At 49.1% G+C, this 48,460-nt stretch carries 35 protein-coding genes and 1 pseudogene; 21 read left to right on the top strand and 15 right to left on the bottom strand.

All coding sequences use genetic code 11. The features are described 5' to 3' along the window. The 11 genes and pseudogenes from ACGCCZ_RS13740 to ACGCCZ_RS13690 all read left to right on the top strand — a co-directional run. Positions 1 to 2,537 (top strand): annotated as a pseudogene (locus ACGCCZ_RS13740) (hypothetical protein); the annotation flags it as partial. Next, entirely contained in the window at positions 2,534 to 2,911 is a 378-nt protein-coding gene (locus ACGCCZ_RS13735; RefSeq protein WP_411656281.1) for a hypothetical protein, read from the top strand. The pseudogene ACGCCZ_RS13740 and the gene ACGCCZ_RS13735, both read left to right, overlap by 4 nt. Continuing rightward, positions 2,908 to 4,581 (top strand): hypothetical protein, encoded by a 1,674-nt coding sequence (locus ACGCCZ_RS13730; protein WP_411656326.1) that lies wholly within the window; start codon positions 2,908 to 2,910, stop codon positions 4,579 to 4,581. The genes ACGCCZ_RS13735 and ACGCCZ_RS13730 overlap by 4 nt, the downstream gene beginning before the upstream one ends. Beyond that, positions 4,574 to 4,951: a hypothetical protein gene (locus ACGCCZ_RS13725; RefSeq protein ID WP_411656325.1), complete on the top strand. Its 378-nt coding sequence runs from the start codon at positions 4,574 to 4,576 to the stop codon at positions 4,949 to 4,951. The genes ACGCCZ_RS13730 and ACGCCZ_RS13725 overlap by 8 nt, the downstream gene beginning before the upstream one ends. Before the next feature lie 78 nt (positions 4,952 to 5,029). Then, the gene (locus ACGCCZ_RS13720) at positions 5,030 to 6,037 is read left to right on the top strand and encodes a DUF6273 domain-containing protein (protein ID WP_411655613.1); all 1,008 of its coding nucleotides are present in this window, start codon (positions 5,030 to 5,032) and stop codon (positions 6,035 to 6,037) included. 9 nt (positions 6,038 to 6,046) lie between these two features. Beyond that, positions 6,047 to 7,333: a phage tail assembly chaperone gene (locus ACGCCZ_RS13715; protein ID WP_411655614.1), complete on the top strand. Its 1,287-nt coding sequence runs from the start codon at positions 6,047 to 6,049 to the stop codon at positions 7,331 to 7,333. Further along, a complete protein-coding gene (locus tag ACGCCZ_RS13710; RefSeq protein WP_411655615.1) occupies positions 7,317 to 8,087 on the top strand; it encodes an N-acetylmuramoyl-L-alanine amidase in 771 nt (256 codons plus the stop codon). Before ACGCCZ_RS13715 ends, ACGCCZ_RS13710 begins: the two co-directional genes overlap by 17 nt. Positions 8,088 to 8,105: 18 nt before the next feature. Beyond that, positions 8,106 to 8,339: a hypothetical protein gene (locus ACGCCZ_RS13705; protein ID WP_411655616.1), complete on the top strand. Its 234-nt coding sequence runs from the start codon at positions 8,106 to 8,108 to the stop codon at positions 8,337 to 8,339. An 85-nt stretch (positions 8,340 to 8,424) separates the two neighbouring features. Further along, complete coding sequence (locus ACGCCZ_RS13700; RefSeq protein WP_411656324.1) at positions 8,425 to 10,722, top strand: hypothetical protein; 2,298 nt, start codon at positions 8,425 to 8,427, stop codon at positions 10,720 to 10,722. A 346-nt stretch (positions 10,723 to 11,068) separates the two neighbouring features. Continuing rightward, the gene (locus tag ACGCCZ_RS13695) at positions 11,069 to 11,326 is read left to right on the top strand and encodes a hypothetical protein (protein WP_411655618.1); all 258 of its coding nucleotides are present in this window, start codon (positions 11,069 to 11,071) and stop codon (positions 11,324 to 11,326) included. 127 nt (positions 11,327 to 11,453) lie between these two features. Beyond that, on the top strand, positions 11,454 to 12,194 hold the full coding sequence (locus tag ACGCCZ_RS13690) for a DNA adenine methylase (protein ID WP_411655619.1): 741 nt from the start codon (positions 11,454 to 11,456) through the stop codon (positions 12,192 to 12,194). A 463-nt stretch (positions 12,195 to 12,657) separates the two neighbouring features. Here ACGCCZ_RS13690 and ACGCCZ_RS13685 read toward each other — a convergent pair whose 3' ends face one another. Then, positions 12,658 to 12,942: a hypothetical protein gene (locus tag ACGCCZ_RS13685; protein ID WP_411656323.1), complete on the bottom strand. Its 285-nt coding sequence runs from the start codon at positions 12,940 to 12,942 to the stop codon at positions 12,658 to 12,660. A 38-nt stretch (positions 12,943 to 12,980) separates the two neighbouring features. Continuing rightward, entirely contained in the window at positions 12,981 to 13,268 is a 288-nt protein-coding gene (locus ACGCCZ_RS13680) for a hypothetical protein (protein WP_411656322.1), read from the bottom strand. A 1,467-nt stretch (positions 13,269 to 14,735) separates the two neighbouring features. Between ACGCCZ_RS13680 and ACGCCZ_RS13675 the strand changes: the two genes are divergently transcribed. The 4 genes from ACGCCZ_RS13675 to ACGCCZ_RS13660 are packed head-to-tail and all read left to right on the top strand — an operon-like array spanning position 14,736 to position 17,118. Continuing rightward, the gene (locus ACGCCZ_RS13675; RefSeq protein ID WP_411656321.1) at positions 14,736 to 15,242 is read left to right on the top strand and encodes an RNA polymerase sigma factor; all 507 of its coding nucleotides are present in this window, start codon (positions 14,736 to 14,738) and stop codon (positions 15,240 to 15,242) included. Continuing rightward, positions 15,239 to 15,709, top strand: a complete 471-nt coding sequence (locus tag ACGCCZ_RS13670; RefSeq protein WP_411656320.1) for an anti-sigma factor family protein — start codon at positions 15,239 to 15,241, stop codon at positions 15,707 to 15,709. Before ACGCCZ_RS13675 ends, ACGCCZ_RS13670 begins: the two co-directional genes overlap by 4 nt. Then, positions 15,696 to 16,256, top strand: a complete 561-nt coding sequence (locus ACGCCZ_RS13665; RefSeq protein ID WP_085531114.1) for a hypothetical protein — start codon at positions 15,696 to 15,698, stop codon at positions 16,254 to 16,256. Before ACGCCZ_RS13670 ends, ACGCCZ_RS13665 begins: the two co-directional genes overlap by 14 nt. After that, positions 16,243 to 17,118: a DUF308 domain-containing protein gene (locus tag ACGCCZ_RS13660; protein WP_054325008.1), complete on the top strand. Its 876-nt coding sequence runs from the start codon at positions 16,243 to 16,245 to the stop codon at positions 17,116 to 17,118. Before ACGCCZ_RS13665 ends, ACGCCZ_RS13660 begins: the two co-directional genes overlap by 14 nt. Positions 17,119 to 17,206: 88 nt before the next feature. Here the strand turns inward: ACGCCZ_RS13660 and ACGCCZ_RS13655 are convergent, their stop codons facing one another. The 9 genes from ACGCCZ_RS13655 to ACGCCZ_RS13615 form a co-directional block, all read right to left on the bottom strand. After that, positions 17,207 to 17,563: a DUF805 domain-containing protein gene (locus ACGCCZ_RS13655; protein ID WP_085531103.1), complete on the bottom strand. Its 357-nt coding sequence runs from the start codon at positions 17,561 to 17,563 to the stop codon at positions 17,207 to 17,209. Positions 17,564 to 17,818: 255 nt separating this feature from the next. Beyond that, entirely contained in the window at positions 17,819 to 19,981 is a 2,163-nt protein-coding gene (locus tag ACGCCZ_RS13650) for a Tex family protein (protein WP_054325006.1), read from the bottom strand. A gap of 4 nt (positions 19,982 to 19,985) precedes the next feature. Then, positions 19,986 to 21,089: a GNAT family N-acetyltransferase gene (locus ACGCCZ_RS13645; RefSeq protein ID WP_411656319.1), complete on the bottom strand. Its 1,104-nt coding sequence runs from the start codon at positions 21,087 to 21,089 to the stop codon at positions 19,986 to 19,988. A gap of 77 nt (positions 21,090 to 21,166) precedes the next feature. Next, positions 21,167 to 21,325, bottom strand: a complete 159-nt coding sequence (locus ACGCCZ_RS13640) for a hypothetical protein (RefSeq protein ID WP_411656318.1) — start codon at positions 21,323 to 21,325, stop codon at positions 21,167 to 21,169. A gap of 383 nt (positions 21,326 to 21,708) precedes the next feature. After that, positions 21,709 to 23,295: a hypothetical protein gene (locus ACGCCZ_RS13635; protein WP_411656317.1), complete on the bottom strand. Its 1,587-nt coding sequence runs from the start codon at positions 23,293 to 23,295 to the stop codon at positions 21,709 to 21,711. A gap of 19 nt (positions 23,296 to 23,314) precedes the next feature. Further along, the gene (locus ACGCCZ_RS13630; RefSeq protein ID WP_411656316.1) at positions 23,315 to 24,259 is read right to left on the bottom strand and encodes a TasA family protein; all 945 of its coding nucleotides are present in this window, start codon (positions 24,257 to 24,259) and stop codon (positions 23,315 to 23,317) included. 339 nt (positions 24,260 to 24,598) lie between these two features. Then, positions 24,599 to 27,250: a TasA family protein gene (locus ACGCCZ_RS13625; RefSeq protein WP_411656315.1), complete on the bottom strand. Its 2,652-nt coding sequence runs from the start codon at positions 27,248 to 27,250 to the stop codon at positions 24,599 to 24,601. Positions 27,251 to 27,856: 606 nt separating this feature from the next. Continuing rightward, the gene (locus ACGCCZ_RS13620; protein ID WP_411656314.1) at positions 27,857 to 29,629 is read right to left on the bottom strand and encodes a TasA family protein; all 1,773 of its coding nucleotides are present in this window, start codon (positions 29,627 to 29,629) and stop codon (positions 27,857 to 27,859) included. Between the two features lie 369 nt (positions 29,630 to 29,998). Beyond that, a complete protein-coding gene (locus ACGCCZ_RS13615; RefSeq protein WP_054325043.1) occupies positions 29,999 to 31,366 on the bottom strand; it encodes a TasA family protein in 1,368 nt (455 codons plus the stop codon). Positions 31,367 to 33,653: 2,287 nt separating this feature from the next. Between ACGCCZ_RS13615 and ACGCCZ_RS13610 the strand changes: the two genes are divergently transcribed. Next, a complete protein-coding gene (locus ACGCCZ_RS13610; RefSeq protein WP_411655044.1) occupies positions 33,654 to 33,812 on the top strand; it encodes a hypothetical protein in 159 nt (52 codons plus the stop codon). Between the two features lie 27 nt (positions 33,813 to 33,839). Here the strand turns inward: ACGCCZ_RS13610 and ACGCCZ_RS13605 are convergent, their stop codons facing one another. From ACGCCZ_RS13605 to ACGCCZ_RS13590, 4 genes are all read right to left on the bottom strand, one after another. Next, entirely contained in the window at positions 33,840 to 40,409 is a 6,570-nt protein-coding gene (locus tag ACGCCZ_RS13605) for a cadherin-like beta sandwich domain-containing protein (RefSeq protein WP_411656313.1), read from the bottom strand. 510 nt (positions 40,410 to 40,919) lie between these two features. Continuing rightward, positions 40,920 to 41,537: a GNAT family N-acetyltransferase gene (locus ACGCCZ_RS13600; RefSeq protein ID WP_411656312.1), complete on the bottom strand. Its 618-nt coding sequence runs from the start codon at positions 41,535 to 41,537 to the stop codon at positions 40,920 to 40,922. Continuing rightward, a complete protein-coding gene (gene ychF / locus ACGCCZ_RS13595; protein WP_054324997.1) occupies positions 41,530 to 42,624 on the bottom strand; it encodes a redox-regulated ATPase YchF in 1,095 nt (364 codons plus the stop codon). Before ychF ends, ACGCCZ_RS13600 begins: the two co-directional genes overlap by 8 nt. A gap of 64 nt (positions 42,625 to 42,688) precedes the next feature. Further along, complete coding sequence (locus ACGCCZ_RS13590) at positions 42,689 to 43,087, bottom strand: helix-turn-helix domain-containing protein (RefSeq protein ID WP_054324998.1); 399 nt, start codon at positions 43,085 to 43,087, stop codon at positions 42,689 to 42,691. A 146-nt stretch (positions 43,088 to 43,233) separates the two neighbouring features. Between ACGCCZ_RS13590 and ACGCCZ_RS13585 the strand changes: the two genes are divergently transcribed. The 5 genes from ACGCCZ_RS13585 to ACGCCZ_RS13565 all read left to right on the top strand — a co-directional run bounded on the left by ACGCCZ_RS13585 (position 43,234) and on the right by ACGCCZ_RS13565 (position 46,089). Further along, the gene (locus ACGCCZ_RS13585) at positions 43,234 to 43,572 is read left to right on the top strand and encodes a helix-turn-helix domain-containing protein (RefSeq protein ID WP_411656311.1); all 339 of its coding nucleotides are present in this window, start codon (positions 43,234 to 43,236) and stop codon (positions 43,570 to 43,572) included. 577 nt (positions 43,573 to 44,149) lie between these two features. Beyond that, positions 44,150 to 44,356 (top strand): helix-turn-helix domain-containing protein, encoded by a 207-nt coding sequence (locus tag ACGCCZ_RS13580; RefSeq protein ID WP_054325000.1) that lies wholly within the window; start codon positions 44,150 to 44,152, stop codon positions 44,354 to 44,356. Positions 44,357 to 44,918: 562 nt separating this feature from the next. Further along, on the top strand, positions 44,919 to 45,254 hold the full coding sequence (locus tag ACGCCZ_RS13575) for a hypothetical protein (RefSeq protein ID WP_411656310.1): 336 nt from the start codon (positions 44,919 to 44,921) through the stop codon (positions 45,252 to 45,254). A 62-nt stretch (positions 45,255 to 45,316) separates the two neighbouring features. Then, positions 45,317 to 45,859, top strand: coding sequence for a transposase (locus tag ACGCCZ_RS13570; protein WP_411656328.1), 543 nt, complete (start codon positions 45,317 to 45,319; stop codon positions 45,857 to 45,859). Further along, complete coding sequence (locus ACGCCZ_RS13565) at positions 45,856 to 46,089, top strand: IS3 family transposase (protein WP_411656327.1); 234 nt, start codon at positions 45,856 to 45,858, stop codon at positions 46,087 to 46,089. The genes ACGCCZ_RS13570 and ACGCCZ_RS13565 overlap by 4 nt, the downstream gene beginning before the upstream one ends. The last annotated feature ends 2,371 nt before the right edge of the window (positions 46,090 to 48,460 follow it).

The following is a 48,460-nucleotide window of genomic DNA, read 5'->3' as shown; positions in this document are numbered from 1 at the left end:
CGGAGGCATTTGGAGAGGCGCTCTCCGGATTGAGCGATGGAGTTGCAACAATCCTACCGCAAATAGCGGATGTTGCGAGCGAGATCGTTATGGGATTGGTTGACGGACTCGCTGCATGTTTGCCTCAGATCAGTACAGCTGCTGTGGGCATGATCACCACGCTGTTGCAGGGATTGATTGAGGCGTTACCATTACTCTTAGAGGGCGCCATTGAGATCATCATGGCTCTGGCCAATGGGATCAGTCAGGCCCTCCCTCAACTGGTGCCTAAAATTATCGAGGTTGTTGCTGCCATTGTCCAGACATTGATCGACAATATACCTCTACTGGTTGATGCGGCCATCCAGTTAATCCAAGGACTTGTGCAGGGACTGCTGGATGGATTACCCATCTTAATTGCTGCTATCCCCAATATTGTGACCAACCTGGTCGATGTATTGCTTGCATCGATTCCTCGGCTAATCGATGCGGGGATACAGCTGCTTACGGCATTGGTAGACGCACTCCCAGATATTATTGCGGCCATTGTGGAGGCAATCCCAGAGATCATAGACGGGATTCTCACAGCATTGCTTGATAATATCGATCTCATCGTGCAGGCCGGGATCGACCTGTTGACCGCTCTGGTCGAGGATCTCCCGATGATTATCCAGACGATCGTCGACGCATTGCCGGACTTAATTGACGGGATTATCACGGCGCTGATGGATAATCTGCCAGCGATTATTGATGCGGGCGTTACGCTATTTTTGGCTTTGATAGATGCACTCCCACAGATCATTACAACGCTTGCAGAGTCTATGCCCAGGATCATTGAGGGGATCGTTACTGCATTAACGTCTAATATTGACAAGATCATCGAGGCAGGTATTACCCTATTTGTGGCACTCGTCCAGGATTTGCCAGCCATTATTGCGGGGATTATCAAGGCAGTCCCACAGATCGTCCAGGCGCTTGTAGATGCGTTTTTGGGTCTGATGTCCAAGATCCAGGATGTCGGACAAAATATCGTCGAGGGCATCTGGCAGGGCATCACAGGAGCAGGCGAGTGGATCAAGGGCAAGGTCACTGAGTTTGCCAACAGCATCCTCGGCGGCATCAAGGGAGCCTTGGACATCCACTCCCCGTCTCGCGTGATGCGTGACCAGGTTGGTAAGATGATTTCTATGGGCATCGCCCTCGGTATCAAGGACAAGACCAAGGATGTTACAGGAGCGATTACCTCCGTATCCAATGCAGCGATTAAGGCAGCTAAAGCGAGTGCCGACTCTTACACGGAGATTGGGGAGTCTTACATAGATAATTTGACCTATGCCATCGACACAGGTGTAGATGCGTCTGTGGCTGCGATGGAGCAATGGGTCGAGGCAAATGTGGAGGCATATAACCATAAGGTTGACTCAACGACAGAGTCCATGGTTGCCGCCAAAGAGCGTCAAATGGACAAGGTCGGTAAAACCCAAAAAGAGGCCATCCAAAGGGAGATCGACGCTATCGAGGAGAGCGCCGACGCTCAAAAAAAAGCATATGAGGATGCAGGCAAAGAGGTCACTGACGCATATAAGGATGCCTTGACGGACGGCTACGATGAGGCATTGCAGATCACCAAGGACCGGATTACAGAGATCACCGATGAGTTCCAAGGCGCGAACGATGATATCCTTGCGCAGCAAGAGGACATGCAATCCAAACTGGCTGGCTTTGGAGACCTATTTGTGATTGATGATGAGACTGGTGACCTATCCCTTGTCAATTTGGACGCGCATATTGAGGCCCTGCGTGCATACGACAAGGCTCTGTCACAGCTCCAGATGCGCAAGTTGCCGGATGGATTTATTGATCAGGTAACGGCTCTCGGAGTCGAGGAGGCCACCAAATTTGCGCAGGCGCTGGTTAATTTGCCTGCGGAAGAATTTGGCAGCTACATGGCTGCTTGGCAAAAGCAGCAGGATTTGGCCAAAGGGATTGCCGATCAATTTTATAAGAGTCAGCTCGATACGCTCAACAAAAGCTTTACGGCCAAGCTAGATGCGGCTTTGGCCTCGGTCCCATCAACGCTGAGCAGTATTGGACAAAACAGCATCCAAGGGATGATTGATGGCATGTACTCCAAGTCTGGAGCCCTGTCTACCGCTGCCGCCGATATTGTGCGTCAAGCCATCAATGCCATGAGAGATGAGGCGGACATCCACTCCCCATCCGGCAAAACACGGGATCTGGTTGGCGAGCCTCTCGCACAGGGCGTAGGTGTTGGGTTTGACCGGGCATTGCCAGATGTCCTCGCTCAAATGCGCGGCGCGGTAACCAGCGAGGTCGGGAGTTTGTCCGCTGTGGCCACTGACCGAACAAATGCACATGCAGCCCAATACGCTCCAGCGGCCACGCAATCCACCTACTATCATGAGTACATAGAGACGACGCCTACGATCAATCTTAAGGGCGATATGGCGGCTCTTGCCCGGCACATGTATCCGTACATCGAGGTCGAGCGCAAACGACGAGGCGATAAGATGGTCAAGGGAGGCACAACAACATGATCGAGATCAACGGCCAAAAGTATCCCGGTGCAGAGATAACCGACCTTAAGCGCGGAGAGATACGTGAGTATAAGTATGATCTGATTGCGGAGAGCGGCCGGAAACGCAGTGAGCTGCGTGCCCGGTATCGCACGTATACAGTCACTTTGGGCAGCCTTGACCAGGCCGCTTATGACTCGCTGCGCGAGGCATTGGCTACATCGGACGAGTATGTGTCCATTACTTTGCCGGACGGTCAAGATGATGTTACGCTGGACGCCCGTGTAGAGATCGGTAACGACTCTCTAATGTTTTTAGAGCTGGATGGCACACGGCGCTGGGATGGCCTTACGCTCAATATCACCGGAGTAGAGCCTTTGGAGGATGGCCAATGAGTACCAGATGCGAGATCTCTTTTAGGCTGATGGATGTTACAGCGGTTGACGACGCCACCCTATCCGCCACAAATTACAAGCCTTGGTCCGATCTCTATCAGATCCATGATGAGACCCAGACGCTGGATCCATGGGCAACGTTAGAGGGGGATGGTATCCCGCTTGATGGGAGCCGGTTACTTTTTCCGGATGATCCTGTCCAAGAGTTTATGGGAGTTTGGTCAAACACACTCTCTGGATCAGATGGAGTGTTTGCAGTCCCTCCCACATTGACAATCACATTTACGGAGCCTCACACCTCTGTAGGACTTACCTTGGTATTTAGCGAGTCAACCGGAGACTGGATCCATGATATGCATATCGTTTGGTATGGACAGAGCGGCAATGTGATACACGAGGAGGATTTTGCTCCGGTTTCCGCCAACGCCTCTTATGGTCCGCTGGTGGAGGGATATTATAAGATTGTCATCACATTTTTGGCAACCAACAAGCCATACCATTATCTCAAATTATCCGGGCTACGGTACGGCGTGCTTAAGGTATTTGGAGGCAACGATCTTATCAGCGCCAATGTGATAGAGGAGGTTGATTTACTCTCCGACGAGTTGCGCATCAACATGCTCTATTATCAGTTTTACTCGCCGTCCGGAGAGTTTGACATACTTGATCCCAGCGGTGCATATCGTGCTTTCCAGTTGAGGCAGGATATGGCTGTTACAGAGTGGATTGATGGTGATCCCATGGACATGGGGACCTATTATCTGCAAGAGGCTGCAACTGACGGCAATGTCACAGATGTCACCTGTACCGATCTATTAGGCGTGATTGATGGCACAGAGTACATGGGAGGTTTGTGGCTGGACGGCATTACGGTCGGGGACTTGGTGTCCGATATTATGGCATCTGCCGGAGTCTCGGATCTGTATGAGCTAGATGCGGATATCGCCAGGATCACCCTCAAAGGGTATCTCCCCATCTGTACGCATCGGGCGGCGCTGCAGCAAGTAGCGTTTGCTGCAGGTGCTTTGGTGTCATGTGCGCGCAGTAATATGATCCGTATTTTTAAGCCATCGACTGATGTGTCGGATACGATCAGCCCGGACGACAAAGTGGTGGGACATAGCCTCACGCAACGGGAGCTGGTGACTGGGGTAGAGGTATATGTACATCATTACAGCCTCTCTGATGAGAGCAGCGAGCTGTTTGTAGAGGAGTGCCAAGTGGGTGATCGTCTGGTCAAGTTTTCATCCCCTGCTGCTGAGCTCTCTTGTACAGGAGCAATCATCGCTGATAAGAGCGTCAATTGGGCACGTCTTACGGTCTCTGAGGCTGGCACAGTTACGCTCACTGGCAAAACATATGAGGATCAGACAAGTCTGGGAGGCTCCGTCACTATGCCCAATCTACCGGCAAACTCTAAAGCTAATGTAATGGCAGTGGAGGACTGTACGCTCATGGAGGACGCGCAGGCTATGGCACAGCGAGTATACGACCACTATCAACAGAGGATCGTAGAGCAGGGGGACCTTTTCCCCGGTGCCTGGCAGCCGGGAGATAAGGTCCAGCTGCAGCAGATGTCTGGCAATGCATTGACCGGTATGATAACGTCCATGGATATTGATCTCACCAGCGGATACATATCGAGTGTGGAGGTGATTGGCAGTGCCTGATCTCAGATGGGATCATACGAGCGGGGAGTCATATAGCTATACGGATTTTAATCGTATCGAGACAATAATACAGCAGCTACAGGAGCTGTTGAGCGGCTATGGATACACGGTATCCAATCCTTGTAAGACAGATTGGACACGGGATAGCCCTCCCTCTTATGGAGAGATCAACCGGATACGTAATAACATCAATGCGCTCCAAGAGGTGTTTTGCCAATTACCAGACTGGCAGGAGATCATCTACAACAACACAATTGATTTTGGCCAGGTTAATGTCTGGGAGTGGGATCTCCACACCATTGGCGCTTGGCTGGACAGGATGGCTGCCGCTTGGTGTTTTTGCGGCGATCTCTATGTAGGGGAGGTATGATTTATCAAAGATAGGATATCAACACATCCGGGGCGGGTATTGCTTACGCCTGTCAGTGGGCAGACCAATGTATTTGACATGAGCCGTGCAGACGATCCAATAGAGGATGGTACTCCACTCAATAAGGCGACGCTCCTACAGGACGATACAGCCTCATTACTTGATCTCGGTACAAAGGCTACTCCCGATCTAATGTTTAGTGCTCTGTACAATCGCACATTGGCACTCCATTTGGTCACAATTTCCTTCGACCCAGAATTTTCTGGTGAGGAATTTACAGTTGCCCAAGGTGACGATACTGTGTATACGGGCACAGTCCCAGAGACGCTTAAAAAAGTCATTGGACTTAGCTCCGCTGATACGACATATCGTATTACCTGTGGAGATACATATCGGGATATAACAACTGGACCATACTACGGGATGCAGACAATTGCTATTAGGTCTATATATCCGGATTTGGAGGACAATAGTTGGGACCAGATTGCCCAAGCAGCTAGTGCGGGAGTTGCGGCAGACTACTGGGCTGTTGGAGACACAAAAAACATTAAATTAAGCACAGGAGAGACACTTACTGCACAAATTTGGGATTTTGATCACGATGATCTCGAAGGAGGCGGAAAAGCTTCTATCACCTTTGGATTAAAAAATCTTATGCAAGATACGTCAAGAGTAGCAGAACAAGACGAAGATTGGTCTGATTGCATAATGAGGACAAAATTAGAGGCTATATTTGCACAACTTCCCGAAGACCTTAAATCTGTAATAAAGCCTGTAATAAAAAAGACATATAGACCAGGGTCGTCTTATGATACTATTTCTACGGTAGATAAACTATGGCTAATGTCCGGCGCTGAATCAGCATATCTATCTTCGGAAGAAGGGTATCCTTATCCAATTTTTACAGATGCGGCCAGCCGAATTAAACGCCTATCAAATGGGGATGGATCCGTCGAAGATTATTGGCTTAGAACTCCTAACAGATCATATACAAACCGATGGATGTATATTAGTACTGGTGGAAATTATACGACATCGACTGATCTGTCTGTCTCAAAAGGTATATGTTTTGGCTTTTGCATATAGGAGGTAACGATGTTTCTTTTGTTAGACCAACAGGACTTAATTGTAGATATGTCCGATCATATAATCCCTACAAAAAGACAATCTAATGGGGTTATTGTTGCGTGCCAGGAGGACGACTCTGACACCATATATGCATGCGATACGGATACATATTACCCTCTCTCGCTTTATCATACAAAAGAGATTGAGGATGTACCTAATAACGTAGTATCTGGATATTGGTATTATCGAGACGGATTTTTTACGACTGCAAAAAAAATGTATGCATACCGGGACGAGCTCCTTAATCAGTGCGATCTGATTTATTGCAATCCGTCTAACTGGTCGGCGATGGACGAGGCCACTCGTGCGGTATGGCAAGAGTATAAGCAAGCATTGCGGGATATCCCTCAACAGACGGGATTCCCGTTTTCGGTTTCTTTTCCTGCGCTTCCGGCGCAAGAAATCAAGTCAATGGGAGGATTTCATATGATCTTGACAATGGCAGATGGTACACGGCTCTATTGCATTGGTAATACCGGAGCCAATCAATCGTATAAGGGCGTCTATCGCCCTGGTGTCTGCATCAAATTTGATCCACAGGATTACACAGACCAGGAGTTGCGTACCATTTTTACAGACACAGCTAAAACAAAGTCTATGACGATCACAGGAGCAGACAAGCCGATCGAGGGCTATACCCTTTTTGTCCGGTCTTATTATCAGGAGGGGCAAATCGGCATAGAACTCGTCAAGGAGGTCAGCGTAAGAGAGACTCAACTCATGGAGCAATCTGAGGTGCAAGCCGCTGCAGTCGCCACCATTATTGGTGTCACTCCGGACGCGATTACCCCAGAGCTGGCACAGACCACCCGTGATAACATTGAGATGCTGGTCTCCTATGCACCGGATCAGGAGGCGGCTAAGGCCCCATCCTTGTATCCCTATTGGATAGTTGGGGAGGCAGTAGTACCTGGAGATCGGAGATACTACACGCCGACGCAAAAACTGTATAAGGTCCGTGATGGGCAAGGCCATACGACACAAGCTGATTGGACACCAGATAAGACGCCCAATTTGTGGGAGGTCATTGATGTTGTCCATGCAGGGACACAGGATGACCCTATACCCGCAGCAAAGGGCATGGAGTACACGTATGGCAAATACTATCTTGACCCAGAAGACGGTAAACTGTATCTATGTCAACAAGAGGGCGAGGAGGATGGAGGTACAATCAACCTACAGTATTTGCCTCATGAGCTTGTGTCTTCCTATTTTGTCGAGGTGGAGGTGAGTAATAATGAGGATATGGATTGATGCTGGGCACGGAGGCAATGACCCCGGTGCTTGTGCCCAGGGGCGACGGGAAAAGGATTGTACATTGCAGGTATGTGTAGAGCTTGCAAAATTGCTTAACTCATACGGGATATCCGTTGGACAGACAAGATCGACAGATACGTATGTGGATGTCGATAAGCGCGCCTCATTGTCTAATCGGTGGGGAGCCGATTATTTTGTGAGCGTCCACCTCAATGCTGGTGGTGGATCCGGTCTGGAGACTTATTGCTCGATCATAGGCACCAGGTCTCGCAAATTGGCTGAGCAGGTACAGCGAGTACTCCTTAGACTTGGATATCATGATCGGGGCGTCAAAACCAAGACTGGCACGGATGGCCGTGATTATTACGCAGTCATCCGGGAGACGACGGCTCCAGCTATCTTAATTGAGCTCGGTTTTATCGACTCCCCAAACGACATGCGCCGATTTGATCCTACACATGCAGCCCGTTTGATTGCGACTGGCATCCTCGCCGCTGTGGGCAAAGATGCACCTGTAATATCTGATACCACGCAGGACATCACTTTGGTACAAGGTGGCAGTTACCACGTCAAGCTAACAAGCCCTGTTAAGCCAGCCTTTACCGTGGGCAATGGTGCGGTGCTGCAGACAATTACTGGACGTCAATCAGGTAATGATTACATATTTGGTGTGAGGGCAATTGGCAAGTCAGGTCAAAGCACAGGCGTATATGCAAACGGCAAGTTGCTGTTTGGTGTGTTGATTAAGTAGAGATTAAGGAGGATTAATATGGATATTAATAGCTTTTTAAGTTGGGAGACTTTGGCCACTTTTACAGGGGTTGCGGCCTGTACGGGCTTGTTCACCCAAATGCTGAAGAGTATGACGGCTGAAGCTACCGACGCAGTGGCTGTCTTACATCATTGCGGCGGTGCTACTGGTCGTCACAACAGCAGCCACAGGCGGTTGGATGCAGCCCTGGACGGTCTGGGCGCTGATACCGCTGAATGCAGCTCTTGTTAGCTTGGCAAGCAATGGTGCATATCAGGCGGTTATCCGTATCAAAGACGGTAAATCGACCGATGAGACTGTCTAACCGGAGGAGTACATGATTACACTTAATCGGGATTGGAGTATATCTGCAGCTCCGCAAGAGCTGGTTGTAGGGTATGCCGCAGAGCATAATGTCTACACTTTGGTTATACTGCAGACCGGTGGAGCTATGTATGCAGACTGGACAATTGCTATGGACGCAGAGACGGGGATACGCAAAGATGTTTGGCTGGTGGACGCACAGGTATCGGAGGATAACCTTATCCTACGTATCCCTATCAAGAGGGAGTATATCCCAGAGGGTGGGATCGCTCATGTGCAGCTCAGATACGAGGCTCCAGATGGGCGCACCAAAAAGTCCGCTATTATTGATCTGAGGATCAAGAGGAGCATCAATGCTCCTGGGGATGTCCCATCACCACTCCCCTCTGAGTTTGTGGAGCTTGAGCAGCAAGTAATGGACGCTCGTGATGAGGCTGTAGAGGCGGCAGATCGTGCGCAGGTAGTAGTGGGGAGCAGTCCTTACATTAGCCCTGACGGTACATGGATGATTTGGGACAAAGATGCCGGAGAGTTTGTCGACTCTGGTGTAGATGCGATCGGACCCAAAGGAGACCCTGGCGAGACCGGGCCGGAAGGACCACAAGGGCCTAAGGGAGATCCCGGCGAGACCGGGCCAGAGGGACCGCAAGGACCTAAGGGAGATCCCGGCGAGACCGGGCCAGCGGGGCCACAGGGTCCCAAAGGAGACCCTGGCGAGACCGGGCCAGAGGGACCGCAAGGTCCTAAGGGAGATTCCGGCGAGACCGGGCCAGCGGGACCACAGGGTCCCAAAGGAGACCCTGGCGAGACCGGACCAGAGGGACCGCAAGGACCTAAGGGAGATCCCGGCGAGACCGGTCCAGCAGGACCGCAGGGGCCCAAAGGAGACCCCGGTGAGACCGGGCCAGTAGGGCCGCAGGGGCCTAAAGGAGACCCCGGCGAGACCGGGCCGGAGGGACCGCAAGGTCCTAAGGGAGATCCCGGCGAGACCGGTCCAGCGGGGCCACAGGGTCCCAAAGGAGACCCTGGCGAGACCGGACCGGAGGGACCGCAAGGTCCTAAGGGAGATCCCGGCGAGACCGGACCAGAGGGACCGCAAGGTCCTAAAGGAGATCCCGGCGAGACCGGGCCGGAGGGACCGCAAGGTCCTAAGGGAGACCCTGGCGAGACCGGTCCAGCGGGGCCACAGGGTCCCAAAGGAGACCCTGGAGAGACCGGACCGGAGGGACCGCAAGGTCCTAAGGGAGATCCCGGCGAGACCGGACCAGAGGGACCGCAAGGTCCTAAAGGAGATCCCGGCGAGACCGGGCCGGAGGGACCACAGGGTCCTGAGGGAGACCCCGGCGAGACCGGGCCGGAGGGACCGCAAGGTCCTAAGGGAGACCCTGGCGAGACCGGGCCAGCAGGGCCGCAGGGGCCCAAAGGAGACCCCGGCGAGACCGGGCCGGAGGGACCGCAAGGTCCTAAGGGAGACCCTGGCGAGACCGGGCCAGCAGGGCCACAAGGTCCTAAGGGAGACCCTGGCGAGACCGGGCCGGAAGGACCACAAGGTCCTAAGGGAGATCCCGGCGAGACCGGGCCGGAGGGACCGCAAGGTCCTAAGGGAGACCCTGGCGAGACCGGGCCAGCAGGGCCACAAGGTCCTAAAGGGGACGGTAGTTGTCCCATTGTCACTACATCAGGTTCTGGTAGCAAATACACAGCGACAGTAGATGGCATCACAGAGCTAATCACAGGGATGATGATTGTAATTATCCCCCATGTTACTAGCACGACGGTGGTACCTACCCTGGATCTCAATGGATTAGGTGCTAAAACGATTTATCACCATTACAGCTACACCAATATGACCCGTGCATCAGCATATTCGTATAGTTGGCTTACAGAAAATATCCCTCAGCTGTTGCAGTATGACGGTGTGGCCTGGATTGCAATAGGCAAAGATCGTCCTTATGCAGATGATCTCACGGGTACGCTTAAGGTTAATCATGGAGGTACCGGAAAGTCAAGTTTAACTCGGTATGGTCTGCTATACGCATCATCCTCATCGACTATAACACAGCTGTCTCCTCCATCCAGTAGCGCCTTTTTGTCACAGCAGAGTAGTTCTGTGCCTGTCTGGAAATCATCAGATGATATGTGTGATGCCATAGGGGCGGTCCCTGTCGATATAATGGATGCTCTCCTCGCAACAAAACTGGATGTTGACGGCGATGCAGCCAGTGTCAATGGACTACATTTTACGGTAATGGAGGCCACGCCAGAGACGTTGCCTACAGATACCGTTGCTTTTGTCTTTGAGGAGGGGTAACGTGCCAATCATACGGGCTAATCCACAAGGCATCATACAATCCGTATCGGTAGTACCTATATCCGGGGCGGACGGAGTGATACGATCGGCGACCAGCAGCTGGCTACAAGATCGTACAGGGATTATGCGTCCCGTATACGGCGGAGCCACTCCGCCCAGCAGCAGGACATATATTTACAGGACAGGTGTTTGGAGTGATACGCTGCTTACAACTCACATATATAATGGTGATCACCTAGAGTCAGATACATATATTGAGATCAATGCTGATTCTAGTGCTGCATTAATGACCCAGTCGACTCTCACATTATCTGCAGGTACATCAGATGAGACGTCTGGGATATTTATGTCTTATACCCGATTAGGTGTGGATATCGATTGCAATATTAATAAGATTGGCGGAGGGGCTGTCAAGATTAGCTTATTAGATTCTAAGGGTATGTTTAGTATAGGCAAAACTTTGATCGAATCTTTTGACAGTGTTACAGTTGTTGATATGTCTAATATAATGGCAGATGATTGTGCTAAGGGCCTACAATTTAATGTAATGTCTATGAGTGAGGCTGTAACAACCGTCAAAATAAGGGCAATTTGGTTATCGTAGGAGGTAAGATGAACATATTAATGTTGATCTATGGTCATCTCACCTACATAAAAATGTGAAAAATATTGACAACACCCCCAGTGTAAAAACTGGGGGTGTTGTTGTTTAAGAAAGGAATTGATAGTAATTGGATAGTTTTATTAGTCGTATTGGAGGCAAAAAATTGCTCCGAAACAAAATAATTGAGAGGTTCCCCGATCACTTTGGTAGATACATCGAGGTCTTTGGAGGTGCTGGCTGGGTCTTATTTGGTCGCGATCGTCACGCTCCCATAGAGGTATATAACGATGCCGATGGTAGACTCGTCAATCTATTTAGGATCGTAAAATATCACCCCAAAGCCCTCCAAGATGAGCTAGAGTTTGTCCTTAATTCTCGGGAAGTTTTCCAATCCTGCTGCCAGGCGTCTCCTCCATGGGCCATGACAGATATACAGCGTGCTGCATTGTATTACACCCTCATCCGAGAGAGCTTTGGAGCAGATTGCCGGAGCTACTCCTGTCGACCGCGTGATATTAATAGTACCGTAAATTATTTAACACAAGTCAGTAAGAGATTATCTCGAGTTGTAATTGAGCATAAGGATTTTGAGGATTTAATCAAAGTATACGATCGGCCGGATGCATTATTTTATCTTGATCCTCCCTATTATGGGACAGAACAATATTACGATATAGACTTTACGGAGGCTGATCATTTACGCCTAAAAGATATTTTATCCCACCTTAAAGGCAAGTTTATCCTCTCTTATAACAATGATGATTTTATACACAATCTCTATGCGGAGTACAACATCGAAGCAGTCAGCCGCTCTAACAATCTTGCACCGGGCAAAAAATTCGGCGAACTTATTATTCGGAATTATTAAAACCCGGAGCGTTAAACTGCTCCGACTTTTTCTTAATTTATTTAACTACCTTTGACTGGTTCTCATCTAAAATCTCTATTTTCCCAATGTTTTACGAGCTCTGCCGTATACGTCTTTGCATCCTGATAAGTAGAGGCTAGAGTATATACTTCCATTAGTACGGCCAATATGTTGTAGCGTTATCTACTTCGTTGTTTTTTTATCTCCTATTAATACTCATATTTATACAATTATTGGCAATGAGATCAAAAATAAATTTTGTAGTTTATTTGCAAATATTTTGTAGTTTATTTGCAAAGCAACATTGGGAATGGGGTTTGCAGCCGCCCCTTCTTCCGTATGGATTCGGTTTACAAACGCATTTTCGGAACCCTATTCCACCGAAAACGGCAGGAGGTTCCAGCCATTCGTTCGGGCGGAACAACGCCCCCTCGGCCGGCTGGCCGGCTTCCCCTTCTTATACTCAAAACCAGACCCCCAGGAAGACCGCCAGCCACAGGATCACTAAAAAGAACTGAAACAGTATCCAGGGGTCCTTCCAATCGATCGCCGTCCCCTTTCGCCAGTGATTCCATAGAAGGCGAAGCTGCTCTTTGCACGCAAAAGCTCCAACCAGCAGAAGCAGCACGCATCTCGCTGCCCGGCTAAGACCAAATGCTCCTGTAAGTGCAATATAGAACGCACCTGCCAGCAATATAGCGCTCAATAGACGAAACAGGATGGAAAGGGCCTTATCCCCCGTTTGCATAGGAATCCCTCCCCTAGTTTTATAAAGATTTAAGTCGTTCACGCTTCCAGGCGCATGGGAGAAGTCCCCTCATAATACTCTGTGGTTTCTCCACCGTAGATGTCTTTTCCATCGTGGTGCAACCACGCTGTAACCGTATATTCTGTCTGATAGTAGGAGAATACACCATTTACATAGACCTCCCTATACCTTTTATGGATATTTCCATATACATAGTCATCGGGTGCAATTGCGGCTACAGCTCCGAAGAACGGCCCTAAAGCTTGACCTACAGCCTTTGAAGCCGGTTCTGGGCTCCATTGTCCTACTGCGCTTGAAATTGCCATTACAACCGTCGATAAGTCTTTTCTTCTCTCAAAATGTAAATTCCCATGCCGGTTGCGCCCATACGGCTCCAATCCAAGGGAAAAACAGGAACAAAATTATCCGTCAATGCCAATTTTTGTGATGAACAACATCGATTGAGCTAATTCGAGGCTCATATGTTTCCTGATATGGACCTATGCAAAGGACAGACTGGCCAGCCTTGCTCTGCCGCATGCATGGCAATTTTCCTCCCGCCCTCTCAGAATGGAAAAAGCATATATAAGGGACTGTACTTTATATGCACATTGTTCTCATGATAAAGCTTTCTTTCTATTTTTTATTATAAACTCGACCAAAGAAAAATAGAAGATTCATTTTAAACAATAAGCCCAATTATATTTGGTACAAAATTATAATAATACAAAATATTTGTCAATGATAAAAACAAATTTCTCAAAATCTTAAAGTCTATCAGCACACCTCACATGTATAACCGTTTTTTATGAACATTCTCTTTTGGCAAGGAAGCAGATAAACAGCCGGAGGGGGAACTACCGCAAGGAGGCACGAAAAAACGACAAGAAAGCTAGTTTATGGATGTGGTAATGAATCCATTCCTTATATCTGGGATAACTGAGATAAAACGACAGCTGCAAAACGGCAGGCTATTCTTACTGCTAAATACGGTTGGCTCTTTGTTTCCCGGTTCACCAAGATAAAACGGCTGCCGCAAAACGGCAGGTTATCCCTGCTGCCAAATACGGTTGGTTCTTTGTTTCCCGATTCATCAGGATAAAACGGTTGCCGCAAAACAGCAGGTTATCCCTGCTGCCAAATACGGTTGGTTCTTTGTTTCCCGATTCACCAAGATAAAACGGCTGCCGCAAAACAGCAGGCTATTCCTGCTGCCAAATACGGTTGGTTCTTTGTTTCCCGATTCACCAAGATAAAACGGCTGCCGCAAAACAGCAGGCTATTCCTACTGCCAAATACGGTTGGTTCTTTGTTTCCCGGTTCACCAGGATAAAACGACTGCCGCAAAACGGCAGGCTATTCCTGCTGCCAAATACGGTTGGTTCTTTGTTTCCCGATTCATCAGGATAAAACGGCTACCGCAAAACAGCAGGTTATCCCTGCTGCCAAATACGGTTGGTTCTTTGTTTCCCGATTCACCAAGATAAAACGGCTGCCGCAAAACAGCAGGCTATTCCTACTGCCAAATACGGTTGGTTCTTTGTTTCCCGGTTCACCAGGATAAAACGACTGCCGCAAAACGGCAGGCTATTCCTGCTGCCAAATACGGTTGGTTCTTTGTTTCCCGATTCACCAAGATAAAACGGCTGCCGCAAAACGGCAGGTTATCCCTACCAGCAATATAGTAAAATATATTTTTAATTCCTGTTGAAGTCAAACGGCCCAGAGCCTCGTTTTATACACTGAACGGCCGTGAAGGATATGCGGAAACGAGGGGGTGGACACAGGCAACTATGACAAATGAATCTTTTTCGCAGTTTGTTGGACAGTACGAAAAGCTGGTGTTCACCGTCTGCTTCCAGATGGTACGGGACTATCAGGAGGCGCAGAATCTCTCGCAAGAGACCTTTCTCTCCGCCTTTCGCAACATTGACCGCTGTCCGCCCGAGCACTATAAACCATGGCTTTGCCGTATCGCAACCAATAAGGCCAAAGACCATTTAAAAAGCGCCTATGCGCGCCGCGTATCCGCTCCGGGCGAGGAAGCGATGGACGCCTTGCCGGCGCAAGGCAGCCCCGAGGAATGGCTTCTCGCGGAAGAGGGAGAAACCCGTATCCAAGAGCGTATCCGGGCGCTGCCGGAACCCTATCACAAAGTCTCCATCCTTTATTTTTTCGAAGAAAAGCCGGTTGAAGAGATTGCAAAACTTCTCAACCGGCCCAAAAAAACCGTACAAACACAGCTCTATCGCGCCAAACAAATTTTGCGCGAACAGCTGGGAAAGGAGCTTGACCGATGAAAGCCTATTTTGACCCAGGTGGCCACTTGACCGATTGTGCGTTTGACGATCTCCTTCACGGCGAACCGGATGAGCTCGCCCGGCTGGAGATTGCAGAGCATTTGGCCTTTTGCGACTATTGTACCGAACGGTATACAGAGCGTCTTTGTGGGGACGAACTGCTCCCCGCTCCGGACACGCTCCAGCCTTCGGTGATGCGCAGTATCCGGCAGAGAGCGCGGCAACTTTTTATAAACCGCTATGTGGCGGCAGGCGTAGCGGCTTGTCTCACCATGCTCCTCTGGCTGGGTGGCGCATTCAGCGTTCCATCCAGCTCGCAAACGCCGGACCCCTTCCAAAATCTGACCTCCTTTTCACAACAGTTTTCTGAAAAAACCAAGGAGATCGGCGACCGGATGACGGACGGCATCCAACAATTTTTTCACAGTTTCCAATTGAAAGGAGATACCGGCAATGAAAAAAAGTAGTTTTTGGACCTTTGTATTCTCTTTATTCCCGGGGGCGGGACACATGTACTTAGGGTTGATGAAAAAAGGGGCCTCCCTGATGCTGCTCTTTTGTTTCGTATTTGCCCTCTCTGGATTTTTTAACCTCACGTTCTTAATGATGTTCCTTCCCGTCATTTGGTTCTATTCCTTTTTCGATGCGATGAACCTGCGTCATATCCCTTACGAAGACCGGCTGGCTCAGGAAGACCACTTCCTGTTCGACATGGGCGGCCTTCTCAAAAAGGACTGGCTGCAGGTCCTAAAAAAGCGCCATTTGCTGGTGGGAATCATCTGTATTTTTCTTGGCGCGTGGATTCTTTTCCAGAATGTCATGGGGCCTTATCTGTACTGGATTTCAGATGCCATGCCTTGGCTCTATCACCTGATAAACAATCTGCCGACTATCCTGGTAGCCACTGCAATCATTGTGCTGGGCGTGTATCTGGTGACCGGTGGGAAAAAGAAGTACACCCTTCCCGAACAGGACTATGTGGAATATGGAGGTGACGGCCATGATGGAGAATGAAACCTGGATGGATATTTCCTCCGGGGTTGCCCAACCCTCCTCTGAAGATCCTGTCATCGATTGGGACACAAATAAAGCCCCCTCTTCCGAGCCGCCGGCTCCTTCGGAGAACAGTGTCCCTGAATATCCCATCCATCCCCCGGAGAAGCCACAGCGAGTACGGCGGGTGGGCAGCTTTACAATGGGAATTGCCCTCATTGCCTGTGGTATCCTAGTTCTGCTATTTCTCCTCTTTCATAACATAGAGATGGTGACCACCGCCGCCAAATGGTCCCCCGTCCTATTGATTCTGTTGGGGGTGGAGATTCTTTTGAGCAATTTTCTGTTTCGAAAGGATCGGTTAAAATACGATTTTCTCAGTGGATTCTTCTGCCTATGCATCGTCGGTGGGAGTTTGCTGATTTCCACTGGTTCCGTGGCCTATGCGTATGGGCAGGGGCGCTATGAGGCAGAAGCTTCGATCTCGCAACAGATCAGCGACCAATGCTATGAACAGCTGCGGGACATCCAAGATATTTCTTCCCTGTCGGTACAGGTTTCCCTCAATGGAGCTGTCAACGACATCCCGCAGAGTTACCAGGAGCTCCATCCCTACGACTATGTGTCCATCCATATCCGGCTGCTCGGACAGGATGGCAGCGCGCAGTCCTTTGCGCAGCGCTGCAAAGAAATCACCAGCCGGCTGGATTCCGGGGACTTCTCTCTTTTCACCTTGTCCTTTTATGCAGGCGATCTCAGCAAAGAGCAAAACGAATACGAGCTGACCATCCAAGACCGTTTCCAAAAGGGTCTCTCTGCAGAGCACCTTGCTGAGCTGGTGACTGTAACGAAGCCTGCGCCACAGCCGGAGGAAGAGCCTTAACCGGCGCCATACAGAAACAAAAATGCGTCTCAACCCACCTGCGGGCGGGTCGAGACGCATTCTCTTTTATCTGCTTATGTATGAAGCATTACATTCCCTTCGGGTTGGGACCATACTGGTTTGCGCCGGGCTGGCTGTCCATGCAAGCAAAAATCAGAAGAATGATCGCACCTATGCCGGGGATCAACGCCAACAGAAGGAACCATGCGCTCTTGCTGGTATCGTGCAATCTTCTTGCCCACATTGCGAGGAATGGAATCAAAATTGCCAGGCTATAAATCATCTGGATAATGCCAAAGAACGAAGCAATCCCAGTGAGAATGCTCAGAATCAAGCTAATCAGAAAGTTCACGAGGACGGCCATCCAGAAGTCTTTGCGGCGGGTACGACCAGAAAAAGTCGCATAGTTTTTGAACATGTTGATATAAGGCTGAAAGAATTCCATGGTGACTACTCCTTTTCATAATTTGTTCATAATTATACCATGTGTAGTCATAAAAAGGAACCCCCATTGTGCAAATTTGTCAACTACAGCAACGAAATGCAAAAAAACTTTTAAAACTTCTACAGATCATACGAACTTTGGTTTCATCCAAAAAACACATTAATTTGTTTTCATAGAATTTTCACTATTCTAACATACAACGGTTCCGATTTCACTTCTTACAGCGCTCTTTTCAGGGGTCCCACATCGTCAAATTCACACCCTATTTTCCGCCTGGCGCATCGTGAGGGAAATCCGTTTCTTTTTCATATCCACGGAAAGCACCCATACTTTCACGATATCCCCCACTTTCAGTACCTCACTCGGATGCTTGATATAGCGGTCACAGATCTGTGAGATATGTACCAGCCCATCTTGATGGACTCCGACGTCCACAAATGCGCCAAAATCGATCACATTGCGCACCGTTCCCATCAGCTCCATACCGGGTTTGAGATCCTCCATACTCAGTACGTCCGTCCGCAGCAAGGGCGGCGGCAGTTCGTCGCGCGGATCACGTCCAGGACGAAGCAATTCTGTCACAATATCCTGCAATGTAGGAACGCCAATTCCCAGAGATTGCGCCACGGCCTCTTCGCCGAGTTCCGATACCTTTTCGCGCAATCCCCCCAGCTTTCCCGCACGCACATCCGGCAGGCTGTATCCGCAGTGCTCCAACAAGTCCCTTGCCGCCGCATAGCTTTCCGGGTGGACGGCGGTATTGTCCAGTACATTTTTACTCTCACTCACGCGCAAAAATCCTGCACACTGTTCAAACGCCTTGGGCCCCAGCTTCGGCACCTTTTTCAGTTCTGCCCGGCTCTGAAATGCGCCGTTTTCCTCACGATACTGGACAATGTTTTTCGATACCGCCGCCGAAACACCGGATACCTTCTCCAAAAGGGCGGGCGAAGCTGTATTTAAATCCACGCCAACGGTATTCACACAGTCCTCCACGACGCCAGAGAGCGCTTCATTCAGGCGTTTGGGCGGCATGTCATGCTGGTATTGCCCCACGCCGATCGCCTTTGGGTCGATTTTGACCAACTCGGCAAGCGGGTCCTGTAAACGCCGTGCAATCGAAACCGCACTGCGCAAGGTTACGTCGAAGTCCGGAAACTCTTGGGCCGCCAGCTTGCTAGCTGAATAAACGGAAGCTCCTGCTTCGCTCACCACCATATAGGAAACGCCTGTTCCCAACTCGTGAATGACCTCTGCCGTAAACAGCTCGGTCTCCTTGCTGGCTGTCCCATTTCCAATGGCGATTACCTGGACCCCATGCTTCCGGATGAGGGCAGAGACCACCTGTTTGGCCTCCTCCACCTTCGCCTTGGAATGGGTGGGATAGATCACGCCGGTGTCCAACACGCGGCCTGTCTCGTCCACTACAGCCACCTTACAGCCCGTGCGGTACCCCGGGTCCAATCCCATCGCCACACGCCCCTTCACCGGCGGCTGCATCAACAACTGGCGCAGGTTGACTGAAAAAACCTTGATCGCCGCTTCATCCGCATTTTCCGTCAAGGTATTGCGGATCTCGCGCTCAATTGCCGGGAAGATCAAACGGCTGTATGCATCTTCCGCCGCCTCCCGCACCGCATCAGTACAAGCAGACCCCTCTTTGACGCTGACCGAATAGACAATATTCAACCCGCGGGATGGGTCCAATTCCACACTGACCTTGAGGAACCCTTCGCGCTCACCCCGGTCCATCGCCAGGACGCGGTGCCCGGCCAATTGGCGTACAGGCTGTCGGAAATCATAATACGGTTCATAGACGGATTCCTCATCCGATTTGGCGGCCTTGCTTACCAGCACTCCTTGGGCCAGCGTCACAACACGCAGGCGTTTGCGGATTCCCGCGTCATCCGATACCCATTCCGCAATGATGTCTTTCGCCCCAGCGAGCGCATCCTCCGGCGTCTCCACACCGAGCTCCGGGTGAATATAAGCTTGCGCCAGGTCGATAGGGTAGGCGGCGTTCGGATCTTGCCTGTAGATTTCCTGGGCCAAGGGTTCCAACCCCTTCTGTCGTGCCACAGAGGCGCGCGTCTTGCGTTTGGGCCGGAATGGACGATAAATATCCTCAATCTCGGACAGGGTCACCGCACTTGCCAATGCTGCCGCTACTTCGTCCGTCATGCTGCCCGCAGTCGCAATGAGGTCGGAAACCTCTTGCCTGCGTTTCTCCAAACCGCGCAGATAGTCCAAACGTTCTGCAATCTCTCGCAGCGTTTGGTCGTCTAAGGAACCGTGCGCCTCCTTGCGGTAACGCGCAATAAACGGGATGGTGTTTCCCTCGTCGATCAGTTCGATGACCTTTTCGACTTGCCAATTTTTCAGATGAAATTGTTCGGAAAGAACACTTACAAAGTTCATCGACTCACCACGCTTTCGCTAACTGTGCCGCCATACTTTTTGCCTGGTCCATCCGTGCGGCTACTTCTTCCTTCGGAAGCAGATCCGTTCCCTCCACAAAAAGGCAATCGAAACCTGGTATCCCAAAGAATTGCGAAAGGGCCTTTAGCTCCTTTTCACCGAGTTCCAGACTGGCGGCCGCCTTGGTATAGATTCCTCCACGTGTCGTCAGGTAGAGCAGGCGGCTCGCCTTACAGCAGCCGGCACAGCCGGTATCGCCTTCTCCATATCGGAACGTAACGCCTGGTACGGAGACCGTCTCAATATACGCTTTGAGCATTGCTGGAAAACTCAGTTCCCACATCGGCGCGGCAATGACAATCCCATCGGCTGCCGCAAACCGGCGTGCCTCGGCGAACTCCGGTGCATCCACCTTGCCCTCACGTTTCAATGCTTCCCGATGCTCCAATTCCTCCCCACGGACACAGTGGACGTCTGCCTCCGCCAGGCGGACTATATCCAATGTGTCCTTCGGGTGTGCCTTCTGATAGGCTTTCAGGAAAGCGTCCGCCAGCTCGCGCGTACGGCTGTGGGGCCTTAGACAAGTATCCACATACAAAAGCGTCCGGGGAGAAATCCATTTTTCCATCACATAATCGTCCATGACAAACCCATTTCCAATATCTGTCACAAGCGGGTAAGCTGTAACAAAGCCGCACGCCCGGTAACAAGCAATGGAACCGTCGTTGTTTTTATTGACTGTAAGCCAAATCTTCCGTAAGCCCTCGCGGCGGCACAAATCCTCCATAAATGCAATTCCTAAAGAAGCAAGTCCCCTGCGGCGGAAGGACTTTTCGACATAAATTTTGCTGAGGAACAGGCTGTCCCCATCACGGCGGATGCCTGTATACCCCGCTTTCTGCCCATCATACAGGAAAAAGTAATAGTGATACCCATCATGCTCCATCTGCGCGCGCATGGCCGGTGCGGACTGGAATTTTTCGATCATATAGGCCGTCTGTTCCGCGCCAATGATTGGCGTAAAGTGGTCGGTCCAGATTGGTTTGGCCAATGCAGCCAACTCGTCCACCTGTTCTGGACGGACCTCAACCATTTTCATATCTGGCATTGTGAATCTCCTTTGTTCTGAATTCATGCTTCTTATTATACGTACTTTTCCCACCAGGTGCAAGAAGGCCCCGGCTTTCACCGGGGGCCTTCTGCTACCATGTGGCCTGTGCGTTTCTTATCGAAGGGTTGGATAAGCGCCGTCCACAATGTTCCAGACGCTGGTGTCCCATCCGGCATCCAGCGGCCATGTCCAACGAAAAGGCCCTTGATCTCCTCTCCCGCTTCAATAGGCACAATTCTCTTTAAAAACCTCTAAAGGTATCACCCAACATAAAAAGTTCCCATTCTTTTTTATAAACTTCTGCCCCTCCTCTTCTATTTTAGGTGCCAGCCCCATGATACCGGCCGCCCGGCGGCAAAACAAGGAACGCCCTCTATTTCCCATAAAGTTTGGGAAATACATATGTTTCCTATCTTTATCTTCAAAAAGGTGAGTTAAAAATCAGAATGACTGCCCTTACTTCCCTTCTCCACTGTTGATGTTCTCAATCCCTAATCTCAAGCAGCACAAAAACCCCGGCAGGAAATCCCTGCCGGGGTAATTTGCTCCATAAATATAGATTCAGTCAAATCACTAACGCGCGTTCCCGAACTGGTAACCTAGATTTCCCATGTAATTAAACAATTGTTCCTACATTACATCCTGCAATATCGCCTGTGTAGCCGGAATAGTTTGCATATAGTTCCCCGTCCGCTGTACATCCGCGAATGGTACCACCGTTGATCCCGACGATTCCACCTGCGAATACGCCCTGTCCAAAATTCGTATTTGCTATACTCGTTGCAAAAATATAGGTATCTACACTGCAATTTTCAATCAGTCCGGTATTCTGTCCAGCAATTGTACCAATTATAGCGCCTGCTTGTACATAAGCATTGGTAAGTTTCAAATTCTTGATCGTTCCGCCCCGATTATAGGCTACCAGGCCGGCGCCCGCTGTTCTAGAATCCAACATAACGTTCATATTTTTGATCGTATGGTCTTGTCCATCAATCTCCCCACTGAAGCCAGTGCTCACCCCACCAGTGCTCACAGTCGTGTGAATCGGCATCCAATTGGAACCGCTCAAATCGATATCTTTCACCAAACGGAAATGGGAAGACATATGGTCCTCAATTCTACTCAACTCACTCCTGTTGGAAACCATAAACGGATGAAGGCTTGAACCGTCTCCTCCTAACAGGTAATCTGCGTCGCGTCTTACTTTTACCGTAAACCGCACATCTGTAATGGGCTCCTGAGTCTCCGTATCAAGCAAAACCCCGTCTTTCAGCGTCACAGAGACGCTTTGCGGATCTGGGTCAATATAATATCTACCTCCCGGCTGCCCAACATCCGCTGTAGAGATCGTCTTCGTCTCGCCCTCTTTGAGAGTCACAGTGTAGTTGGCAGAGCCTGCTTCATGATCGTTCTTATGTGCAGCAGGATTATCCGGGTTATAATTATACTCATGGCTTGGGTCAACACACCACCACTGGATGACAACTTCCTTTTCCTCCGGCTCAGGCTCTTCGCCGCCAACCTCTTTTACCGTGAATTCAATCACCTCTGGTCCCTTCGCCGCCGGAATAGTGACAAATTTTGCGCTCTGTCCCGCCGGGTCATATTCATAGCCTTCCGGCGCCGTTACATAATGTAGAACTTCGGTGTCATTCTGTGCTTCGCCAACCGGGGTAAAGGTGTGGACTCCTTTCGTCAGACCACCATATGTTTTGGAATAGCTCCGATCCAAAAGGATACCTGTTTCCTGATTTCGGAAGTCTACGCGCACCTGATACGCCTCCGGATGCTCCTCCGGGTCCGGATCGGTCGGTTCTGTACTCTCCGGTTTTACATCAAAGGTAATCCTCGTGGGCGTGGCTGTTCCCTCCGCATTGACCGCTACATCATAGGCCTGCGTATCCGGATCAAACACATAGCCCGCCGGAATCGGAGCGGAAATCCGATCCTTCTCTGTCGCCCTGGTCCTTGACGCCGGCGCATTGGGGGCTACAATGGTGTATTCCCCTGGATATTCCAGTGAAACCGTTTCGGTTTGGGTAAGCAATTGACCGTCTACTGTATTTCTATAATACAGCACATACTCAATCGCCTTCGCCTCTTCCGGCACCACCGTGAAAATAACCTTGCCTGGCGTCGCTTCGCCAGTCTTTTCATCCACAACTACATCCGTCTTCTGTTCTGCCGCCTCGGGGCTGTACACATAGCCTTCCGGCGCATCATCAGTTCACAGCTGCAATGGTGGTATCGCTCTTTACCGTCTCATTCTGGCTTTTTACCAGGTCACCTTCCGCAGTTCCTTCACGCCACTCGATGGTCACGTTGTCCTCGAAGCGGTCCGGGTCCTCCGGATCGGTCGAGCTGGAACCGCCCTCGTCCGGCTTGCCAGCGCCGGTGTCGTCCATCTGGTAAGCATTCAGCACCAGCTTGCCGTGGAAATGCTGGCCCTGATAGGCGTTGTTCACGGTCTCCGGCAGATAGCCTGCGATCACATAGGTCGCTGTGCCCTGGGCCGGAAGCATCGCCGTCATGTATGTATTGTTCGTCTCTTTCGCTGTGTTGTCCGACGCTACTTTGTCCGGATTTGCCTTAGCCTCGTCGTACGCTGTGTTCAGGTTGACATCCTCAACCTTTGTCCAGGTTTCGCCCACCAGCTTGTAAACAAACACTTTCAGGACCGGCGCCAAACGGTTTACACAATCCTGCATCTTTTCGGGGTCCTGTTTGATCGTAATGTTGTTTTCCGTCAGGATCGGTTCCCCTGCTTCGCAGCCGTCTCCTGCTTCCAAAGATAGCTTTACCTTTGCCGGCAGTGTGCCCTCATTTTTGATAACCACCGGCTTAAAGTATGCCGGCACCGGCGCATAATCCTCGTCGTCCAGGCCCGTTGTATTATCCTGGGTCACATCGTTGACCCATTTTTCGTTGCCATTGGGTTCCAACTCCTTGTAGAAGTTGTCGTACAACATCGGGCGCAGGTTCTCAAACGTGAGATCCCCTTTGTCCGTTTCACCCGGCTTTACACTGATGTCCAGCACACCCGCGGTGAAATTTGCGTTCACCTTTTCCGTGTCCGTAAACCAGGCCATCGTCATGCCTGCCAGCAGACTCAGCACCAGCAACACGGAAACGCTCGACAAAACGACTCTGCTCTTTTTTGTCTTCATTGCTTTTCCTCCGTTTCTTTTTCGTACATCCTCAATTAGGCCGCTATTCGGCCCACGACAATAAGGATTCTATTGAAAAATCCTTATTTATTACATTATAATAGTTGTCCTTTCAATTTGTTTCTAAAAGACAATTATATTTAATATTTGTATATAATTTTATTTTTATATGATTAAAATCTATCTAATTTGTTTACTATCTCCTTCTGTTTTTTCCAATAATATTTTCTTTAAAAAATTTATCCTTTCAATTCAATTTCTATGTGCTACTTTAAGGAAACAAGAGAAGGCCCCGGCTTTCACCGGGGGCCTTCCGTTGCCATGCGGCCTGCGCATTTCTTATTGAAGGGTTGGATAAGTGCCATCTACAATGTTCCAGACGCCGGTGTCCCATCCAGCATCCGTATACGTCGAAGCCGTCTTCATTTCCTCTTCGGTTTTCCCCTGGCCACGGGCTTTATCAGTATCCCAGCCTGTATAAAGCCGGCCCCCGCGATAGAGGTTTCCTTTCCGGAAGAAGATGGTTTCCTTCCCAACCGTTCCTCCCTCCATCCATCCAATGACCGGATGAGTGGAAGTATCCACATTGCCGAAACTGTCGGTCAAAGCATACACTCTGCTCGTGGTATAGCAATTTGAAATGGTTCCCTGGTTCAGCCCCAGCAGACCGCCTGCCCTTGCTCCTTTGACCGTACCTGTCGAATAACAATTTGTCACCGTACCACTGTTGGACCCTGCAACCCCACCGTAATAGTAATGTACAGGAGTATTAACCGGCAGGTTCGCGGGGTTTCCACTGACATTGGCAAGAGATGCACAGCCGCTGATGACACCGGTGGTATCGTTCCATCCGGTAATACCCCCAACTTCCCAAATATTTGCGAATGAATCCCCGGCCGTTACGTTGCCGCTCACCGTACAATTCTGAATCTTTCCGGCGTTCCAACCTACCAAAATACCGGAGTTGCTGTGTGCGTTGATTTTTGCATCGTTCACCGTAAGATTGCGGATTGTCCCGGCAGAATAGGTGAACAGGCCATTATAACTCTTCAATGTGCCGACATTCAGGCCTGTGAGTACATGCCCGTTTCCGTTCATATCCCCGGTAAACACATTTTCAGACGGCTCATAATAGGTTCCATTCCATGGATCATACTTTTGCTCCAATACTCCAATGGGCTCCCAATTCGGATAGGCCTCGCTGAGGTCTACATCATTGGCGAAAATAAAATTGCAGTGCGGATGCAGCCGTACGTTGTACAGATCTTCTGCGTCACGGATAATATGGTCGTCACGATCACAATTTGGATTATCCGGCTCTTCCGGGTCCGTGCTTCCGCCACCCACGTATTGAACCGTAAATTCGATGACTTGCGGTCCCTTTACCGCCGGAATGGTGACAAATTTTGCGTCCTGTCCCGCCGGGTCATATTCATAGCCTTCCGGCGCCGTTACATAATGTAGAACTTCGGTGTCATTCTGTGCTTCGCCAACCGGGGTAAAGGTGTGGACTCCTTTCGTCAGACCACCATATGTTTTGGAATAGCTCCGATCCAAAAGGATACCTGTTTCCTGATTTCGGAAGTCTACGCGCACCTGATACGCCTCCGGATGCTCCTCCGGGTCCGGATCGGTCGGTTCTGTACTCTCCGGTTTTACATCAAAGGTAATCCTCGTGGGCGTGGCTGTTCCCTCCGCATTGACCGCTACATCATAGGCCTGCGTATCCGGATCAAACACATAGCCCGCCGGAATCGGAGCGGAAATCCGATCCTTCTCTGTCGCCCTGGTCCTTGACGCCGGCGCATTGGGGGCTACAATGGTGTATTCCCCTGGATATTCCAGTGAAACCGTTTCGGTTTGGGTAAGCAATTGACCGTCTACTGTATTTCTATAATACAGCACATACTCAATCGCCTTCGCCTCTTCCGGCACCACCGTGAAAATAACCTTGCCTGGCGTCGCTTCGCCAGTCTTTTCATCCACAACTACATCCGTCTTCTGTTCTGCCGCCTCGGGGCTGTACACATAGCCTTCCGGCGCATCATAGTTCACAGCTGCAATGGTAGTATTGCTCTTTACGGTCTCATTCTGGCTTTGTACCAGGTCACCTTCCGCAGTTCCTTCACGCCATTCGATCGTCACATTTTCATTAAAACGGTCCGGGTCCTCCGGATCGGTCGAGCTGGAACCGCCCTCGTCCGGCTTGCCAGCGCCGGTGTCGTCCATCTGGTAGGCGTTCAGCACCAGCTTGCCGTGGAAATGCTGCCCCTGATAGGCGTTGTTTACGGTCTCCGGCAGATAGCCCGCGATCACATAGGTCGCTGTGCCCTGGGCCGGAAGCATCGCCGTCATGTATGTATTGTTCGTCTCTTTCGCTGTGTTGTCCGACGCTACTTTATCTGGATTTGCCTTGGCCTCGTCGTACGCTGTGTTCAGGTTGACATCCTCAACCTTTGTCCAGGTTTCGCCCACCTGCTTGTAGACAAACACCTTCAGGACCGGCGCCAAACGGTTTGCACAATCCTGCATCTTTTCGGGGTCCTGCTTGATCGTAATGTTGTCTTCCGTCAGGATCGGTTCCCCTGCTTCGCATCCATCGCCTGCTTCCAAAGATAGCTGTACCTTTGCCGGCAGTGTGCCCTCATTTTTGATAACCACCGGCTTAAAGTATGCCGGCACCGGCGCATAATCCTCGTCGTCCAGGCCCGTTGTATCATCCTGGGTCACATCGTTGACCCATTTTTCGTTGCCATTGGGTTCCAACTCCTTGTAGAAGTTGTCGTACAACATCGGGCGCAGGTTCTCAAACGTGAGATCCCCTTTGTCCGTTTCACCCGGCTTTACACTGATGTCCAGCACGCCCGCGGTGAAATTTGCGTTCACCTTTTCCGTGTCCGTAAACCAGGCCATCGTCATGCCTGCCAGCAGACTCAGCACCAGCAACACGGAAACGCTCGACAAAACGACTCTGCTCTTTTTTGTCTTCATTGCTTTTCCTCCGTTTCTTTTTCGTATATCCTCCATTAGGCCTCCATTGGCCCACGATCCATAAAGAATGATTTTTTCATTCTTTATGGATTCATTATACCATTTTTTCTTCTCTCCATCTAATAATAGAAAAAATAAATTTACTATTTTATACGGTTTTTATTAGTAACCAGATATTTTTTATAAATTTTATATGTCCATTCCTATTTTTAGAGGCTCATCCTATAAAAGATTATCATTTGTCCGTTACGCTTTCTGATCGAACGCATCCCCATCGTCTGGCTAACTGGCTGATTTTTGAAAAGTTAAACGAACCGTAATTTTCTGCAATCATTCTTAGAGGTTGCTGTATCCCCTTATACACAAAACGAGGGTATCCCAAAAGCCATAAAAGACTTCCGGATACCCTCGCTTTTTAGAAACTCAGATCTTTTTTGAAACAGAAAGAGGACGCCCCTCCCATGAATCAAAAAATCCATCGTTTTGAGACATCCTCTTTTTGATCGCTGAACGGTTCACACCCCGCGCGATCCTATTTGCAATTTTGTACAGCCCTCAGAAGTTATTCCGAAAAAGCCATGAGATGAACCGAAAAAATGCAAACCTTTACGCCTGCGGATTATTGGCCAGCTGCGGATATTCCCCTTCCGCGGCCGTCCAAACCGATGCGTCAAAGCCCTGCGGGAGCGTCCCCTTCAGCGCGCTCTCCTCGACCTTCTGGAACTCTCCGCTACCTACCGCAGCGGTAGAAACCGCATAACAATTCTTTATGGTTCCATTCTCATTCACTGCAACGCCGGCCGAAACTGTGTCAGAGCACTGAATTTTGTCGGTCGTGACCGCATAGCAGTTCTCAATGGTCGAGCCATACTGGTTGAGGCTTGCAAAGCCGCCAACATTGAATAGTCCGGCAATCGTATCGCGTGCAATCACATAGCAGTTGCGGATGGTACCACTGTTTTGGTTAGAACCTACAAAACCGCCTACATCCAGATTCGTACTCTGCTGCTGATCGACATTGATTCCCGTAACAGCCCAAGATTCCTCAATAACCCCCGAATTGTCGCCTGCAAAACCGCCGACGCCTTGGGTAGCGGTGACCGTTACCGTTGTATCAGCGCTGCAGCGGGAGACGTTTCCTCTGTTTGTTCCCACCAGTCCGCCTACATTCGACTGCCCGCGAACGCCCTCAGCGGTGACATGGACATTCAAAAGGGTGCCTGCTGCTTCATTGGAACCAGCAACGGCTCCAACAGAGGAACTCCCTAAAATTTCCTCTGCCACAATGTTGACATCTTGAATCGTCCCGCTATTGACGGCAAACAGGCCGACTGAAATTTTATCGCTCTTAGACACATTCAAACCAGAAATCGTATGGCCCTGGCCATCGAAGGTTCCCGTAAAGGGTTTTGTCGAATCCCCGTCCATACCCAGAGGCGTCCAATCCGAAGTAAGCGTAATATCGTCATTCAATACGAAATCGCCGTCCATATTCTGGCCGATCTTTTTCAAGTCCTCTTCCGAGTTGATGGCCACAGCCTCCTCGGGGTCGGTCGAACTTGACCCGCCCTCATCGGGAACGCCGGCATCGGTGTCATCCATCTGATAGGCATTGAGCACCAGCTTGCTGTGATAGTGCTTGCCCTGGTAGGCGTTATCTACTGTCTCCGGCAGATAACCTGCGATCACATAGGTCGCTGTGCCCTGGGCCGGAAGCATCGTCGTCATGTATGTATTGTTCGTCTCTTTCGCTGTGTTGCCCGACGCTGCTTCATCCGGATTTGCTTTAGCCTCGTCGTACGCTGTGTTCAGGTTGACGTCCTCAACCTTTGTCCAAGTTTCGCCCACCTGCTTATAGACAAATACCTTCAGAACCTTTTCCAGCTTGTTTTCACAAATCGGGCTGTCCGGCTGGGAGGCAGTCATTGTGCCGTTGGCCAGATCCTCTGCGACGAATTGTTTTTCGCCCTCTTTGCAGGCATAATCCTGTGCAATTTCCAAAGAAAGCTTTACCTTTGTAGGCAGTGTACCTTCATTGGTGATGGTCACCGGCTTAAAGTATGCCGGCACCGGCGCATAATCCGTGTCCTCCAGGTCCGTTGTCTTATCCTGGGTCACATCGTTGACCCATTTTTCGTTGCCATTGGGTTCCAACTCCTTGTAGAAGTTGTCGTACAACATCGGGCGCAGATTCTCGAACGTGAGATCCGTTACGTCTGTTTCACCCGGCTTCACGCTGATGTCCAACACGCCCGCAGTGAAATTCGCGTTCACCTTTTCCGTATCCGTAAACCAGGCCATGGTCATGCCTGCCAACAAGCTCAGTACCAACAGTACGGATACGCTTGACAGAACGACTCTACTCTTTTTTGCTTTCATTGTTTTTCCTCCATTTCTTTTTTACATCCCCTTTTGGGCCACTCACACCAACCCACAGCGACACGAGAATGTAAATAGGAAATTTTTACTTATAGATAGTATAATATTCTACCCCCCCCGGTTTATTCTTTGAAAGAATAAACTAACAAAATCGCCATGAATATTTTCGGTAAAAATTGGTTTTAATTTTGTTCATTTCAACTAAAAATCGTTGAAATATCCGTATATTACTTTCCTGTTTCCGTCCCAACTTCCCGCCAAAGGCGTCGGCGTCTATCTCACCGGAGCCGCGCCAAAGCGCACAAAAGGGGCCCCGGAAAAATCCGGGGCCCCTTTGTTATTGCATTTCAAACCGATCGTGTAGTTTCTTTACTCACCCAGGAAGCTGTAGAACACTTCGAGTGTTTCCATTGTATCCAAATGGTCTCTCTCGACGACATACTGCGTCAAGAACAGAGCGATTTCTACATCCACCGCATCGTTGTCGGTTGCCGACGGTGCCATAATCGCATTCGACACAGACTTCAGCCGCAGGTTTGCCATGGCTTCATTCAGCTTCAATGCGGCTGCTTGAATTTGCGCCTGGGGCGCATACTTGTCAAGCGCCTTCGCCTCGGCAAGAGCCTGTTTGAACGCTTCTACACCGGTCTCTTGGTACAAACCTGCTTCAATGTCTCTATTGACTGCTTCGGCTTTTGCGATCACCGCATCCAGAATGTCCGTTGGAGAGGCAACCGAATTTGCCAAATTGAGGGCGTTGTCCATCAAACCATAAAAAGCATCCAGAATCTCATCCTCGGTGGCGTCCTCATCCTTTAAAACAGATTCCGCCTTATTGAAAGCATCCTCAAACTTTTCCCATGCATCGGGAAGGAAATTTTCTCCTCCAGCCTGCTCCAGGGGTTCCATCTTATCGTATAACTTTTGTAGATCGTCTCGGTCTAGGGAATCGATTTCCGCGTCATCGGGATCACTGACATCGGTCACATCCATCTGATAGGCATTCAAGACCAATTTTGCATGGAAATGTTTCCCCTGATACAGGTTTCCAACTGTTTCCGGCAGATAGCCCGCGACCATATAGCGCACACTCTCACCTGCTGGGATCATCACCGTCATATATGTATCCTGGCTTTCGTCTGCAGTTCCAGCGATGTCTGCATCATATTCGGTGTTCAGGTTAATATCCTTCACTTGATTCCACTTACCACTATTTATACCATTTTTATTAAGATAAACAAATACTTTCAGAACATCCTGTAAGCCATTTTTACAATTCTCCGTCTTGCCCTGCGTGATCGTAACACCATCCTCAGTCAAAACAGGTTCTTGGTCGTTGCCATCGACCATTTTCAGAGAAATTTGTACTTTTGTGGGCAACGTACCCTCATTTTTAATAACTACCGGCTTAAAATAGGCTGGAATAGGATTATAATCGCTTTCATGTAAGCCCGTTGTATTCCATTGTGTAACATCGTTGGTCCATTTTCCGCTGCCATTGCCCGCCAGTTCCTTTTCAAAATTTTCAAACTGCATCGGGCGTAAATTCTCAAATGTAAGGTCCTGCACGCCTGTCTCTCCTGGCTTTACACTGATGTCCAGCACGCCGGCAGCGAAATCCCCACTGACCTTTTCCGTATCTGTGAACCAGGCCATCGTCATTCCGGCTAATAAACTTAATACCACTAATACAGATACTCCTGACAAAACGACTCTACTCTTTTTTGTCTTTTGCATAACATATCCTCCTTTTCTTTTTGAAAAGCATTTTTGATGCAAGGCTCCTCCCCCTTGCAGCGATTTGATTTTAGTATATCATAAAAATATAAAAAATCAATATTTAAAATCTAATGAATATTTATTTTTTATTGATATATTACAATTTATATATATATATATATATTAAAAGAAAATTTTAATTAATATTTTGTCGATATATGAGAATTTTTCTTATAAAATCATATAAATTGATTATTTTTTATTATGTTTTGTACACTTTATGTAATTCGTGTATCTTTAAAATTATATGGGCCTATCCATTGTATTAGACCTTCAAAACATATCGGCAACCACTCAAATCAATCAATATTATGTTAAATACCACATGAAAAATCTTTGTATGGCAGCTACCGGTATGTATTTCCTTATGAACAAACTTTTTATAAACCGGTTGAATATACGGTTCTTTTTTCTATTATTCTATGAGGCTTATTCCTATGCCACTCAGCATACCACATTTTAAAAGACCTCTTAATAGAATCTCTGGCGGCTATTTTTACAAAAACTTGTAAGGGCAAGGTCCCCACTCGGAATTATCCGGGTGGGGACCTTTATTTTGCGAAAGAGGTATTTTTTATTCTGTTCTCATCCATTCATATGATTACCACCAACAAGGCATTTGTCGGGCGCACAGCGTTTTTTGTGCCTTCGGTGTTTCCTATGCTGGCTCTCTTTCATCCGTGATTCCTTGATCACATGGCTTATACCCTTCACTAGTGTCCGATATTCAACCAATAGTCACCGTGCAGTGTTTCACCCCATTCTGACCAGGCAGTGCCGTATAGACACCTGTGCTCTGGCCCGGTGGACGCACAGTATCTTTCGTGCTTATGGTATTCCCTACGTAAGTTTCCTGTTATCGGTTACCGGATACTCGATTGGATACCAGCTGTTTTTGCTCCTTCCACAAATGATTTCGATGTTCTCCTATCATAGGCAAACACATTGTATCTTTTACATCTTAAGTACCTCCTACGAAAATTCCCTGTTATCGGGTACAAGACACCTGATCGAATGCGAGCTACCTTCATTCTTTCCGTAACACGATTTCAATGTTTTCCTATCCATTTGGGACATATAACGTCTTTCGCGCCTTCGGTGTTTCCTACGCTGGCTCTCTTCCATCCGTGATTCCTTGATCACATGGCTTATACCCTTCGCTAGTGTCCGATATTCAACCAATGGTCACCGTGCAGTGTTTCGCCCCATTCTGACCAGGCAGTGCCGTATAGACACCTGTGCTCTGGCCCGGTGGACGCAAAGTGCCTTTCGCGCCTTCGGCGTTTCCTAAACTGGTTCTTTTCCAGCAGCGGTTGCTTGATCGAATGGCTTATGTTTCTCGCAAGTATCCGACATTTAACCAATGGTCACCGTCAGTGTTTCACCGCATTTTGCCCCGACAGCATCGTGTAAACGCCCATGTTCTAACCCAGTAGACACACAGCATCTTTCACTCCTACGGTGTTTCCTACACGGTCTTTCTTCCAGCAGCGGTTACTTAAAATCGAATAGCTGATGTCTAAGGAAGTTCCCTGCCATTGACTGCCAGGCCCTGATCGGATACGAGCTACTTTCACTCTTTGTACAATATGATTCCGGTATTTATCGATTATTACCGGATTTCTACGGTGGGAACAAACTTTATACCATCTCCAAGAGGTTCCCCACGTTCTTCCAACCGCTACTACATGAATCGTCATCATACGATGCATTCCTATGCTTGTAAAAAGTTTGACCCAGTAGGAGTTATTCGCATTCTCGTTTGCGAACTCCCCTACTGGGTCATATGGGTGGAATATCTCTGCTTTAGCTTTCCTATGGGTTCGCTCCTATAGGGGCAAATCATCTACATGCGATTAGGATATACGTTTATATTTGCATGTAGAAAAGCTATCCGTCAGAGATATTCCATATTCTTTTTTCAGAGGCCTTATGCTACCGTTACTGTACAGTGTTTCACCACTTTCTGGCCCGGCAGCGTCATGTAGACGCCTGTATTCTAGCACGGTGACGCACAGCGCCTTTCGCGTCCCTACGAAAGCAGACTGCAAAGAGTTTGCTTTCCGTTCCACAGGGGAAGCCCTACAAGAACAAGCAGAAATCTTCATAGAGGCAGACATCACAAACCTACCACATACACAAAATGGATGGATAAAACATAGAAGGACCTAATCCTGGGAATCCCCAGGATTAGGTCCTTTGTTTATCAGGAAGAAACCTTCCCTCTTATTCCGGCGTCCAGTCCATGATTACACAATCGTCACTGCACAATGCTTTACTGGAGCATTGCCCGGCGGCATTATGCCGGTACTCGTGCTTCAAACCGATGGACGCACAGCGCGTTTTTCGTACCTACAGTGTTTCCTGCGCAGGCTCTCTGATCAACTGTTACTTGATCGGATGACTTATGTTCCTTACAAGTGTCCAGTATTTAACCAATGGCCACTGTGCAGTGTTTCACTGCGTTCTGCCCCGGCAGGGTCGTGTAAACGCCCGTGCTCTGGCCCGGGGTGCCGGTTGCATAGACTCTGTAGTAGTAATCGTTTCCAACCTTCGCCACAAACTGCGTCTTGAGAACGCTGCCGTTGCCTACTGTAAAACTCGGCGTCTGGTTGTTTCCATTTACCACTGTCATCTTGAAGCAATAGGCCTGCCCGCGTTTCAGGGTAAAGTTCACCGTCGTATCGCTGCGGACATAGGCGCCAACTGCCGCTACATTCTGACCTGCGGATACCACACCGCTGGCCCCATAGGCGTTGCTCGCGTTTGCAGAAGAACTGCCAGAACTGCTGCCCTTGGACGGCTTATTGGTATCAACCTTCACCAGGTTGTTCTGTGCCTCGCGTGCCTGCGCCACAGCTGCATCGATCTTCTTCTGGCCTTCCTCCGCGTCCAGGCTGTCATCCGCCATCAACGCGTTCAAAACCTCTTTGACCTCTGCTACTGCTGCATAGCTTGCCGCTGTATATTCCGACGGATCGAGCGCATTGATTTCCTTCAGCAACTCTTCCAGTTCCGTCTTGTCCGCCTTCTTGCGCAGGGCCGACATCGCCTGCAACAGATCCTTCGCGGCCTGGTCCACTTCTGCCTGTGGGGAATCCTTGTCCAGCTTCTTGGCAGCTTCCAATGCCTCCAGGAACGCTTCCTGTCCGTCCGGCAAGTATTTGCCCGCTTCGATATCCGTTTTGATTTTCTCCGCCTTTTCAATGGCGGTATTCAAATTGCTGACGTCCGATGCGCGAATCAGTTGCTTGGACGCAGCTGTCAGGTCTTCATATGCCCTTGTGATGTCACCCTCCAACGGTTCCGGGTCTTCGACCACTTCTTTTGCCTGCTCCATCGCTTTTTCAAACAAGGCCCAGCTGCTGCTTGTGAAGTCATCCTCCACAAGGGCGCTCAGGATATTGTACAGCTCTTCCAGGGCGCTCTTATCGCCCGGCTGGAAGTTCAGATAATGCAGTACGTTCAGCAGGTCGCTCCAAGCCTTGTCAATCTCCGTCTGCGTCGCCGCTGTATTGTTCAGCACAGCTTCCGCTGCGTTATATGCCTCCAGGAAGGCCTCTCTCGCCTCGGTAACCAGGGAGTCTACCGTTCCGTCGTCTACATAGGGCTTTGCATACTGATAGGTTTGCTCCAGAATCCGCTTGTCCGTCACCTCGAACACGAAGTCCAAGTCGACGCCTTCGCCCGTCATCTCTACTGTGTAGGTATACGAATCGCCGCTGATGAGTTCCTCCTGGCCGTTGACCGCCACCGAGCGGAAATTCCGGCCTTCAACACGCGGTTCAAAGGTCAATTCTACGCTCGTTCCCTCTGCCACGTCTTCCAGCGTAAACTCGCCCGTCAGGTCTGCGATCTTCTGCGGTTCGCCGTCCACCTTCAACGTTACGTCCTTGTTGTTGTATCCCACCGTCAGGTTCTGCTCTTCCGGTTGAATATCCTTCTTTCCAAAGGCTTCAATCTCTGTAATACAGGTATTTCCCCACTCATGCAGGCCCTCTTTCAGAACCATGCGCAGATCGGTAACACCTGTGAGGGGTTCATCAAAAGCAACGGTGTAGCTCTCATGTGTTTTATCGCTATATTTCCACTCCGCTGTGACATTCTCTGCGACCGTCTCCCAAGTTTTTCCGTTATCTTTGGAAATCTGATAATCCCACTTGGTCGGTCCCTGCTTTGCACCGTAGAAGGTCCAGACAAGAATCTTCTCAAAACTCTGTGGTTCCGCCCAAGAGAGGGTGATAAAGTTGTCGGGGGTTCCATCCGGCGCCACTGTAATATGGGTGGTGGTCGAACCGTCCAGGCCGTGGTCTCCATCGATCAGGCTCATCGGGTCCGTTGCCGGGCCTTGGATACGGGTTGCTGTCACATTGACCGCTTTGCGCGCTACATTCTCATAGTCGCCCATGGTCGAAACCGTCAATGTGTAGGTCGTCTTTGTCGCTTGATACTGCGATTTGACTACAATTGGAATGGTTTTTTCCTGCATTGCGCTGTCCATAGTGACCGTGTAGCTCTCGCCTGGGAGAACACGGGTTCCGTTGACGTAGACAACGGCATGTTCACTATTCGCTACCGGAGTGATCTCTACAGTGCCGGCTTCGGCGCCGATGTCTACCGTATAATCTTGTACATCTGCCTGGAAGGATGGGCTCAACTCACCCTTACTTACCGTCAAATTGCGCAGGCTGGAATCCTTATCTCCGTCTTCAAAATCGGCAACGTTCTCTTCCGTAGAAATCCAAACCGGCAAACCCGCTGAGATTGTCGCAGACTGATCACCGTCATAGAATTTCACTGTGACATCTGTATCCTCTTGAACCTGTACGCTCACATTGGAGACTACCTCTTCGCTCGGCGTAACGATCAAGCCACGATCCGTATTTTCAATGGAACAATTGTAGGTTTCAAAAGTCCCGTCATCCTTCTGGAATACATAAGCCTTTGTCAGTGCCACTTCGCCCAATGCTTTGAATACCTCATGTACATCATTATCACATGCAGCGCCCTGGGTGACTGCGCCGCCCATAGCGGTGTACCCCGGGACCCAAGTATTCTTCGGCGCTCTCCACCAGTAGGAGATCATATCGACATATTCTTCGCCGATCACCGTGTTGACATGCTTGCCAACGATCACATCGTCGTGCGACGCCTCTTCATCTTTCACCCACAAGCCCGTATTGCGGTATGGATCTGCGATAAATGCCCAACGCAGGGTGCCGTCAAAGCCCATCAGCTGTGCACAGGACCCCATGGCGTTCATACCGCGCTCCAGGTACTGCTGGTCGCCGGTCAGTTCATATAGGTTAAACAGTGCATAGATGTTCCATGCAGACCAGCCATGCGGTGAGTTCATCATATTGGGAGAATCGCCGGTCAACTGCATTTCGACGTCATACTGTGCTTCCCAGAAGCGCAGGGTGCCGCCATTCATACGCGAATCCGGAACAATGGATTGCTGATGCGAGGTATGGTAGTTCATAATCTTGAGCGCTGCATTGGTATATTTCTCGCGCTCTGCAGAGCCCTCGGGGAACATCAAGGCAAATTCACTCAGCTGCGTCGCCGAACAGGAATTGGCGCCGTCCTCAAAGGTCTGCTGCCCTTCGGTTTCAAAGTGACCGTCCAGACGCACCAGGTTGTCCATAGCGCGGGTAACGGAGGCAAAGTGACGGTCATAGCGCTCTGCCCAGACTGCACGCTCCTCCTCTGTCAAGTCCGCATCGTTCATCAGATCCTTTTCTACATAGATCAGTTCCATGATGGACTTTGCTGGATAAATGACCGAGGTATAATCCGTGCTTCCATTGTAATAGCCGCCGTTCTCCTTTTGGGTGGTGAGCAGGAAGTCGGCAAGATGGACAGCGCTCTCCAAATCGCTCATATTCCCAGAACTCTCATACTTATCGACAAATACGCCTAACATACCAGAGTGGTTCTGGATTCGGCTCTGCCAGGAAGTCGGCAGGTCGGTCGTGACATCATACATCAACGGATAAATCTCTTCAAACTTCTCGTCGATCGCCATGTCCAATTCTTCATCCGGGAAGTATCTCTTAGCAATATAGGCAGAATACAGTCCGTACCAGGATTCTGTGTGGGAGGTCGCCTTCTGTGGAGCCTCTACGGCCGCCTTACGGGCCTGTTTCGTGTACCAGGACCACGGCATCCGTATCGTGAACATGCCCTCCGCCTTATATCCGGCCTCGTTTTCTGCCCAAAGCTTATAGACGCCTTCCTCCCTGCCTTCCGCCTCAAAGGTACAGGAATAGGTATGATCCCCATTGTCGGTCACTGCGAGCGTCGTTTCGGTTCCATCCTCGTCAACTAATGTAACCACACCGTTCTTCAATGGAGACTGGGAGTAAACCGTCACTTGAGAAACTTCATTCTCCGCCATGGTATAACGATCTGCGTCGATGGTCGGAATCTCTGTGTAATTGGAGATCGTCGGTTTGACGTCTTCAATTGCATTTAAATCCTCGACCGGCTTGAGGTAAATATTCCAGGTTTTCGTCTCGTTTGCACCAATGTGATCTGCATCCTGCGGATGACGCTCCGGCAATTCGCCGGACTGTAAAACGTCGAGAGAGGCTGTGTAGATGCGGTGTGCGCCCCACTCATAGTCCAAAGTATAGGATGCAACGGGGGCATCGGTTGCAATGGTCATCAGACGGCCGGAAGGTGTGGAGAGATAGCCCCACAGATGGGTTTTTTCACAACGCAGGAGAGTTGGGAAAAGCTGATCGTTGTACTGTGGGTAGCTCTCCAAATACGTATTGAATCCCAGGTTTAAGGACAACTTGTCCACCGCCTGTTCCGTATCCTTGTTGTTGGTGACCGATGCTGTGACCACCAACTGCTTCTGCTCATCCACGGCATACCGCAAGGTAAAGGTCAGGTCTTCATTCGCATTGCGATACCGTCCTGTATACGTGATGGTACCATCGTCCGCCGTATCTCCGGAAGTCATCGCAATCTGGCGGCCGTTGTAATTCCAGATAAAGCCCCCTCGGCTGTCTGTACGCATCGGAATGGTATACATTTCGCCGCCGATCATGGTCTTCATCGACTGAATTTGACCTCCCGTATGGTCAATTTCCCATTCAGGTGTTGTGATCTTTTCGTCCAGGCTGACCGGAGCAGTGTCAGACAGGGTAATGGCCTGTATGCTCATATTTCCCCAATTCTGGTCGTACCCATGGGAAATGAGCGCGCGCACCTCTACCTCATCGTCCGCATTGGGCGTATAGTATTGGAGGCGGGCGACATTGCATACCGCCGGTGTTCCGCTGGTGGTGACGCTGTTTCCATACGTTTCGCTGAATTCAACCTCTCCGTTCACAACGAGTTCCAGGGTAATGTCAGAGGCCCATTCTCCTGTATACACATTCAGATACTTCATCTCTGGGCCTCCGGGCACGCGGAAGGTCACACCACTGCCTTCTTTTACAAAGACGAACCCATTGTGGCCATCGGTCTCCGTCTCTGGATCGACGCCGTCACTGTAGATATAGGACGTTTTTGCATCCTGAATGACAGGGCTGCCCTGCTGCGTCCCCACCGGTGTTACGTCGGTGATCTGTGATTCAGCAACATTTTTGTGGTTATAGCTGGAAAAATCGGTATCATTGAAATATGCCCAGTCCACATTGCCTTCGTTTGTCAGGTCTGCCGCAACCGGCGCGCTCGAAACCTTTCCGGCAGCGACTACCCCAGTATCAACCACCTGGGAGTCGTTCAATGTAATGGCAGAGATGGACATATTTCCCCACTGGCTGTCGTACGCTTTGGAAACATGAAGCTTAACAGACACTTCATCCCCTTCATCCACGCAGCTGTAGGACAAGCGGAGCACCCGGTACACAGCAGGGGTTCCGGATGTGGTGTCCGTACTGCCAAACGTCTCTATGTAGGCTGTATCCCCGTTGACCAGGACCTCGGCTGTGATGTCGGCTGCCCAGGCGCCGGTGTAAATGTTTACATAGCGCTCTTCCTTGCTAGCGGGCAGGGTAAATTCCAAGCCATTGCCTTCTCCGGTAAAGACTAAGCCCTTGTGGTTATTATCCTCAATCGACTGCACCGGAGAAACTCCATCCAAGAATACAAAATTGGTCTTTGTATTTTGGGCTACATAATCCTGCTTTCCAATCAGCGTCGGACCGCCAATCGCCGGGTCTTCCGTGTCCTTGCGATTGAACGCACCGAAATCGGTGTTGTCGAGCTGAACCCAATCGATACCGCCCTCTTTCGTGAGGTTTGCCGACTCTGGGGCATCCTGCACCTCGCCCGAAACAAGCGATTCTTCCTCCGGGAACGCCTCGTCGGTCAGCGCAATCGCCTGAATGCTCATATTGCTATAGGCTGCATCGTATGTAGCGGTAACCTCTGCGGTCACTGTGACAACATCTTCCTCCGAAGCCGTTTGGTACATGATGGAGGACAAAAAGCACTCTGCGCCAGACGTTGTCTCACGTTTTCCAAAAGTGCGGCTGTATTGCTCTTCGCCATTGACAGCTACACGCAAGGTGATTTCCGATGCCCAGGACCCCATGTAGACGCGCAAATAGCGCGGCTCTGTACTCGCTGGAACGTGAAAGGTCACTTTGCCGCCCGCCCCATTGATCACTTGACCTTTCGTATTGGAATCGGGAGCCCCTTCATAACGGAAATTGGTCGCCGTGTCCCCAGCGATCTGTGCCATTGTACCGGACAGCTCGATGTCCGTGATTCCATTGTCCTCGCTCTTCTGGGGGCAATTTTCGAGCGTCTTATCGCTGAAATGAATCCAACCCAACGGTCCCTCTTCTTCCAGGTTCGCTTCTGCCGGGGCACCGCGCAGAAAGCCCTTTACCTGCGTATCTCCTACTTGCCAAACGGCGCTATCCTTTGCAGATCCATTGGCAGAAAAATCCGCTGCCAAGCCCACTACACCCGGTCCGGATGTCGCCATAAGTGCGGCCAACAAAAGAGCAGTGGCCCTCCGTTTCACCTTAAACATCTTTCTCCTCCTAAAGTTGCAATCTTCCTGTTCCCACGGTATTTTCCGTCTTATGTTTGGTCGCCTTCTTTCTTTTCATCCCCCTTTCCATTTGCTGCTGGTCAGAAGGCATCCCAGCCTTTACAGTGGCAAAAGAGTCCATTGTAAAGTAATACCAATTCACTAATTATTCCAATGAACTTTTCAAGCCTATTAAATCATAGGTTTCTCAAATTGTCAATATTTCAACCGAAAATTGAGAGAAATATTGAAAAATTTTTAGATTTTTTGTTTATTTGATAAAAGAAGGGAATTGCGATGCGTTTTCCCTTCTTTCAGCAAAAAACAATGCATAAAAATTTCAGAGAATTTTCCGTCAGGTTTCTGTCATTATAAACCGATCAAGATTGGTTCTACGGACAAGAACTTGCAAAAAATCCCCTACAATGGACCAAAACCGTCCATTGTAGGGGATTTTTTTGTTTTTTCGATGTAACCATTTTACGGCTGTTACTTTTCTATATACTCTAGTTACCTTAAAAGATTTCGCTCTGTAGCCGCTTTTTGCAGCACGTTTTCCACAAAGTCTATCGGGAGTGTGGAAAACTTACGCGGAGGTATGGGGTTTTCAGGCAGCGGTTTCATCCGTTTTTCCCAAACGGTCATATCGCGCCACGTCCCCAATTTATACCCTGTCTGTGGATAAACGGCAATTTTTTGAAAACCCAACTGGGTATGCATCCGCTCGCTTGGATCATTGGGCGATGTAATCAGCGCATACAGAGTCGTATAACCCTGCTCTTGCAAAAATTCCATCAGACATCCATATAGAGCCCGTCCTATTCCCTGCTGTTGAGCACCCTCCGCTACATAGACACTCAATTCTGCATCCCATTGGAATGCAGCCCGCCCATGAAACCGGGATGCATAGGCATACGCCTTTGGTATTCCATTTTCTTCGCAGACGAGGTATGGGAACTGCCCCTGAACGGCTTGAATTCGCCGTCTAAATTCCGCTGCATCCGGCGGATCATATTCAAATGTGACGGCTGTATTTCGCACATAGGGCGCATAGATCGCCGCCAATACAGCGGCATCCTCTTTTTGGGCCAAACGAATCCGGAACCGCGCTGGTTTCTGGTCAGACATTGAAGCGGAACAGGACAATGTCCCCATCCTTCATCACATAGTCCTTTCCTTCCGAACGGACCAAACCTTTCTCCTTCGCCGCAGTCATGCTGCCACACGCCATCAGATCATCAAAGGAAATGACCTCCGCACGGATAAAACCGCGTTCAAAATCACTGTGGATCTTGCCAGCTGCCTGCGGTGCTTTGGTTCCCTTCTTGATGGTCCATGCACGTACCTCCGGCTGACCAGCTGTCAGATAGGAAATCAACCCCAACAGAGAATAACAGGCATTGATCAGACGGTCCAGGCCGGATTCCTCTAGGCCCATATCTGCAAGGAACAGATCTTTTTCCTCCGGGTCCATCCCCGCAATCTCCGCTTCAATTTCCGCGGAAATCGGCAGTACCCCCGCATGCTCGCTGTCTGCAATCTCCTTGACTTGTTTAAAATATGGGTTGTTCTCAATACCGCCTTTAAAATCGTTTTCACTCACATTGGCCGCATAAATGACCGGTTTATTGGTCAAAAGGGATACGGTCGAGAGAAGCTCTGCCTCTTCCGGAGTACATTCTACACTGCGAGCCGACTTCCCTGCATCGAGCGCTTCACGGACGCGTTGGAAAAAATCATATTCCTCTTGATATTTCTTGTCAGCCTTCATCAGCTTCTGCGTCTTTTCAATGCGTCGATCCAATACTTCCATATCGGAGAGGATCAGCTCCAAATTGATCGTCTCAATATCGCGCTTAGGGTCGATACTTCCTTCTACATGTACGATGTCATCGTTGACAAAACAACGGACAACATGCACAATCGCATCGACTTCACGAATATTTGCGAGGAACTTATTTCCCAAACCTTCTCCCTTACTCGCGCCACGCACCAGACCAGCTATATCGACAAACTCGATGGTAGCGGGAGTATATTTTTCCGGATGATACATTTCAGCAAGCCTGTCCAGCCGCTGATCCGGTACGGCAACTACGCCAATGTTTGGTTCAATGGTACAAAATGGATAATTGGCGGACTGTGCGCCTGCATTGGTAATAGCATTAAACAGGGTGCTTTTGCCGACGTTCGGCAAGCCTACGATTCCCAGCTTCATTGATGCGAACCCCTTCTTTTTTCGAAATCACTTCCGGTACAAAACCGGCCTTTGTGCGTACTTATTATATCTGTTTTCCCGGCAAAGCGCAACACCCGTCCAGTCCATGGTTTTCCCACAGTTGCTGGACAGCGCGGGCCAACTCGCGCAATTCTTCCCGCTCTAGGCCGTGCGCCTGCAAGAGAATTCGCCGAACCCGTGGTCCCGACTCTGCCAACACCCGCATCCGGTGAGAAGCCTCTATCTCTCGCAAGAGGCGCTCTTCACTTTCCCCCATCATGGTATCCATGGAGACACCATATAGATTCGAAAGGCGTTTGAATGCCGGCACCGTCGGCATGCTTTTTCCGGTTTCGTAATAGGTATAACTGGATCGATCCAGTTCCAACATGTCCGCCAATTGTTTTTGGGTTAAACCCGCACGAATCCGCAAAATACGTAGCGCTTCGTTTAAATTCATCATGATTACTGCCCCTTCATTTTAGTGAAGAATCATCACTTCAATAGCACATGTATATAGTTGTACTCTACCGAACACTATATGTATTAATTTTGGGTCTCTTTCATACTATAATAATATAGTATTATCAATGTATTCGGAGGCGAAAAATGGATTTAGGCATAAGCTTTAAAAATATCCGTGAAGGCAAAGGCAAAAGTGTTTATGCCTTATCCAAAGAGACGGGCGTATCGGAAAACCACATTCATTCGATTGAAAAGGGGACCACACAGCCATCGGTCGCGATTTTGGAAAGGTTACTCAACGCGTTGGGTGTCACTCTGCCGGAATTCTTTAATGATGACCGTGATGTTCTTTATCCTTCGGCATATGAACGGGAACTCGATTGCCTCCGTCCGAAAGCTGGACGGAGAACAGGCCCACACTCTGCTGCAACTTGCAAAATGGTTGGAGCTGTGATTGGTGTGCACAAATTCCCGGTATTATAAGAATTTCAAAAATTGTACACAGAAACAAAGGCTGTTTCACAGGACCGCTCGACTAACGTGAAGAACGGGCCTCGTGAAAAGCCTTTTTCTTTATTCCATTTTTAACTGGCTCGCTCTTGTTGAATCTCTTGGCCGCCTATTCTCCCTCCTTTTCTAAACACATTTCTTTACCGGGCAAGTCTGCTTTTCGTTTGTTTTTTCGCTGATGTACGAAGTAATTTCGGTCCAAAATGGGAGAACTCTTTTCGTACACGTTTGAAAAGTCATCCGTTATTTTTAACTTTTGCTTGGACAAACGTCCTCCTGCGCCATGTCCTTTTCGTTTTATATTTTGAGAGGCGAATATGCAAAAGAGGCTCTGCAACACCATATATGCCCTCTAACCGTCTATTTTCACTGTCTGGCCAAAGGAGCTGTAACAGGAATTCATCTAAATATAGTTCTAATTTTTCATTCAGTGACAAATAACGACTTATTATGTGATATATAGTCTCTATTTATCTTCATTATACTCAATATATTAGGGATAGTCAATCTATTGAGTATGGTAGGATAGGGTCTAGCAGAGGTGCATCTTATGATCAGCTACAAGCCCTTTTATCAGACCCTGTTTCGCAAAAACATTACAGAATACCAGCTTATTTACAACTATGGTTTTTCTGCCAACACCCTGCATCGGATGAAGCACGGCCGGAATATTACGCTCAAAACATTGGACACACTTTGCTCCATTTTAGAATGTGATATTGCCGATATTATCTCCTATCATCCTGACGAAGCATAAGCACAAGCTGACAGAACCTTTGAAGTTTAGTTTGCTACGACAAATCCGTTTTCTTAACTACTTCAGCGGAAGGCATTGCCTTATGTATACCATGAAGGGCTGCCTATCGCGCCCCATGTAATATTTCTCGGAATATCCATCTTTTCACTCCCTTAACGGAAATTCTTGGATACGTAGGATTTAAAGTCTTATATTACTATATGGCTTTGTATTTTACAATACGCCTCCTGGATATTTCGTTCGATTACAGAGTTTTAGAGGATGTAAAAGGATATGGATTCTGGCTGCGGGCCGATTTTACGGATCGCCTCTCACAACTATACAGAGTTCGTCCCTGACACTCCAATCAACCTGGCAATAAGCCATTCCCGAGCCTAAACTATACTTTTTTTACAAATATATTCACTTAGCTTATTTCGCGTATTATGGACAGATTTTTATAATGAGACTATAAAATGTAAAGCCTCCTACCTTGTTTCTGAACAGATCCCGTAAAAACGGAGAATAGACAAAAAGCCCCCTGATGTAGGAAAATGAAAGTACTACATCAGGGGGTATTATCATGTCAAAAAAGAAATGGACAAACATCAAAATTCTCGGGGCAGAGATCAACGCAATGCGCGAAGCAGGGAAATCCAGACAAGAAATAGCGGACTATTTCGACCTTGATAAAGTTCAAATTAAGAACGGGGTTCATCGATACAACAAAGAGGTAAAACGTACGGCATCCGGAATTGCGCCACGTCCAAAGGGGCGTCCGCGCAAAGACGGGCAACCACCTCGGCAGAACGAAAAGAGCGAACTGGAACGGCTTCGCATGGAAACAAGCGGTTGCGGGATTTTCTGCAATTCACAGAAAGGAAGTAAGGCCAAAAGTAGAATATCATATGATCTATAGGAACCGAGAGCGTTATCTGGTCTCTGTCATGTGCCGGCTTTTTGAGGTATCCCGGAGTGGATATGATGACTTTGTCCACCGTTTGGAACGCAAGAAGAAGGATGAAGGAGAAGGATGCAGATTTGGCGGAAGCTATCCACGTTCAGCGAGGGCGCTGCTTCAAGATATATGGATATCGACGGATGTGGCTGTGGCTGGAGAAACAAGGTACGCGCCGCAATCCCAAGATAGTTCTGCGAATCATGAAGAAATACGGCCTTTTGGCAGAAATTCGCCGCCGGAGAAAATGGGTTCAGGTGGGCCAACAACTGCACAAATATGAAAATCTTTTGAATTGTCCATTTCAAGCAGACAGGCCCAACAGCAAATGGGTGACCGATATCTTCTACATCCACACCAAAGAGGGAGTGTTGTACCTATCCATGATTCGTGATTTGTATGATAACAGCATTGTTGCCTATAAGATCGGTACACAGCAGACGGTGAATCTCGTTCTGGATACCATCCACCTGGCTATGATGAAGGAGAAAAGAGAGTCGCTGCAACGTTATAGCTCCACAGCGACCAAGGGTTTCAATACACTTCCCGAGAGTATTTTCACCTGACTCAATCCTATGGTATAACGCCGTCCATGTCAAGACGGGGAAACTGTTATGACAATGCTATGGCAGAAAATTTCTTCTCCATTCTAAAAACAGAGTGCATCTCCCGCCTCAAGCCAACGACATTTGCCGAGGCCAGGGAAGGCATTGACAGCTACATTTATTTTTACAACCACGACCGTATCCAGTTAAAAGCTGGAGTGGCGCCGCTCACGCTGCGCCACTCCGCTTAAAACTTAATTTTTCCTACCAAGGGGCTTTTTTGTGCTATCCGTATAATTGGGGGCAGTACATAATCCGGTACAGAGACTTTGTTTTTGTGGGATATAGTTTGAAAGGGGAGAGAGGCGTTAGCAGGGGTGGTGGAATAGGCAGCAAGGATTGCTGGTGCTTTTTAAGGTGGCCCTGTTTTGCATTTCTGTCCGTAGGAGTACCAGACAAAAATATGGCCATACGGAATTTCACAAGAGTGTGGCCAAGGAAAAATGAAAAATATCTTTAAGAACCGCCGCACGGTTATGGACCTCTACTCTACTGAAAGAGCTACTACAACCCACGCAAGCGGGAGAAGTGTAGATCCGAATGATTATTGATTTTCTAGATACACCAGTGATCGGATTCCAGCTATTTTTACTCCTTCCACAACACGATTCCGATGTTGCCTTATTATTGGATACATCGCATCTTTTGCGCCTTCGGCATCTCCTACGGAAGTTCCTTATTATTGACCGTTAGGCACTTGATTGAGTACCGGTTATTTCTCCTTTTCCTATAATGCAATTCCAATGTTTGCCTATCCATTCCAGACACACAACGTCCTTCATCCCTATGGTACTTCCTACGGAAGTTCCCTGTTGTCGATTGCTGGACACTTGATTCGGATACCAACTATTTTTACCTTTTCTACAACTTAATTCTTATGTTCACCTATCATAAACGGATACATCACGTCTTTCGCGCCTATGGCATCCTTTACGAAAGTTCCCTGTTACCAATTGTCGGTCACTTGATTGAATATCGGTTACTTCTACTTTTCCTATAATACAATTGCAATGTTTTCCTATCCAATTCAGACACACAATGTCCTTTATACGGTGCCTCCTACGGAAGTTCCCTGTTATCGATTACCAGACACTTGATCGAATGCGAACTACCTTCATTCTTTCTGTAACTTGATTTCAATTCCCTCCTATCAATCGGGGACGTATAGCGTCTTTCACTCCTATGGTGTTTCCTACACGGTCTGTCTTCCAGCAGCGGTTGCTTAATCGAACGGCTTATGCTCTTCACAAGTCATCCTACATTCAACCAATGGTCACCGTGCAGTGCTTCACTGCTTTCTGCCTTGGCAGTGTCGTATAGATACCCGGTACTCTGGCCCGGTGGATGTACAATATCTTTTGCATCTATGGCGCTCCCCGCGGAAGTTTCCTGCTGTTAGCCGCTAGACACTTAATTGGATACCAGCTATTTTTACTCCTTCCATAACACGATTCCGATATTTACGGATTATTTTCATTTTATCTTGGTGGGAACAACTTTTATGCCGTCCCTAAAAGATACCCCACGTCCGTCCAACTGTTACTACACAGTAACAATGTCGTACGATACATTCCCATACCTATGAAAAGTTTGACCCAGCAGGGGTTATTCGCATTCTCGTTTGCGAACACTCCTGCTGGGTCATATGGGTGGAATATCTCCACTTTAGCTTTCCTATGGGTTCGCTCCTATGGGGGCAAATCATCTACATGCGATTAGGATATACGTTTATATTTGCATGTAGAAAAGCTATCCGTCAGAGACATTCCATATTCTTTTTTCTTTCCAAAGCCTCATAGCTACCATCACCATGCAGTGTTTCACCACTTTCTGGCCCGGTAATGTCGTGTAGACGTTTGTATTCTAGCCCGGTAGACGCACAGCGCCTTTCGCGCCTATGGCGTTTCTACACAGGCTTTCTTCCAGCAGCTGTTCTTGATCGAATGGCTTATGCCCTTCACTGGTGTCCGGCATTCAACCAATGGTCACCGTGCAGTGTTTCACCGCATTCTGCCCCGGCAGTGTTGTATAGGTGCCCATGCCCTAGCCCGGTGGACGCACAGCGTCTTTTGCGCCTTTACGTTTCCTACGCTGGTGCTCTTCCATCAACGGTTACTTGATCGAATGGCTTATGCCCTTCACTGGTGCCCGGCATTCAACCAATGGTCACCGTGCAGTGTTTCACTGCATTCTGACCCGGTAGCGTCGTGTAGACGCCTGTGCTCTGGCCCGGTGGACGCACAGCGTCTTTCGCTCCTCCGGCGTTTCCTACGCTGGCTCTCTTCCACCAGCGGTTGCTTAATCGAATGGCTTATGCCTTTCGCAAGTGTCCTACATTCAACCGATGGTCACCGTGCAGTGCTTCACTGCTTTCTGCCTTGGCAGTGTCTTGTAGACACCAGTGTCCTAGTCTGGTGGATGCACAGCGTCTTTCGCTCCTTGGGAGTTTCCTACGCTGGCTCTCCTCCATCAGCGATTGCTGGATCGAATGGTTTACACCCTTCGCTGGTATCCGGCATTCAGCCAATGGTCACCGTGCAGTGTTTCACTGCATTCTGACCT

Origin of the sequence: Anaeromassilibacillus sp. SJQ-1, assembly GCF_046693725.1 — a bacterium.
Lineage (GTDB): Bacteria > Bacillota > Clostridia > Oscillospirales > Acutalibacteraceae > Anaeromassilibacillus.
This window is presented reverse-complemented; position numbering and strand designations above follow the sequence as displayed.

What these genes read in the sequence shown, in the direction of transcription:
- ACGCCZ_RS13650 (WP_054325006.1), bottom strand. Translation starts at nt 19,981, where the DNA reads ATGAACTTTGTAAGTGTTCTTTCCGAACAATTTCATCTGAAAAATTGG.
- ACGCCZ_RS13615 (WP_054325043.1), bottom strand. Translation starts at nt 31,366, where the DNA reads ATGCAAAAGACAAAAAAGAGTAGAGTCGTTTTGTCAGGAGTATCTGTA.
- ACGCCZ_RS13735 (WP_411656281.1), top strand. Translation starts at nt 2,534, where the DNA reads ATGATCGAGATCAACGGCCAAAAGTATCCCGGTGCAGAGATAACCGAC.
- ACGCCZ_RS13680 (WP_411656322.1), bottom strand. Translation starts at nt 13,268, where the DNA reads ATGGCAATTTCAAGCGCAGTAGGACAATGGAGCCCAGAACCGGCTTCA.
- ACGCCZ_RS13685 (WP_411656323.1), bottom strand. Translation starts at nt 12,942, where the DNA reads ATGCAAACGGGGGATAAGGCCCTTTCCATCCTGTTTCGTCTATTGAGC.
- ACGCCZ_RS13630 (WP_411656316.1), bottom strand. Translation starts at nt 24,259, where the DNA reads ATGAAGACAAAAAAGAGCAGAGTCGTTTTGTCGAGCGTTTCCGTGTTG.
- ACGCCZ_RS13665 (WP_085531114.1), top strand. Translation starts at nt 15,696, where the DNA reads ATGAAAAAAAGTAGTTTTTGGACCTTTGTATTCTCTTTATTCCCGGGG.
- ACGCCZ_RS13600 (WP_411656312.1), bottom strand. Translation starts at nt 41,537, where the DNA reads ATGTCTGACCAGAAACCAGCGCGGTTCCGGATTCGTTTGGCCCAAAAA.
- ACGCCZ_RS13585 (WP_411656311.1), top strand. Translation starts at nt 43,234, where the DNA reads ATGGATTTAGGCATAAGCTTTAAAAATATCCGTGAAGGCAAAGGCAAA.
- ACGCCZ_RS13715 (WP_411655614.1), top strand. Translation starts at nt 6,047, where the DNA reads ATGTTTCTTTTGTTAGACCAACAGGACTTAATTGTAGATATGTCCGAT.
- ACGCCZ_RS13660 (WP_054325008.1), top strand. Translation starts at nt 16,243, where the DNA reads ATGATGGAGAATGAAACCTGGATGGATATTTCCTCCGGGGTTGCCCAA.
- ACGCCZ_RS13620 (WP_411656314.1), bottom strand. Translation starts at nt 29,629, where the DNA reads ATGAAAGCAAAAAAGAGTAGAGTCGTTCTGTCAAGCGTATCCGTACTG.
- ychF (WP_054324997.1), bottom strand. Translation starts at nt 42,624, where the DNA reads ATGAAGCTGGGAATCGTAGGCTTGCCGAACGTCGGCAAAAGCACCCTG.
- ACGCCZ_RS13695 (WP_411655618.1), top strand. Translation starts at nt 11,069, where the DNA reads ATGTCTTATACCCGATTAGGTGTGGATATCGATTGCAATATTAATAAG.
- ACGCCZ_RS13670 (WP_411656320.1), top strand. Translation starts at nt 15,239, where the DNA reads ATGAAAGCCTATTTTGACCCAGGTGGCCACTTGACCGATTGTGCGTTT.
- ACGCCZ_RS13645 (WP_411656319.1), bottom strand. Translation starts at nt 21,089, where the DNA reads ATGCCAGATATGAAAATGGTTGAGGTCCGTCCAGAACAGGTGGACGAG.
- ACGCCZ_RS13575 (WP_411656310.1), top strand. Translation starts at nt 44,919, where the DNA reads ATGTCAAAAAAGAAATGGACAAACATCAAAATTCTCGGGGCAGAGATC.
- ACGCCZ_RS13675 (WP_411656321.1), top strand. Translation starts at nt 14,736, where the DNA reads ATGACAAATGAATCTTTTTCGCAGTTTGTTGGACAGTACGAAAAGCTG.
- ACGCCZ_RS13570 (WP_411656328.1), top strand. Translation starts at nt 45,317, where the DNA reads ATGATGACTTTGTCCACCGTTTGGAACGCAAGAAGAAGGATGAAGGAG.
- ACGCCZ_RS13625 (WP_411656315.1), bottom strand. Translation starts at nt 27,250, where the DNA reads ATGAAGACAAAAAAGAGCAGAGTCGTTTTGTCGAGCGTTTCCGTGTTG.
- ACGCCZ_RS13720 (WP_411655613.1), top strand. Translation starts at nt 5,030, where the DNA reads ATGAGCCGTGCAGACGATCCAATAGAGGATGGTACTCCACTCAATAAG.
- ACGCCZ_RS13710 (WP_411655615.1), top strand. Translation starts at nt 7,317, where the DNA reads ATGAGGATATGGATTGATGCTGGGCACGGAGGCAATGACCCCGGTGCT.
- ACGCCZ_RS13605 (WP_411656313.1), bottom strand. Translation starts at nt 40,409, where the DNA reads ATGTTTAAGGTGAAACGGAGGGCCACTGCTCTTTTGTTGGCCGCACTT.
- ACGCCZ_RS13590 (WP_054324998.1), bottom strand. Translation starts at nt 43,087, where the DNA reads ATGATGAATTTAAACGAAGCGCTACGTATTTTGCGGATTCGTGCGGGT.
- ACGCCZ_RS13580 (WP_054325000.1), top strand. Translation starts at nt 44,150, where the DNA reads ATGATCAGCTACAAGCCCTTTTATCAGACCCTGTTTCGCAAAAACATT.
- ACGCCZ_RS13705 (WP_411655616.1), top strand. Translation starts at nt 8,106, where the DNA reads ATGGATATTAATAGCTTTTTAAGTTGGGAGACTTTGGCCACTTTTACA.
- ACGCCZ_RS13655 (WP_085531103.1), bottom strand. Translation starts at nt 17,563, where the DNA reads ATGGAATTCTTTCAGCCTTATATCAACATGTTCAAAAACTATGCGACT.
- ACGCCZ_RS13610 (WP_411655044.1), top strand. Translation starts at nt 33,654, where the DNA reads ATGATTACACAATCGTCACTGCACAATGCTTTACTGGAGCATTGCCCG.
- ACGCCZ_RS13700 (WP_411656324.1), top strand. Translation starts at nt 8,425, where the DNA reads ATGATTACACTTAATCGGGATTGGAGTATATCTGCAGCTCCGCAAGAG.
- ACGCCZ_RS13730 (WP_411656326.1), top strand. Translation starts at nt 2,908, where the DNA reads ATGAGTACCAGATGCGAGATCTCTTTTAGGCTGATGGATGTTACAGCG.